The sequence below is a fragment of the Akkermansia sp. N21169 genome, assembly GCF_029854675.1.
Taxonomy (GTDB): Bacteria; Verrucomicrobiota; Verrucomicrobiia; order Verrucomicrobiales; family Akkermansiaceae; genus Akkermansia.
Map to the genome: position 1 here is coordinate 173015 of NZ_JARWNC010000040.1, position 57671 is coordinate 230685.

At 47.0% G+C, this 57671-nt stretch carries 47 protein-coding genes and 2 tRNA genes (2 of these 49 running past the window's edge); 24 read left to right on the plus strand and 25 right to left on the minus strand.

The window, feature by feature from the left end:
* From QET40_RS09905 to QET40_RS09930, 6 genes are all read left to right on the plus strand, one after another.
* Positions 1–102 carry the 3' end of an aminoglycoside phosphotransferase family protein gene (locus QET40_RS09905; RefSeq protein ID WP_280127006.1) on the plus strand. Its footprint begins 1053 nt before the window's first position, so only the last 102 of its 1155 coding nucleotides appear in the window; its start codon lies beyond the left edge, outside the window; the stop codon is at positions 100–102.
* Between the two features lie 30 nt (positions 103–132).
* Positions 133–837, plus strand: coding sequence for an ElyC/SanA/YdcF family protein (locus tag QET40_RS09910; protein WP_280127007.1), 705 nt, complete (start codon positions 133–135; stop codon positions 835–837).
* A 109-nt stretch (positions 838–946) separates the two neighbouring features.
* Complete coding sequence (locus tag QET40_RS09915) at positions 947–1753, plus strand: hypothetical protein (RefSeq protein ID WP_280127008.1); 807 nt, start codon at positions 947–949, stop codon at positions 1751–1753.
* Positions 1754–1847: 94 nt separating this feature from the next.
* The gene (locus tag QET40_RS09920) at positions 1848–2366 is read left to right on the plus strand and encodes a MarR family transcriptional regulator (RefSeq protein ID WP_280127009.1); all 519 of its coding nucleotides are present in this window, start codon (positions 1848–1850) and stop codon (positions 2364–2366) included.
* Between the two features lie 66 nt (positions 2367–2432).
* Positions 2433–3359: an NAD-dependent epimerase/dehydratase family protein gene (locus tag QET40_RS09925; protein ID WP_280127010.1), complete on the plus strand. Its 927-nt coding sequence runs from the start codon at positions 2433–2435 to the stop codon at positions 3357–3359.
* A gap of 372 nt (positions 3360–3731) precedes the next feature.
* Positions 3732–4574: a hypothetical protein gene (locus tag QET40_RS09930; protein WP_280127011.1), complete on the plus strand. Its 843-nt coding sequence runs from the start codon at positions 3732–3734 to the stop codon at positions 4572–4574.
* Positions 4575–4596: 22 nt separating this feature from the next.
* On the opposite strand, the gene QET40_RS09935 is transcribed toward QET40_RS09930, so the two are convergent.
* Positions 4597–5223, minus strand: a complete 627-nt coding sequence (locus QET40_RS09935) for a DUF3313 family protein (RefSeq protein ID WP_280127012.1) — start codon at positions 5221–5223, stop codon at positions 4597–4599.
* Between the two features lie 225 nt (positions 5224–5448).
* A complete protein-coding gene (locus QET40_RS09940; protein ID WP_280127164.1) occupies positions 5449–6693 on the minus strand; it encodes a peptidase U32 family protein in 1245 nt (414 codons plus the stop codon).
* A 428-nt stretch (positions 6694–7121) separates the two neighbouring features.
* Between QET40_RS09940 and QET40_RS09945 the strand changes: the two genes are divergently transcribed.
* Positions 7122–7310: a hypothetical protein gene (locus tag QET40_RS09945; RefSeq protein ID WP_280127013.1), complete on the plus strand. Its 189-nt coding sequence runs from the start codon at positions 7122–7124 to the stop codon at positions 7308–7310.
* A gap of 90 nt (positions 7311–7400) precedes the next feature.
* Here QET40_RS09945 and QET40_RS09950 read toward each other — a convergent pair whose 3' ends face one another.
* From QET40_RS09950 to QET40_RS09970, 5 genes are all read right to left on the minus strand, one after another.
* Positions 7401–8039 carry a lactate utilization protein gene (locus QET40_RS09950; protein ID WP_280127014.1) on the minus strand — a complete coding sequence of 213 codons (639 nt, stop codon included), beginning with the start codon at positions 8037–8039 and terminating at the stop codon, positions 7401–7403.
* A gap of 83 nt (positions 8040–8122) precedes the next feature.
* Complete coding sequence (gene gyrA / locus QET40_RS09955; protein ID WP_280127015.1) at positions 8123–10753, minus strand: DNA gyrase subunit A; 2631 nt, start codon at positions 10751–10753, stop codon at positions 8123–8125.
* A 32-nt stretch (positions 10754–10785) separates the two neighbouring features.
* Positions 10786–13344 (minus strand): DNA topoisomerase (ATP-hydrolyzing) subunit B, encoded by a 2559-nt coding sequence (gyrB, locus tag QET40_RS09960; RefSeq protein WP_280127016.1) that lies wholly within the window; start codon positions 13342–13344, stop codon positions 10786–10788.
* Between the two features lie 149 nt (positions 13345–13493).
* Entirely contained in the window at positions 13494–16667 is a 3174-nt protein-coding gene (locus tag QET40_RS09965; protein ID WP_280127017.1) for an efflux RND transporter permease subunit, read from the minus strand.
* A gap of 10 nt (positions 16668–16677) precedes the next feature.
* Positions 16678–17802, minus strand: a complete 1125-nt coding sequence (locus tag QET40_RS09970) for an efflux RND transporter periplasmic adaptor subunit (protein WP_280127018.1) — start codon at positions 17800–17802, stop codon at positions 16678–16680.
* Positions 17803–18056: 254 nt separating this feature from the next.
* Between QET40_RS09970 and QET40_RS09975 the strand changes: the two genes are divergently transcribed.
* Together QET40_RS09975 and QET40_RS09980 are read left to right on the plus strand one after the other, a co-directional pair.
* Positions 18057–18797 (plus strand): SDR family NAD(P)-dependent oxidoreductase, encoded by a 741-nt coding sequence (locus QET40_RS09975; protein ID WP_280127019.1) that lies wholly within the window; start codon positions 18057–18059, stop codon positions 18795–18797.
* A gap of 101 nt (positions 18798–18898) precedes the next feature.
* A complete protein-coding gene (locus QET40_RS09980) occupies positions 18899–19489 on the plus strand; it encodes a MarC family protein (protein ID WP_280127020.1) in 591 nt (196 codons plus the stop codon).
* 85 nt (positions 19490–19574) lie between these two features.
* Here QET40_RS09980 and QET40_RS09985 read toward each other — a convergent pair whose 3' ends face one another.
* The 6 genes from QET40_RS09985 to QET40_RS10010 all read right to left on the minus strand — a co-directional run bounded on the left by QET40_RS09985 (position 19575) and on the right by QET40_RS10010 (position 23474).
* The gene (locus tag QET40_RS09985; protein WP_280127021.1) at positions 19575–19862 is read right to left on the minus strand and encodes a hypothetical protein; all 288 of its coding nucleotides are present in this window, start codon (positions 19860–19862) and stop codon (positions 19575–19577) included.
* A 123-nt stretch (positions 19863–19985) separates the two neighbouring features.
* The gene (locus QET40_RS09990; protein WP_280127022.1) at positions 19986–20306 is read right to left on the minus strand and encodes a polymer-forming cytoskeletal protein; all 321 of its coding nucleotides are present in this window, start codon (positions 20304–20306) and stop codon (positions 19986–19988) included.
* A gap of 44 nt (positions 20307–20350) precedes the next feature.
* Positions 20351–20917, minus strand: coding sequence for a ribosome recycling factor (gene frr / locus QET40_RS09995; RefSeq protein WP_280127023.1), 567 nt, complete (start codon positions 20915–20917; stop codon positions 20351–20353).
* A gap of 27 nt (positions 20918–20944) precedes the next feature.
* On the minus strand, positions 20945–21673 hold the full coding sequence (gene pyrH / locus QET40_RS10000; RefSeq protein WP_280127024.1) for a UMP kinase: 729 nt from the start codon (positions 21671–21673) through the stop codon (positions 20945–20947).
* A 106-nt stretch (positions 21674–21779) separates the two neighbouring features.
* Positions 21780–22727 carry a mechanosensitive ion channel family protein gene (locus QET40_RS10005; protein ID WP_280127025.1) on the minus strand — a complete coding sequence of 316 codons (948 nt, stop codon included), beginning with the start codon at positions 22725–22727 and terminating at the stop codon, positions 21780–21782.
* A 123-nt stretch (positions 22728–22850) separates the two neighbouring features.
* Positions 22851–23474, minus strand: a complete 624-nt coding sequence (locus QET40_RS10010) for a peroxiredoxin (RefSeq protein WP_280127026.1) — start codon at positions 23472–23474, stop codon at positions 22851–22853.
* A gap of 273 nt (positions 23475–23747) precedes the next feature.
* On the opposite strand from QET40_RS10010, the gene QET40_RS10015 reads away from it, so the two are divergent.
* From QET40_RS10015 to QET40_RS10030, 4 genes are all read left to right on the plus strand, one after another.
* Positions 23748–25472, plus strand: a complete 1725-nt coding sequence (locus QET40_RS10015; protein WP_280127027.1) for a hypothetical protein — start codon at positions 23748–23750, stop codon at positions 25470–25472.
* A 119-nt stretch (positions 25473–25591) separates the two neighbouring features.
* The gene (gene fabG, locus QET40_RS10020) at positions 25592–26338 is read left to right on the plus strand and encodes a 3-oxoacyl-[acyl-carrier-protein] reductase (protein ID WP_280127028.1); all 747 of its coding nucleotides are present in this window, start codon (positions 25592–25594) and stop codon (positions 26336–26338) included.
* Between the two features lie 99 nt (positions 26339–26437).
* A complete protein-coding gene (locus QET40_RS10025; protein WP_280127029.1) occupies positions 26438–27631 on the plus strand; it encodes an SUMF1/EgtB/PvdO family nonheme iron enzyme in 1194 nt (397 codons plus the stop codon).
* Positions 27632–27723: 92 nt separating this feature from the next.
* Positions 27724–27800 (plus strand) — tRNA-Met (locus QET40_RS10030).
* A gap of 469 nt (positions 27801–28269) precedes the next feature.
* Here QET40_RS10030 and QET40_RS10035 read toward each other — a convergent pair.
* From QET40_RS10035 to QET40_RS10045, 3 genes are all read right to left on the minus strand, one after another.
* Entirely contained in the window at positions 28270–29418 is a 1149-nt protein-coding gene (locus tag QET40_RS10035) for an acyltransferase (protein WP_280127030.1), read from the minus strand.
* Between the two features lie 441 nt (positions 29419–29859).
* The gene (locus QET40_RS10040; RefSeq protein ID WP_280127031.1) at positions 29860–30708 is read right to left on the minus strand and encodes an MBL fold metallo-hydrolase; all 849 of its coding nucleotides are present in this window, start codon (positions 30706–30708) and stop codon (positions 29860–29862) included.
* The gene (locus QET40_RS10045) at positions 30705–31001 is read right to left on the minus strand and encodes a DUF1330 domain-containing protein (RefSeq protein ID WP_280127032.1); all 297 of its coding nucleotides are present in this window, start codon (positions 30999–31001) and stop codon (positions 30705–30707) included. The genes QET40_RS10040 and QET40_RS10045 overlap by 4 nt, the downstream gene beginning before the upstream one ends.
* A 568-nt stretch (positions 31002–31569) precedes the next feature.
* Between QET40_RS10045 and QET40_RS10050 the strand changes: the two genes are divergently transcribed.
* From QET40_RS10050 to QET40_RS10065, 4 genes are all read left to right on the plus strand, one after another.
* A complete protein-coding gene (locus tag QET40_RS10050) occupies positions 31570–31962 on the plus strand; it encodes a hypothetical protein (RefSeq protein ID WP_280127033.1) in 393 nt (130 codons plus the stop codon).
* On the plus strand, positions 31907–32602 hold the full coding sequence (locus QET40_RS10055) for an autotransporter outer membrane beta-barrel domain-containing protein (RefSeq protein WP_280127034.1): 696 nt from the start codon (positions 31907–31909) through the stop codon (positions 32600–32602). Before QET40_RS10050 ends, QET40_RS10055 begins: the two co-directional genes overlap by 56 nt.
* Positions 32603–32666: 64 nt before the next feature.
* Complete coding sequence (locus QET40_RS10060; protein ID WP_280127035.1) at positions 32667–33521, plus strand: hypothetical protein; 855 nt, start codon at positions 32667–32669, stop codon at positions 33519–33521.
* A 1324-nt stretch (positions 33522–34845) separates the two neighbouring features.
* Positions 34846–35949, plus strand: a complete 1104-nt coding sequence (locus QET40_RS10065; RefSeq protein WP_280127036.1) for a hypothetical protein — start codon at positions 34846–34848, stop codon at positions 35947–35949.
* Between the two features lie 25 nt (positions 35950–35974).
* On the opposite strand, the gene QET40_RS10070 is transcribed toward QET40_RS10065, so the two are convergent.
* Positions 35975–37909 carry an ATP-binding protein gene (locus QET40_RS10070; RefSeq protein WP_280127037.1) on the minus strand — a complete coding sequence of 645 codons (1935 nt, stop codon included), beginning with the start codon at positions 37907–37909 and terminating at the stop codon, positions 35975–35977.
* Positions 37910–38359: 450 nt separating this feature from the next.
* Between QET40_RS10070 and QET40_RS10075 the strand changes: the two genes are divergently transcribed.
* Complete coding sequence (locus QET40_RS10075; RefSeq protein ID WP_280127038.1) at positions 38360–38959, plus strand: hypothetical protein; 600 nt, start codon at positions 38360–38362, stop codon at positions 38957–38959.
* Positions 38956–39888 (plus strand): nucleotidyl transferase AbiEii/AbiGii toxin family protein, encoded by a 933-nt coding sequence (locus QET40_RS10080; protein ID WP_280127039.1) that lies wholly within the window; start codon positions 38956–38958, stop codon positions 39886–39888. The genes QET40_RS10075 and QET40_RS10080 overlap by 4 nt, the downstream gene beginning before the upstream one ends.
* A 120-nt stretch (positions 39889–40008) precedes the next feature.
* Here QET40_RS10080 and QET40_RS10085 read toward each other — a convergent pair whose 3' ends face one another.
* Positions 40009–40959 (minus strand): hypothetical protein, encoded by a 951-nt coding sequence (locus tag QET40_RS10085; RefSeq protein WP_280127040.1) that lies wholly within the window; start codon positions 40957–40959, stop codon positions 40009–40011.
* A 302-nt stretch (positions 40960–41261) separates the two neighbouring features.
* On the opposite strand from QET40_RS10085, the gene QET40_RS10090 reads away from it, so the two are divergent.
* Complete coding sequence (locus QET40_RS10090; protein WP_280127041.1) at positions 41262–41870, plus strand: helix-turn-helix domain-containing protein; 609 nt, start codon at positions 41262–41264, stop codon at positions 41868–41870.
* 618 nt (positions 41871–42488) lie between these two features.
* Complete coding sequence (locus QET40_RS10095; protein ID WP_280127042.1) at positions 42489–42764, plus strand: DUF3892 domain-containing protein; 276 nt, start codon at positions 42489–42491, stop codon at positions 42762–42764.
* Positions 42765–42870: 106 nt separating this feature from the next.
* Here the strand turns inward: QET40_RS10095 and QET40_RS10100 are convergent, their stop codons facing one another.
* The 4 genes from QET40_RS10100 to QET40_RS10115 form a co-directional block, all read right to left on the minus strand.
* Positions 42871–44016: a site-specific integrase gene (locus QET40_RS10100; RefSeq protein ID WP_280127043.1), complete on the minus strand. Its 1146-nt coding sequence runs from the start codon at positions 44014–44016 to the stop codon at positions 42871–42873.
* Positions 44017–44103: 87 nt separating this feature from the next.
* Positions 44104–46098 carry a serine/threonine-protein kinase gene (locus QET40_RS10105; RefSeq protein WP_280127044.1) on the minus strand — a complete coding sequence of 665 codons (1995 nt, stop codon included), beginning with the start codon at positions 46096–46098 and terminating at the stop codon, positions 44104–44106.
* A 25-nt stretch (positions 46099–46123) separates the two neighbouring features.
* Entirely contained in the window at positions 46124–46549 is a 426-nt protein-coding gene (locus QET40_RS10110; protein WP_280127045.1) for a hypothetical protein, read from the minus strand.
* A 62-nt stretch (positions 46550–46611) separates the two neighbouring features.
* A complete protein-coding gene (locus QET40_RS10115) occupies positions 46612–46965 on the minus strand; it encodes a hypothetical protein (RefSeq protein WP_280127046.1) in 354 nt (117 codons plus the stop codon).
* A 161-nt stretch (positions 46966–47126) separates the two neighbouring features.
* On the opposite strand from QET40_RS10115, the gene QET40_RS10120 reads away from it, so the two are divergent.
* The gene (locus QET40_RS10120) at positions 47127–50117 is read left to right on the plus strand and encodes an autotransporter outer membrane beta-barrel domain-containing protein (RefSeq protein WP_280127047.1); all 2991 of its coding nucleotides are present in this window, start codon (positions 47127–47129) and stop codon (positions 50115–50117) included.
* A gap of 1233 nt (positions 50118–51350) precedes the next feature.
* Here QET40_RS10120 and QET40_RS10125 read toward each other — a convergent pair.
* From QET40_RS10125 to QET40_RS10135, 3 genes are all read right to left on the minus strand, one after another.
* Positions 51351–53054: a UvrD-helicase domain-containing protein gene (locus QET40_RS10125; RefSeq protein WP_280127048.1), complete on the minus strand. Its 1704-nt coding sequence runs from the start codon at positions 53052–53054 to the stop codon at positions 51351–51353.
* Between the two features lie 7 nt (positions 53055–53061).
* Positions 53062–55101 carry an AAA family ATPase gene (locus QET40_RS10130; protein WP_280127049.1) on the minus strand — a complete coding sequence of 680 codons (2040 nt, stop codon included), beginning with the start codon at positions 55099–55101 and terminating at the stop codon, positions 53062–53064.
* Positions 55102–55353: 252 nt separating this feature from the next.
* A tRNA-Ser gene (locus tag QET40_RS10135) sits at positions 55354–55443 on the minus strand.
* Positions 55444–55581: 138 nt separating this feature from the next.
* Here QET40_RS10135 and ruvB point away from each other — a divergent pair.
* Positions 55582–56604 (plus strand): Holliday junction branch migration DNA helicase RuvB, encoded by a 1023-nt coding sequence (gene ruvB / locus QET40_RS10140; RefSeq protein WP_280127050.1) that lies wholly within the window; start codon positions 55582–55584, stop codon positions 56602–56604.
* 242 nt (positions 56605–56846) lie between these two features.
* A protein-coding gene (locus QET40_RS10145) for a beta-ketoacyl-ACP synthase III (protein WP_280127051.1) crosses the window boundary here: on the plus strand, positions 56847–57671 show its 5' portion. It continues 192 nt past the right edge of the window; 825 of the gene's 1017 nt are visible here — the first part of the coding sequence; the start codon lies at positions 56847–56849; its stop codon lies beyond the right edge, outside the window.

Sequence of the window (57671 nt, forward strand, 5' to 3'; positions counted from 1 at the left end):
CTGATCCGCTGCCGCACCCAGTTGAAACTGGTATCCTGCCTGGAAGCCCAGATGGAGGAGATGGAGAAGTTTGTCCAGAAACGGGCGAAGGCAATCAAGTAAAGCCGCCCGGCTTTTTCCCGAACCGGAATCATGCAGGGATGTACGGAACAGACCCAGCCACGGGAGAAGAGTGTTTCCCCTCCCTTCTGGAAACGTGTGCTTTCTGTTCTGTGGCGAAGCCGCTGGCTGAGATGGGGGGGCGGTGTTTCCGTGGCTTTGGTGTTGCTCCTGATGCTTGTGTCCGAGAGCTATGTATTTGTCCAGTCGCATGACCGCATGGTGGATTCTCCATCGGGACTTCCGAGCAATTCCGTGGGCTTGGTGCTCGGTTGCTCGCCGATGGTCGGCAAGCATGTGAACACCTCCTTTGTCAACAGAATCAAAATGGCAGCCGAGCTGTGGAAATCCGGCAAGGTGTCTTCCTTGATTGTTTCCGGAGATAACCGTTTCCGGTACTACAATGAGCCGCGGGAGATGAAGAAGGCGCTCGTTGAACAGGGTGTCCCGGAGGATAAAATTGTGTGCGACTATGCCGGACTGCGCACGCTCGATTCGATCGTGCGTGCTCGCGACGTGTTCCACGCGGAGCGTATCGTGATCGTCTCCCAGCCCTACCACAACGCCCGGGCTCTGGCGATTGCCGCTCACCATGGCATCAATGCCTGGGCTTGCAATGCACCGGACACGAGCACGCGCAAAACGCAATTGCGCATGTGGCTGCGCGAACGCGCCGCCCGGATCCTGATGTTTTTGGATTTGTGGGTGCTGGGAACCTCTCCGCATTTCGGCCAATGATGAAGAGAGGGAGGGCAACAGCATGGAGCGGATGGGGGAGGAGGAGATTTGATTGTTATTGCCTTCCTGTGTATTGTATAGTAATCACACGGTATCCGAGACTATCCTTATGAAATGTTTCTCTTCGATTTTGTCTGTTGTTTTGTCTGTTTTCCTGCTCGTTTCTTGTGGGACTGATTTATATTTGGATCAGCCTGTTCCGGCCAAGATCAACATGGGGCATGGATCCAAGGTATGTGTGACGTCGTCCTTTTCACGGTATTCCCCGGAATTAGTGAGCCAAGTGGAGAAGCGTTTGATCAACAGCGGGTTCTATACGGTTGCCAATTCTCCGGCATGGGCCGACTCCGTGTTGCATCTCGATCTGGATGTGTACCGGGACAGAACTTACGATTCCGATGACCACCGCGACAATAAGAAGGACAAAAAACATCACAGCTCTTCTTCGGATCGTTACAATGTCCACCTGACCTGCCGTGCCGTATGGCGGGATGGCAGTGTCCTGGGGGTGAAAACCTATTCGGACTACTTCTATGGCAAGGAGAATTTCCCGGCATCTTCCCTGGCTCGGGAGATTACGGACGATTTGATCCCCCACATGGGCTCCTATAGCGTCAATATCGATACGTCCAGTGAGAAACCTCTGTTGGAACAGGTCGCCAATGCGTGCAAGGCCGGCAATTGGTCTCAAGGCGAGTCCATCGCTCTCCAGTATGTCAGCCAGACGAATGATCCCGAAGGATATTTTCTGCTCGGTGTGATTGCCCGCAAATCCGGAAATGAGAGCAAGGCTGACAATTACTTCCGCCAAGCTGCTTCCCTGGCTCCCGGGACAAGCAAATATGCCAGGGAACTGGAACGGGGAAACGAATTGCGTAACCGGCGGCAAATGATGGATGCCCAGACCGGCGAATAACTCGATTCCCTGTATTCGGCTCTTCCAAATTGGTTCATCAAGAAAAATCATTTTTTTTGTTGCTTAAATTTCAGAAATTTCAGAAATTATATCCATGGAATTGAGCCAGGTCCAAATCCGTTTTATTGAAAAGTGGGGAGATATGGGATCCCGCTGGGGAATCAACCGTTCTGCGGCGGCTGTACATGCGTTGCTATATCTATCTCCGGAGGAGATGACTGCCGAGGATATTTCGCTGGCTCTGAGTATGGCGCGTTCCAATGTGTCGCAAGCATTAAAGGAGTTGGAAGGATGGGGACTCGTTCTCAAAGAAAGCCGGATCGGGGATCGTAAGGCGTATTATTCCTGTGTATCGGATGTTTGGGAAATGGCCCGTCTGATTGTGGAGGAGCGCAAGAAACGTGAAGCGGACGGCGTTTTGAAATCGGTTGCCGAATGTTTGTCCATGGCTCGTGAGGCTAAGGATTCTTTTGCCGAGAAACGATTGGAAGCAATGGAGGAAATCCTCCGAAAGGGATGTGACCTGGCGGATCTTGCCCTCCGGTGCAAGCCTGCCGTATGGCGTATGGCCATGAAAACCGTTGCCAAATTGTTTCGGTCGGTCGGACATTAAACGGAGCGATGGATTAAACGGGTAATCATGTAGCAACAAAATTCTGAAATTACAGAAATAAGAGAAATGAAGGCGAAAGCATTAGCAATTACAGGTGTTCTGGGGTATAGCGGCCGTTATATGGCCGGAGAAGCCCGGGAACGAGGATATCGCGTGCTGGGGTTGACGAATTCCAGATACCGTTCCAATCCCGGAAACATCCGGTTGGCTCCTTTGTCGTGGGATGACCCGGCGAGGCTGGCTGCGTCGTTACAAGGGTGCGATGTCTTGCTCAATACCTACTGGGTACGTTTCAATCATAGAAAGTTTTCCCATGAGCAAGCCGTGGCGCATACGAAGATCCTCTTTCATGCGGCACGGGAGGCGGATGTGAAAAGAATTGTGCATGTGAGTATTACGAACCCCGACCCTCAGAGTGGTCTGTCCTATTTCCGCGGCAAGGCGCAGCTGGAAGAAGAGTTGGCTTCCCTGGGGGTCCCGTTCAGTATTTTACGTCCGGCTGTCCTGTTTGGAGAGCAGGAGGGAGAGGATATTCTGCTGAATAATATGGCGTGGGTCTTGCGACATTTTCCTCTTGTACTTGTGTTTGGGAAGGGCGACTATGAGGTACGCCCGATCCATGTCCGGGATTTGGCTCAATTGGCTGTCCGCGAAGCCGGGCGAAACGATACGGAGAACTTGGTGATTGATGCTGTCGGTCCGGATTCCTTGACCTTCCGCGGTTTGTTTGAGGAATTGGGACATGCCATAGGAGCTTCCCGCCCGGTTATAGGGACTCCGTACTGGGCGGTTCCCCTGGTACATGCGGCGACAACCCTGCTTGGTTTTTTGCACGGTGACGTGATGCTGACGCGAGATGAAATACGCGGATTGACGGAGAACCGTCTGGCTTCCTCGGCTCCTGCCTCAGGGACAACCAGTCTGCGTGCATGGATAAGGGAACATGGCGCTTCTCTGGGACTTGCCTATTCCAGTGAATTGGCCCGGCGCTAGGTTAGGATTCTTGCCGGAAGTGTAGTCCGCTGACGACTTGTTTTCGGATAGAAATGAACCATAGAGAGCGTAACAATAGTGATGACTACGTTTCCCGCAAAATTATTGTGGTCTCTCGTTCTTGCGATGATGGTCTTTTGGCCTTTGAGTTCCAAAGGCAGTGACTCGTTTCCTCTTTCTTTGGGCAAAGAACAGGAAGTGATCGAGTACAGGGCCTTGGTCTGGGTTGACAAAGGGAGTGTGGAACGATACGGAGGGGAAACAATTTTCCGGAAAAAACTGAATCGAATGTTTGCGCAAACGACGGAATTTTTTAATGAGAGCCCGAACCGGTTCCATTATTATTTTCGTTTTGTACCGGCCGGTCTGCGTATGTATGATACTCAGGGGGATCGGAACAGAATTGATTTTTTCAAGAAACAAGCTTTTGGCAAGCTAGATACGGGAATGTATGATTATGTCGTTTTTTTCGCCTTGGATGCAGTTGCCAGCGGAACATCTTGCGGAGGTGGTGGTGAAAGCGGGCAGTGTGTCGTGATGTGCTACCGGACATTGGAGGAACAGGCAAAAAATGGGGATATTTTCTCGAAGGAACCACCTCAGCAGGGTACATACAGTGATTTGGGACATGAGTATGGACATATGCGCGGAGCGACCGATCTCTATCAATATAAAATACTGGCGGAAGACAACCCTGTCAGCCATAAAGACTTGAATCCGCCTCCCTGCAATATGGGGACTGGTTTCCGGGTATGGAGTGACTATTGTTCCGCCCTGTTCAACTATACTGCCAGGCAAAAACAATTGGACCGGGAACTGCCGAAGAAGATTTTTCCGGAAAAACTCGTGATCAAAGTGATGAAACACGGACAGCTTGTGCCTGGGGCCAGCGTTAGGTTTTACGGCACGCGGGCGGGAGGTGCACACAACAGGAGGGATGTATACCCGGATGCCTTCCGAACATTCCAGACGGCCCCGAATGGAATGGTAGAGATCATGAATTTGTACGAACTCTATCATCCGGCTCCCGGAGCTCCCGGAACTCCTCCTAAACAGCCGGTGGATTTGTTCCCTTATTCCTATTGGTTTAGCTTTCTGGTCGAGGCTGTGTGTGGTGATACAAAAAGTTATGCATGGCTTCCGGAGTTTGTCCTTCAGGAGGACTATCTCCGGACAGGGAAGAAAAAGTATGAGCTGATTTTAAAAGTAGAATAAAAACTTTTTGGTGCGTTACTGACTACAGAGGGTTGAGACTGAACCAAGGACGTCTGATTTTGTGTTCGTGGGGAGTTGTGAAGATTTCACAGAATTGGTCGCACCAGATTCGAATGTGGCGGCGATGGTGGGCATAGTACTGGAAGTCTTTGGTGTCTACGAGGACGTAGGAAATGACGGATGATTCGTCCTTTTCGTAGTCGGCTACTTCAGCAACGAGTTTATTGGCGGGTGAAAAGAATTTAGCTCCCATGGAGATGGAACCGCCCGGGACAACCTGGGATAGGACGGCTCCGCTTCCTTTAAGATAGTGTCCCGCGATGAGCCCGGCTGCATTGGCCGTTACATTGGTAGGAGTAATGGAAAGGAGGGCGATCTGTACCCGGTAAGCATCCCGGGTAGGATGGTCGACGAGGTGGAAGGTGTTGTCCTGACGGTCCAGAATGGCTAGCTTTTCACGGAGTTGATGGTCGAAGTAGAGGCAAAGTTCCTCGACATCTTCCGCTTTTTCCGGATCTGTCGGATAATTGAGGAGAAAATGCGTGGTAACCGGCATCACGTAAATAGGTTGTGATTTTCCGTGTTGCCCCGTGATCCGTTCGTCCCAGTCCTTGTTGTCGCTGATATCCCAGTAGGAGTCGAAACTCATGCGTGCTTTATCGCTTGGCGCGTAGTGGGAGATGAATCCTGTCCTCGGTATTTGATCAAAGTCATGAGATGTGCACGATGAAAGGAAGCATGCCGCAAACAGTACGCCTGGGTGTACCAGCGGGACAATTTTGAGGAAGTGGATCATGACGGCACAACGAATGATATTCACACAAATTCGCAAATAAGCACATGAAATGCAACAAAAAATATGTTCTCTTGCTGCCTAGTCTTCCAGCGTGCGCGGTCGGAGATAATAGACTTTGTCGTTGCGGCGGACTTTGTCCGGGGAGAGGATGTAAATGGTTCTCCCTTTTTCCGCCAGCGGGACTTCTGTAAGACAGCCCGGATTCAGCTCGACTTTGAGAGAAACGGGGGTAAGTTCGATGGCTCCTGTAGTGGGACCTGTAATGAGGATGTCCTGTCCTGTTGAGAGGGGAGCGGCTTCAAGGAATATTTCTGCAATGCCGCTTTTGCGGAAGTAGTTGGTGACTTTGCCGATATGTACTTTGTGAACGGAGGCCCGGTTGACGGATGTGCCGCTCCATTCTCCCCAGGGTTTGCCGAGGTAGTAGCCTCCCTGCCAAAATCCGCGGTTGAAGACGCGGCGGAGGCGTTCCAGCCAAATTTCGACAAGATTGGGAGAGTAGGTTCCGTTCCGGCAGGCTTGGGCGGCTTCCTTGTACACGGATGTGACGGTGCGGACATAGTCCGACGATCTGCCCCGGCCTTCCAGCTTGAAGACGGAGACTCCGGCATCGAGTAACTGATCCAGAACGCCGACAGTGCAAATGTCTTTGGGAGACATGACGTATTTGTTGTCGATGACCATCTCATTCCCGGTTTCTTCATCGATGACCCGGTAGGCGCGGCGGCAGTTTTGGAAGCAGGCTCCGCGCTGGGCAGATGAGTTATAGGTCGCGAGACTCATGTAGCATTTTCCGGAGATGGCGACGCAGAGTGCTCCGTGGGCAAAAATTTCCACACGAAGGAGCTTTCCTTCCGGCCCGCAAATTTGTTCACGGGAGATGCCATCAATGATATGGCGAATTTGGGAGAGTGTGAGTTCCCGGGCAAGGACGACAACTTCCGCATATCGGGAGAAGAAGCGGACGGCAGCCATATTGCAGACGTTGGCCTGGACGGAGATATGGACGGGTAGGCCAATCGAGTGGGCATATTCGATGACGGCCATGTCGGAGGCGATGACTGCGTCGATTCCGGCATCGCGGGCCGCGTTACAGAGTTGTCGCACTTCTTCGAGTTCTTCATCATAGACGATGATATTGAGCGTCAGATAGGCTTTGGCTTCATGTTCCCGGCATTGGGATACGATCGCCGGCAGATCTTCCACCGTGAAGTTGACGGTGGCTCGGGAACGCATGTTCAGGGAACCGATGCCGAAGTAAACCGAGTCGGCTCCGGCATTCAAAGCGGCGGCAAGGGATTCGAACGACCCGGCAGGGGCCATTATTTCCACGTGGGAGGGCATCGTCATCGTGCGGGAAGCATAAGGGTTGGCTCGCGTTTTGGCGAGTGTATAGCGGAAGAATCCGACGGCTGATTCCCGTCATCCAATGATAAATCCTTACTCGTGGATGACGGTGACGAAAAAGAGATCGGTCTCGTTTGGATTTTTCAATCGTCCGCGAGGCAGTTTCTTGTAGATTCAAATAGTAGTTGAAAACTATTTTACAGTTACACCACAATATGGTGCGAGGTTCCATGGTGAAATTGACGGGAACTCGAGAGTACATGTTCAGAGAGACACCAGTGTTGAACGACGAACGAAGGTAACGTGAAAAAATGTTTTTGTTGTAACCTTTTCCGACTCCAAATCGTCATGAAGGTGTTGAACGAATTAACCGATTATTATTCATATCAAACTTATTAAAAGCCATGAACAACGATGATTTAAAGAAGGAACTGAATGAAGAAGAACTTGACGCGATTGCTGCCGGACGGGCGATGGTGCGCATTTCCACTGAAGGATTCGAAATGAACATTACTCAGGAAAAATACGAGAAGGTGATCTCTAAAGAGCCGGGTAAGTTCAAAGACTATAAGATCGAATTTTACGACAAGTGATTGAACGTCATTAACGCAAAACAAGCCTCTCGGAAAATAATTACTCCGGGAGGCTTGTTTATGTTCGGTAAAGTCGCTGCCGAAACGTTATTATAATCCTGCTTCTTCCCGGATAAGAATAACTGATATCCGGTGTTTGGGATAACTGCGAGCCATCGTCAGATAGGCATTGCAGAGGCGGTCGGGGGAATTACAATCGTGGCAGGTGCCCGTGACCATGCATGGAGTCTTGAAACCGGGGTGGCGTTTGGCATTGAGGGGAGCGATTTGCTGGAGGCGTTTCCGGGCTTCTTCCGGCGTCGGTGTTATTTTATTGATTCCTGCGACGAGGATGACGTGCCTGGGTCCGAATGCGATCGGAGCGATCCGGTTGCCGACCATGTCGACCCAGTACAAAGAACCATCGGCGCAGACGGCATTGATTCCCGTCAGGAAAAGATCGGCGGTCATCCCCTGGCGGCGAATTTCCCAGCGTTGCTCGCGCGGCATATCCGGTTGGAAACCGTCATAGAAGAGGATTGATGACTGTTGAGCCAGATATTCGAGAATACCCGTATTTCTCAAGGTCATGGAGTCTCCGTAACTGGCGCTGGCCGGTGCGAATTCCGTTACAAGGCGTTCCAGAATTTGCCGGGCTTCCATGGTATGATCGGCGATAAAGACGCGGAATCCGTGACGTTCGAGTTTGTTTTTGCTCTGTTGGAGCCATTCTTCGGGAAAGTTGTCCATGGGGAAAAGGGGGAAGCTGAACGGACCGGCAAATTGGCTTGCCGGTCCGTTTGTTGCACATAAGTGTTGAAAGAATGTTTCTTTTATTCTTCCGGAGTAGCGGCGTCTCCGGATTCGGGTGTTTCACTGTTTTCCGAGACGTTTTCTTCATCCGTTCCTTCGGATGTTTCATCATCATCGTCGGGAATGACGATGGAAATGTCCTGAATGGTTTCGCCGTCTTTGAGGGTCATGAGTTTGACTCCTTGGGCGACGCGGCCTGTTTCGCGGATGGTTTCTACCTTGATGCGGACGGATTGTCCGGCAGTAGTCATCAGCATGAGTTCGTCTGTTTCTGAAACGACTGTGGCGGAAACAACCTTGCCGGTTTTGTCCGTGCAGTTCATGGTCTTGACTCCGGTACCGCCGCGGCTTTGGAGGCGGTAGGCGTCGAAACCGGTGCGTTTGCCCAAGCCGTTTTCCGAGGCGACGAGGAGGGTTGCCGATTCGTCCACGATGGCGAGGGCAACGACATAATCGCCGGGACGGGGACGGATGCCGCGAACGCCGATGGTATTGCGTCCTTGGTCGCGCAGGTCGCTTTCATTGAAGCGGATGCTCATGCCGTCGTGCGTGACGAGGACAATTTCGTTGTTGCCGGATGTGAGGACGGCATTGACGAGGCTGTTGCCTTCTTCCAGGTTGATGGCGATGATGCCGGCTTTGCGATAGTTGCGGAAGTCATTGAGACTGGTCTTCTTGACAGTACCGTCTTTAGTGGCGAAGACGACGAAGCCGCTTTCTTCGCCGAAAGTGGTATCGTTGCCGTTTTCGTCTACTTGGCGTTCAAGGCGGAGGATGGCAGCGATATTTTCTTCCGGTTGGAGGTCGAGCAGGTTCTTGATGTTACGTCCCTGGGCGCTACGTGCGGCTTCATCGATTTCATACACGCGGTCCACATAAACGCGGCCGGTGTTGGTGAAGAACATGATGTAGTCGTGGTTCTGTGCAGCGAACAGGTGCTCGATGAAGTCGGCTTCCTGATCTTTTTTGGCGGCTTTGGTCGTAGCGGCTTTGATGCCTTTGCCGCCGCGGGCCTGGACGCGGTATTCAGCGGAGTTGGTCCGCTTGATATAGCCGCTGTGGGTGATGGTGACGATCATCGAGTCGTTCGGGATCAAATCCTCGATAGCCATGTCTCCTTCGAAAGGAATGATGCGCGTCACGCGCGGAGTGGCATACTTGGTCTTGATAGCCTGAAGTTCGTCTTTGACGATGCCGAGTACGCGGGATTCGTTGGCCAGGATATCGAGGTAGTCCTTGATGAGGACCATGAGTTCGGAATAGTCGTTGTTGATCTTGTCCGATTCCAGTGCGGTGAGTTGGTAGAGGCGCAAGTCGAGGATGGCGTTGACCTGGCGTTCGGTGAAGACATAGAGGCCGTTTTGAACGGAAGGCTGGGAACGGATCAGGATACCGAGACCTTCTGCCGTTGCAATGGGGAATGTATAGGCCTGCAGGCGCTGGCGGGCTTCATCGCGGTTTTTGGAGTCGCGGATGATATGGATGAAGTCATCCATGTGGCCGAGGGCGAGGAGGAATGCTTCCAGGCGTTCGGCATCTTTTTCTGCCTCGTTGAGGAGGTGGCGCGTACGGCGGACGATGACTTCGCGCCGGTGCTCGATGTAGAAGTTGATGGCATCAAGCATCGTGAGCGTCTTTGGCCGGTTGTCGTGAATAGCCAGCATGTTCACGGAGAAGGATGTCTCCATGGAGGTGAGCTTGTAGAGCTGGTTGACGACGACTTGGGGACGGGCATCGCGTTTTAGTTCGATTTCGATGCAGGTCTGCTCATCGGAAAGGTCGCGGAGTCCGGAGATATCGGTAAGTATTTTCTCCTTGCAGAGTTCGGCGATACGTTCCTGAAGGACAGCTCGGTTGACTCCGTAAGGGACTTCCCGGATAATCAGAAGGTCTTTGCCGGTGTCGGATTGCTCAATATCGATTTTGCCGCGAATACGGACGGAGCCGCGACCCGTGCGGAAGTAGCTGTCGATGCCGGAGAAGCCGAGCAAATCCCCTCCGGTCGGGAAATCAGGCCCTTTGATGTGCTGTCGGAGTTCTTCGACGCTGATGTGGGGATTGTCGATCGTCGCGCAAATGCCGTCGACGACTTCTCCCAGGTTGTGGGGAGCCATATTGGTGGCCATGCCGACGGCGATACCGGTGCCTCCGTTGACGAGAAGGTTCGGGAAGGCGGATGGGAAGACTGTCGGTTCGGTTGTCGTTCCGTCGTAGTTGGGCATGAAGTCGACAGTATCTTTGTCGAGGTCGGCCATCATGGCCATTCCCATGCCGGAGAGTTTGGCTTCCGTGTATCGGGATGCGGCGGCGGGGTCTCCATCGGGTGTTCCGAAGTTGCCCTGTCCGATGACGAGGATGTCTCGCATGGACCAGTTCTGGGCCATGTTGACGAGTGTTCCGTAAATAGCCGCGTCGCCGTGGGGATGGTAACTACCCATGGTGTCACCGACGATTTTGGAGCATTTACGCGTTTTTCCACCGGGTGCAAGGTTGAGTTCCTTCATAGCGTAAAGGATACGCCGCTGGGAAGGTTTCAGCCCGTCACGAACGTCCGGTAGAGCGCGGGAAATGATGACGGACATGGAGTAGTCCAGGAACGAGGTGGAAAGCTCGCTGGCTACATCCACGGGTTTGATGCGATTGGTGTCCATTGATCAAAAAGGGGTAGGTGATGTGGTGGGAATCAGATGTCCAGGTTGCGCACGTTGAGAGCGTGATCCACGATGTAGTTCTTACGGGGTTCGACGACATCTCCCATGAGAATGGTGAACATTTCGTCGGCTTGGACAGCGTTGTCTTCGTTCAGGATGACGCGGAGAAGTTCGCGTTTTTCCGGATCCATCGTCGTTTTGAAAAGGTCTTTGGCGTCCATTTCGCCGAGACCTTTGAATCGTGTGATTTCAACGCCTCTCTTGCCGATGTTGATGACGCTCTGGAGGATATCCATAACGGAGAAGAGCGGCTGGATTTTCTGTTTTTCTCCCTCGCCTTCTATGAGTTCGAAGATCGGGTTGTCTTCGGACATCAGCATGTTGGCAGGGATACCCAGTTCTTCCAGGCGTGCAAGCGTGCGGGTGATGGCTTTGGCTTCGTGGAGTTCGTGTGTCAAGGCCCGGCGGCTGGGACCTTCTCGTTCCGGGAGAGGATTGGCGAGAAGCTCTTCCTCGGTTGGTTCTCCGAAGATGCATAGGTCCCGGTTGGCATCGGAGAAAGCAACGAGCGCTTCCGTGTTGTGGAAGTACTGAATGGATTCGTCGTTTCCACAGCGGATTTTGACGAGGTATTCCGGGAAGTCTCCATTGATTTCCCGGTGTTTGATGAGGTCTTCGAAGGATCCTCCCTGCATTTGGACGGATTCCGCGTAACGCTGCAGGTTGATGAGAGTTTCGAGGATGGAGAAATGCTCATCGGGCGTGAAAGTGCGGGAACCGTCGGCCATCCTGAGGGTGACGTCATTGACGGCCAACTCGATGAGCTTGCGGTTCAGGGCGATTTCGTCCTGGACGTATTCTTCTTTTTTCTTGCGGATAACGCGGTAGAGCGGAGCTTGAGCGATGTAGAGGAGCCCAGCCTTGACGAGTTGCGGCATGTGGCGGCAGAAGAAGGTTAGCAGGAGGGTCCGGATGTGGGCGCCGTCGACGTCGGCATCGGTCATGATGATGATCTTGTGGTAACGCACCTTTTCCAGATTGAAGGAACCTTCGTCGTCACCTTCTCCGATACCAGCGCCGATGGCCGTGATCATGTTCTGGATTTCCTTGTTGGACAGGGCCTTGTCCAGCCGGGCCTTTTCTACGTTGAGCACTTTGCCTCGCAATGGAAGAATTGCTTGTGTACGACGGTCTCGTCCCAGTTTGGCGGAGCCGCCTGCGGAGTCACCTTCGACGATGAAGAGTTCGCATTTCTTCGGGTCTCGGTCGGAGCAGTCGGCCAGTTTGCCGGGGAGTCCACCGACTGTTAAAGCACTCTTGCGGACGGTTTCCCGGGCCTTGCGTGCGGCTTCGCGGGCACGGGCGGCATTGATGCTTTTATCGATGATCTTGCGTGCGATGGCGGGGTTTTCTTCGAAGAACGTTTTGATTTCTTCGTACACGACGTTACTGACGACTCCTTCGATTTCCGTATTGACGAGTTTGTCCTTGGTTTGCGAACTGAAGCGCGGGTTGGGCATCTTGACCGATATGACGGCGACAAGGCCTTCCCGCACGTCATCGCCGCTGAGCGAGGGGTCTTTGTCTTTTAGGAGGCCGTTGGCTTTGGCATAGGTGTTGATGACGCGTGTCAGGGCGCTTCGGAAGCCGGACAGGTGCGTGCCGCCATCTCCATTGTAAATGGAGTTGGCAAAGCAGAGGATTTGATCGACGTAAGTGTTGTTGTACTGGAAAACGACGTCGACGAGTACATCGTCGTTCATTTTCTTGCCATCGTATTCGACTTCCACCTCACGGACGCCGGAGATGGCGATGGGTTGTTCAGTGATGAGTTCTTTGTTTTCGCCGAGTTGACGTACGAATTCGACGATGCCGTCTTTGTAGTAGAATTGTTCCTTGCGTTCCGGCGTCTGGCGTTCGTCCCGGAGTTCGATGATGAGTCCGGGGTTGAGGAAGGCGAGTTCGCGGAGGCGCGTTGTAAGCATTTCGAACTTGAACTCAATGGAGTCCGTGAAGATCGTAGCATCGGGGAAGAATGTAATCGTCGTACCGGTGACGCCGGCAGGCGCCGTGCCGATGACCTTGAGCGGTTCCGTTGTACGACCGCGTTCGAACTTGATCATGTAGCGTTTGCCGTCGCGGCGGACTTCAGCTTTGAACCAGTCGGCCAGAGCGTTGACGCATTTAGCCCCTACACCGTGCAGGCCGCCGGAGTATTTGTAGGCTCCCTGCCCGAATTTACCGCCCGCGTGCAGGTTGGTCAGTACCAGCTCTACCGCCGGGATTCCAAATTTGGGATGGATGTCGACGGGGATGCCACGGCCGTTGTCGGCTACGGACAGAGAACCGTCTACATGGATGATGATTTCGATTTTTGAACAGTAACCGGCAAGGTGTTCGTCGATGGAGTTGTCCAGAACTTCAAAGACACAGTGGTGAAGCCCCCTGAGATCGGGGTCGCCGATGTACATCCCGGGACGTTTTCGAACGGCTTCAAGCCCTTCCAGCTTGTCAATCTGCGCTGCTCCGTATTCCTGTTGTGCTGTTGTGTTTACGGACGTATGAATAGGCTCGTTGGACTCGTCTGACATATCAGAGAAAGGCTAGGGGAAGAGCGGGTTCAATGCAAGCAAGAAGGCAGTCAGTACGAAGGGAAAAGGACAAAAAAACTACAGCCGGCCCCCTCGTCCGCGTTTGTGCGAGGGGACCGGTTACAGGGGGGGGATAAAAGGGTGGATTTTTACTGGACAGACGGGTCGGTCGCAGTTTCGTCCGGAAGTTTTTCCTGATTTTTTTGAGGGTGTATTCTACCGGACCTTTTAACCTTGTTGCGCGTAAATTCCCGCATGCGCTGGAACATGGAATAGAGGCCCGGAATGAGGAGGATGCCGACGCAAGTGGCGCAGATCATGCCATAGAAGGTTGTGATGCCGATGGCCTGGCGGCTTGCGGCACCGGCTCCTGTGGCGATAACCATCGGGAATACACCGATGATAAACGAAATGGCTGTCATTAAGACGGCGCGGAAACGCTGGCTTGCCCCGTTCAGAGCAGCCTGCTGGATCGTGGCTCCTCGTTCATGGTCTTCTTTGGAGAATTCGACCATCAGAATGGCGTTTTTACTTGCCAGCCCCACGAGCATGACCAAGCCCAACTGGGCGTAGATACTCAGTGATGAACCGCAGATGAGCAGGCCGGCCAGCGCTCCCATGATGGCGACGGAAACGGAGACGATCACCGACATGGGCGTTGTCCAACTTTCATACTGCGCCACAAGGAACAGGTAGCCGAAGATGAAGGCAAGCATCATCAGGAAGAGAATCTGTCCGTCATTTTCGCGTTCCTGGTAGCTCATGTCTGTCCAGGCAATGGAGTAATTGGCCGGAAGCTTCAGGCTTTCGATCTGCTTCATGATTTCGCCGCTGCTGGAACCGGCTTTGATGATGCACTGGATATTGGCGCACATGAGCTGGTTGTAACGGGTGATTTGTCGAGGTCCGGTGATGTAGGAAAGTGTGGCTACGGAGCTGAGGGGTACCATTTCGCCTTCATTGTTCTGAATGTAGGTACTCATGATATCCCTGATGCCGACGCGTTCCTTGGTGTCGGACTGGATCTTTACCTTAAAGGCATAGCCGTCCATGTTGAAGTCATTGACGTACAGGGAGGCCAGTTTGCCCTGAAGGGTGGAAAAGATGCGATTGACCGGCACGTGCATGGTTTGGGCTTTCTGGCGGTCCAGGTGCATGAAGAGTTGCGGTGTATTGGCTTCATAGGACGAGAAAGCCGTGACGACGCCGGGAATCTTCCGGATTTGATCCAGCATGTCGTTCATGTGCTGTTCCAGCTGCTTGGGTGTTTCATCGCCGGCTGCCTGCAGCATGAAGGAAATGCCGCCTGTGACACCGAGACCCATGATGGCGGGCGGGCTGAAGACTTTGATGTTTGCCGAGGGAATTGTGGCCAGCATGCCTTGGGCCTTGCCGAGAAGGGCGTCAATTTGAAGATCCGGGGTTGTGCGTTTGTTCCAAGGCTGGAGTTGGACAATGCACATGCCGACGTTTTCACCGCTGCCTCCAGTGAAGCTGAACCCGGTAACGGAAGAGACTTGGCGGACACCCGGCATTGCCATCAGCATGACTTCCGCCTGGGTGCGGGCCTCTTCCGTACGGGACAGAGCGGCCCCCGGAGGAAGCTGGATGTCGACGAAGAGCGTGCCTTTGTCTTCCTGAGGCAGAAAGGACGAGGGAAGGATTTCGAATAACTTCCAGTCGGCAAAAAGGACGGCAGCCAGGGCCAACAGAGTCAACCAGGCGCGACGGACGAATACGCCGGAGATTTTCAGATAGGAACGGCGGGAGAACTCCAGAGTAGCATTGAAGGGGCGGAAGATATTGAATCTTCTTTGCTTTTTCCTCTTCTTCAAGAGCATGACGCAAAGGGCCGGACTGAGTGTCAGTGCATTGACGGCAGACAGGCAGAGCGCCACGCACATAGTCACGGAAAACTGCAGGTAGATATTGCCGACCATGCCGCCGATGAACGCGATCGGGATGTAAATAGCGACAGTAACCAGGGTTGTGGCAATGATTGCTCCCGTGATTTGATGCATACTCTTTTTAGTAGCTTCCAACGGGGAGAGCCCTTCCGTATCCATGAGACGGATCGTGTTTTCTACGACGATGATGCCGTCATCCACGAGAGAACCGATGACGAGGATTAGCCCGAACATGGTCAGTACGTTGATGCTGAAACCCAGCGGCAGGAGGATTACGAAAGTGCCCAGAAGGGAGACCGGAATAGCCAGTGCGGGAATAAGTGTGGCACGCCAGTCTTGCAGGAAGAGGTAGGTGATGCCGACGACGAGAAGCAAAGCGATGACGAGTGTTTCGATGATCTCGTACATGGTCGCTATGATGTATTCCGTCGGGTCGTAACTGACCTCGTAAGAGACGCCGTCGGGAAAGGATACTTTAAGCTCTTCCAGCGTTTTTTTGACGGTTTTCATCGTCTCCAGGGCATTGGAGTCGTCATTGCGGTAAACGGCCATGTTGACGGATGTCTTGCCGTTGGCCCGGGAGCTGCCGGTGTAGCTTTCCGCGCCCAGTTCGATGCGGGCGATGTCCCTGATCTTAACGATATCGCCGTCATCGTTGGTACGTACGATGATGTTGCTGAATTCTTCGACGGTTTTTAGACGTCCTGTGACGTTGACTTTGTATTGGACGAAGGAGTCGTTGGACTGGTCTCCTATGGAACCGGCTGCAGCTTGGATGTTCTGTTCGCGGATGGCGGCGGCAACATCGCCAGGGGTGATATTCAGTGCGGACATGCGGACGGAGTCCAGCCAGATGCGCATGCTGTAATCCTTGGCTCCCATGATGTCTGAACTGGCGATGCCGTCGATGCGGGCAATGACGTCTTTGACGCGCGTTTTGACATAGTTGTTGAGCTGGAGGTTGCTCATTTTTTTCGGATCTGCCCGGAAGGAGAAGAATCCGAGAATGTCAGAGGTACGCTTTTTGATGGTAATACCCTGGTTGACGACTTCTGTCGGCAAGCTGTGTTCGACGCGTTTTAGAGCGTTTTGGACATTGACCATGTTGATGTCCGAGTCCGATCCGCTTTTGAAGGTGATATTGACGGAATAGCCGCCGCTGTTGTCTGAAGTGGACGAAAAGTAGAGCAGGTTTTCCAGCCCGTTGAGTTCCTGTTCCAGCGGGATGCCCACGGTTTCCATAACCGTTTGGGCGCTGGCTCCTTCGTATGTGGTGCGGACGTTGATGGTCGGAGGGGCGATTTCCGGATATTCTGCAATGGGGATGCGCGATACGCAGATGACGCCGGCCAACACCATGAGAATGGCGATGACGATAGCGAATTTAGGCCGGTGGATGAAAAGTTCCGAAATCATGGCTAATAGCTCAGTTGGATTCTACGGGAATGACCGTGGCGCCGGGGCGGGTCTTGTGCTGACCGTCTACGATGACGATGTCGCCTTCCTTGATGCCGGAACGAATGCACTGGCGGTTGTTCATCATATTGCCGAGAAGGACATCTCTCTGTTCGACGATATTGTCGCTGTTGACAATGTACACATAGCATTTGGTATCGTCATACATGATGGCGGAGATATTGACGGAGGGGAGGGATTCCACTTCCTTCTTGGAGAGATCGACAGTGACGATGCCGCCAGGGGTAAGGTTGCCTTCCGGGTTGTTGAATTTGGCCCAGATAGTGATGGTATCCGTCGTGGGTTTGATCTTGTTGTCGATCATGGCGATAGAGCCGGATGTCGGGAAAGGTTTGCCATCGGCAAGTTTCAGGTGGATGACGGCGTTTTTCTTCATTTCGTCCGTATTGCCGAAGAGAGAAAGAAGGTCTCGTTCGCTCATGGGGAAGCGGACGTACACTTGATCCATGTTGGTGACGGTAGCCAGCGTACCGGATTGCGGAGTGATGTAATTACCTCGTGAAAAGGTGGTTCGCCCGATTTTTCCGGAGATGGGCGTGGTTATTTTGGTGTAGTTGAGATTGTCGTAAGCGATAATGAGTTGAGCTTCCTCGGCTTTCTTCTGGGCTTCCAGGGCTGCCATGGAGCTGCGGGCATTTTCGACGGTATCCTTGGAGACGGAGGCGTTTTTAACCAGTTTTTCGTAGCGTTCCAAATTGGCCTTGGCGTAGCTGAGTTTAGCCTGAGTTTGGGCGATTTGCGCTTCGACGTTCATGACGTTGGCCTTATACTGGGTGTCTTCAATTTCGAAGAGAAGCTGGCCCTCCTTGACAATGTCACCTTCCGTGAAGTGCTGGGAAAGGATGTTACCCGATACTCGGGGTTGGATGGCAACCGTATCAATGGCTTCAATCTGGCCGGTGTAGGGCTTATTGATGGCATTTCTCATGAGCGAAGCCTTTTCTGTTAATACGGTACTGGCAGGCGAATGGGTTGGGGCGGGAGTGTCTGCCGCCGGACTTGGCGTTCCCATGAAAAGGAAGATGGCAAGGAGGCTGGTAACGCCGGGGGACAGAAGAAAAGGAAAAAATTTCATGGGGCTGGTTGTTGGTCGTGATGTTAGATAGTTGATTTATTAAACTATTGTCAAATGCAAATAGTTTCATGAGTTGAGCATTTTTTGGGAATACTGACACGAGTTCTGCCTTTGTCTGGTTTTGGATGTCGAGGGCAGGAGGAGGCTGGTTGAGGGGGAATTCAATGTTTTCTTAACGGAGGATACTTTTCAATTAGCGCGGAAGGAGTTGATAATCATTGAATCTGTCCTCTGTCCCCTGAATGATTCAGGCAATGAATGCTTACAAGTTCAATAGAAAAGTTGCCGTCATGATGGGAACCTCTCGCGGTATGCTCCGTCAGGTAGGTATCTTGATGGCATCAAAGGGAATCAGTTTGGCAATTTTTGACAAGGATGGAGCTGCAGGTGAAGAGCTGATTAGTCTCCTCCAGGGTTGCGGACACCTCCTTTTCATGGGAGAAATGAAATCCAGGAACGATCTAGCATCCTTTGCTCACTTTATCCAACTTCAATACGGCCGGGTAGACTATATGGTCAATAGTGCGGCTTCTGGGCGCGAACTGGTAGAGGTGGATGAGGGGGGAGATGATGTTCTGAAGGTACCTCAAGAAGCTGCCCGGAGTTTTTTGGCCCGCATGTTGAAAGAACAGTTTACCAACGGTGCTTCCATTATCAACCTGGGTGAGGTGCGATCGGCTGTTTCTTGTTGGGAGACGCCTCACAAAGGAAACTACCGCGAAAATCCCTATGTGTTTTCCCAGAAATCTGGTATCTCTCTATCTGTGAGGATCAGCCATGTGATCCCAGTCGGTAGGCCGGACTGTGGAGGTGTATTGGATGAAAAGACGGCTCAGACGATAATGGCTCTCTGCCTGTCGCTTCATCGCTCCTCAGAGGTACGCGAGACGATCGTGGTGGATGCTTCCTTGCCGTATGCATTCGAATACTATGGTCGCGGCTTGGTCAATGTGCAATCTGCGGAAGCAGATGTCGATTACTTGGCTGTTCAATAAAGAGAGAGAATCCATGAGAATTGGGTTGAAGACGGGATTTGCATGTTCAATGCAGGCTGATGAGGCTTGCCAGCGATGGATTTGACGCTATGTTGGGCGACATGGATTTGATCAAAACGGCTGTACTCCTCTTTATCGTGCTGGATCCACTGGGATTAGTGCCTGTCGTGCACAGCATGATTGCCGGGTATTCGCCCAAAAGAAGGAAGCGAATCCTGGTTCGTGAATCTCTGTTTGCATTGGCGATTCTTCTTCTATTCTTGTTTGCCGGCAATGCTTTGATGCAATTTTTGGAGTTGGAGCAATCCGCCCTGAACATTACGGGAGGGATCCTCCTTTTCATGGTATCCATTGGCATGGTATTTCCCAATAAGTCCGTAACATCTTCTTCTGGAAATGATGAAGTGATCGAACCGTTCATTGTTCCGATTGCCGTGCCTCTGATGGCCGGTCCGTCTGCAATAGCTATTATCCTGCTGCAATCTTCGGCTGCCCAGGATGCCGTGGAGATGTCTTTGCTGGGAGGGGCTGTGTTCCTGGCGTGGCTGGCGGCGGCTGTTGTTCTGTACTTGTCCCAATATCTCATTAAGTTTTTGGGAGACCGTGGGATGGTTGCTCTGGAACGTCTGATGGGAATGATTTTGACGATGATTTCCATTCAGATGTTCTTGAATGGGTTGCATCAAGTGTAAGGTCCCGGTTTTCGTACCAACGAAACAGCCATTCCGTTATCCGGAATGGCTGTCTTTTTGATTGGCTTTCAAAGATTAGAAAAGTTTATTTCTTTACTTCAAGTCCGATTCTGTTCAAGTGCTTATTGGCAGAGTCAAGACGCTTTTGCTCGCGTTCTTGGCGAGCTTTTTCGGCTTTTTCTTCCTGAGCCTTTTTCTGTTCGGCTCGTTTCTTGGCGGCTTCCTCTTTTTTCTGTTTGAGGCTCTTTTTCAGATCTTCCTTGGATGTAGGAATTTCCTTGCCGTCTTTGTCGACGATTTTAAGGCTTTGAGCCGTTGCAAGACCGGGGGCAAGAAGCATGGCTACAGTGAGCAGGTAGGTAACAATTTTCATGGATGTGGTGATTGTTAAGATGAATCTTATGTTGTGTTTGACTCAGGGATGGGCCTGCATGTTCATAAAAAAGCGGAGGGGAAGTTCCCTCCGCTGAAAAGATCAGGGGATTGGAAAAATGGATTAACCGATTTCCGTGCGACCGGAAAGCTGGGCTCCCTCTTCCATGGAGAGAGTCTTGGTGTGGACATCTCCGCGGAGGCGGGACTGGCGCTTGAGTTCGCAACGCTGGGCATTGACCTTGCCTTCGACATTGCCGTAAATGCGGACGTCTCCGGCGGTGATATCGCCTTTGATTTCGGCGGATTCGCCAATGGTTACCGTTCCGCGCTCGGATGAGATTTCGCCTTCGATTTTGCCATCGATGTGCATGTCGTTGGTGAAGCGGATGGTACCGTTGATTTCAATGCCGGCTGCAAGGAAATTGGTGATGGAATCAGTCATGGGAAAATGATTGGTTGACGGTGAGATTGGATGAGAGAAGAGGATCAAACGGTCATGATGTCCTTTTCCTTGGCGGCAAGGATTTCATCAATGGATTTGACGGTTTTGTCCGTCAGCTTCTGGACTTTGTCCTCCAAGGTGCGCTGGTCATCTTCCGTGATGGTGTTATCGGCTTTGAGTTTCTTAAGGCTGTCCATGCCTTCGCGCCGACTGCCACGGGCGCGAACCCGGGCTTCTTCCGCTACGCTTTTGGCGTATTTGACAAGGTCTTTGCGGCGTTCTTCGGAAAGTGCCGGGATGGGTACGCGCACGGAACGGGCATCGATGACGGGATTGAGGTTCAGGCGGCTTTCGTTGATAGCGCGTTGAATGTCATTGAGCGTGCCCGGGTCGAACGGCTGGATGAGAATGCTGCGGGCATCGGGAGTGCTGATGACTGCCATGCTTTTAAGCTTCATGCTGGAACCGTAGCTGGCGACCATGACGTCCAGGTTTTCTACCAGTGAGGGAGAAGCTTTGCCGGTACGGATGCCTGCGAATTCACCGTGGAGGTATTCGATGGCTTTTTGCATGCCGGCTTCGACATTGGAAAGTACTGTGTTAGCGTCCATGATTAAAGTAAGGTATGGGTTGGTGGGTTAGGAAATGACTGTGCCAATGGGTTCTCCCATGAGAGCCCGGGTAATGTTGCCTTCCGTGTGCATATCGAAGACGATGATCGGTTTCTTGTTGTCCATGCAGAGAGTGAAAGCAGTGGAGTCCATGACTTTCAATTGGCGGGAAATACATTCCTGATAAGCGATTGTATCAAAACGTTTGGCATTATCCACCTTTTTCGGGTCGGCATCATAGACACCGTCGACGGAAGTGGCTTTCATAACGACTTCAGCGTTGATTTCGCTGGCGCGCAGAGCTGCCGTCGTATCCGTAGAGAAAAACGGATTGCCGGTACCGGCGGCAAAGATCACGATTTTACCTTGGGAGAGGTCTTCCTTGGCCTTGAGGCGGATGAACGGTTCGGCCACATTCTTCATTTCGATGGCGGACTGAACAATGCAGGGAACGCCGCAACGCTGGATGGCACTTTGCAAAGCCAAGGCGTTCATGACCGTAGCAAGCATGCCCACATAGTCTGCCGTGGCGCGTTCCATGCCGCGGACGCTGGCTTTGGCCCCTCGCCAGAAATTGCCGCCTCCGACGACGAGCCCGAGTTCAATGCCGGAAGCCTGGTGGGCATCGGCGATTTCCTGGGCGATGCGGGCAACGATTTCCGGGGAAATATTATCCATGCTGCCTGGGCTGCGTAGGGCTTCTCCGCTCAGTTTGAGCAGGATCCTTTTGAAGGGAGGATGGTGGGCGTCTGTCATCAGTGTACTGCTTACGGCTCCAGCTTGAAATTTTGCGGAGCAAATGAAAAGCTAAAAGAACGCTGATGTGGCGATTTCGTTCGATTTTCGGACAGAGGACTCTCTTTTAATCACGGGAAGCCGCTTCGGAGGAGACTAGCGTAACGGGAATGGAGTTGTTGCGGGCGTCGATGCTGATGATCGGGAAGGGGATGGAAATGCCTTCCTTGTCGAACTCTTTTTTGATTTGTTTGGCCAGATCCATGCGGAGCTGAGCGTAGTTGTCCCGCTCGCACCAGGCGCCGACGGTGAAGGCGATGCCGGAATCCTGAAATCCGGAAAACAGGATACTTGGTTGCGGGGTATTCAGGCAGAGGGGTTGATCGGCAAGGATCTTGTTGAGCAGGGCGAGGACTTTATCCAGGTCGCTGCTGTAATCGACGGAGAAGTCGATGTCGCATCGCCGGGTTTCGAAGCGGGTGATGTTGCTGACCGGGTTTTTAATGATCATTTCATTGGGAACCCGTACCATGGTGTTGTCCGGCAGGCGTATTTGGACGGACATGAGGTTAATGGCATCCACTGTACCGCGGATGCCGGTGATTTCTACGATGTCGCCGAGGTTGATTTGTCGCTCGCCGACGAGGAAAAGTCCGCTGATGATGTTGGATAGCGAAGTTTGTGACGCAAAGCCGACGGCTACGCCGATAATGCTTGCGGCACCGAGCAGAGTCACAATATCAAATCCCAGCAGGGCGAACGCTTCGACGATGATGAGGATGAATCCTCCGTGACGGATGATTTTGAGGAGCAAGGCCGAGGCCTGCGGTGACATGTGCCTTCGGAACAGTGGGGCAAGAACCTTGCAGAGGATGATTAATGCTACTGAGGCGACAGTCAGCCAGATAGCTGCATGAGCCAGGTTGCTCACGAGGGAGTCTACTTCCTTGGCTTTCATCCAATCCGGCATGTTCATGAAATTTTCAATGTCCTTGACGGGATCGACGGGTTTAGTGGGAGGTGGCTCCGGCGTTTCGGCGGCTGCGGCGAATGAAAGGGAGGATGGAGTTGGCATTGTTAATTGACTTTATGTAAAAAATAACCTGGATCGATCAATATGAAAAGGCGGAATCCTTGTGGATTCCGCCTCGAAGCATGAACCGTTTCCCATGGCGGGAACCGGATTCCAGTCAGGATGTTATTCGCTGAGATAGGAAGCGACACCTTCGTGGGAGGGTGTCATGGCACGTTGACCTTCATGCCAGCCGAGAGGGCAGACTTCACCGTATTGCTCGAAGTGTTTGAGGGCATCGACCATACGGAGGGTTTCTTCAATGGAACGTCCAAGGGGCATGTCGTTGATCAACTGGTGGCGGACGATGCCTTGCTTGTCGATCAGGAAAAGGCCGCGGTAGGCGACCATTTCACCTTCCACGTCTACGTTGCCTTCTTCGTCGATGAGCTGTTCCCCGGCGAGAACGTCGTAGTTGCCGGCAATCGTTTTGTTGATGTCGGAGACGATCGGGTATGTGACGCCTTGGATACCGCCTTGGCTGGTCGGGGTGTTAACCCAGGCCCAGTGGGAGAATTCGCTGTCCGTCGAACAACCGATGACAGCAACGTCGCGTTTTTCAAATTCAGCCAGTGCATTCTGGAAACCGAGGAGTTCGGTCGGGCAGACGAAGGTGAAATCCTTCGGATAAAAGAACAGGACAACGTATTTCTTACCCTTGTACTGGGACAGGGAGAAGTTTTCGACGATCGTTCCGTTGACGACTGCGTTGGCACTGAAATCAGGGGCTTGTTTTCCTACGAGGAGCATATTTTTTATGGGTTGGTTGAATGTGTATTGGAATAATTCCAATTTTTATCTTTCAGTCAAGATTTTTAATTAGGGCTGCCTAAAACATGACATTGTTGACGGATTGGACTTCTCGACGGATGAGGTTGTTCAAAAAGTCCGGAGGACGTACACTCTTTCGGAAGTTTTCTCTGTTTTTACAGGGTGCGTCGTCATTTCAATACCCGTACCGGATGCTTTGTCTTGTTCCTTTTCTCTTGAACAAGTTAACGGTTCTATCACATTGTATTGCCCATGTCCAAGCGGAAACAGGAGCAATGGTCCAGCAAACTGGGCGTGATTTTTGCCGTTGCCGGAAGTGCTGTCGGGTTGGGAAACTTTCTTCGTTTTCCGGGGCTTGCCGCTCAGTACGGAGGAGGAGCGTTCATGGTCGCGTATGTGATTTCTCTGATTTTGCTTGGGGTGCCGGTGGGATGGGCGGAATGGTCTCTCGGCCGCCGCGGAGGACTGATGGGAAGTAATTGCGGTCCCGGCATTCTGTGGAAGCTGACCCAGGGGTCGAGTCTGTGGAAATTTCTGGGAGTCATTACCATTCTGGGACCTACGGCCGTAGCTTTCTACTATATTCCGATTGAGGCATGGTGCTTTGGCTATATGTGCAAACTGCTTGACGGAACGGAGGCTTTTTCAACGATCGGCGAGACGAGACAGGTATTTGGCGATTTCGTCGGAATTGCTGGCGACGGGGCGGCACTGACGGGAGGAAGCCTGCTTGTCATCGCCTTGCTGGTAAGTGTTGTTTTGAATCTCGGCATTGTGTATCGCGGGATTTCCAAAGGGGTGGAAATGTTCTGCCGATGGTCGGTGCCTATACTGCTCGTTATTTCCCTGATTCTGCTTGCGAGAGTGTTGACGATCGGGACTCCCGATCCAGCCTATCCGGACAGGAATGTCGAAGAAGGCCTGGGATATATGTGGAACCCTAACAAGACTCTGCTGGAGGAACGTGTGGAAACGGACGGTGTCGAGTCCTGGAAGGTTGTTTCCATGGCTCCGGTGACTAATCCGCAGGCCATGAAACAATTGCATGAAAAAGTAAGTGCTTCGGAAGGAAACCTGCGATTGACGGAAATGACCGTGTGGGAGGGCTTGAAGAATGTGGAATTGTGGATTGCCGCAGCCGGGCAGGTGTTCTTGAGTCTGTCGGTAGGCACAGGGTTGATATTGACATATTCCAGCTACTTGAAGAGGAAAGATGATATTGCTCTGAGTTCTCTGACCGCAGTGGCTTCCAATGAGGTCTGCGAGGTTACGATTGCCGGTATGATGACCATTCCGGCGGCAGTCGCATTTTTCGGAGTAGCCGGTGCGGCCGGGCAGGGGACGTTTGCCTTGGGCTTCATGACTCTGCCTCAGGTATTTGCCAAGATGCATATGGGAGGGGTCTTCGGCGTATTGTTCTTCATGCTGTTGTTTATGGCGGCGGTGACGAGTTCCATTTCCATGATGCAGGTGGGGTTGGCTTATTTTGAGGAATTCATGGGATTGAGCCGGAAAATGGCTGTTGTCGTGTTGGGCTTTTTCACCTGTTGCGGAGCAGGTGTCGTGACGTGGTTCAGTCGTGATCTTCTGGCATTGGATACATGCGATTTCTGGATCGGGACGATGTGTTTCTTTCTCAGTGCGATGGTGGTGATGATCCTGTTTGCCTGGAAGATGAATATCAAACGGGGTTTTGCAGACTTGAATAGCTACTCCCAGATACGGATTCCTCGCTTCTATATGTGGATCATGAAGTATGTGACTCCTACTATGCTGGTTACTCTCTTTGTTGGGTGGCTGGTACAAAATATATGGGTGAAGAGGGCTCCTGCTCTGGAGGCATTGCTGCAGGGAGAAAAAGGCGCCGTTGTTCCAGTCGTTTTCCTGCTGTGTTATCTGGCATTTCTGTTGTGCGTGACGGCTGCTTCTTCTCGTCATAAGAAGTGGGTTTCCATGAAGGATCCGGATGAGATGTGACTTTGTGCATGCTGGCTTTCCGTGAAGAGAGGCGGACAGGGGAGGAATTGTGAGGGGATGCGCCATGCTTGTCTCTTTCGGCTTGCCCGTGGCGATGAAAATGGCTTTATTATCAGGCTATGCAGAAACTTGCTGGAAAAATAGCCGTTGTTACGGGTGCTGGCCGGGGAATCGGCAACGCCATTGCCCGCCGCCTCGCCACCGAAGGAGCCAAAGTCGTCCTGATCAGCAGAAGTCCCTCCAGTTGCGGAGGAGCCGCCAACGAAATCAATAAGGAATTTCTCGGCTCCTGCAAGGCCTTCCCTTGTGATGTTTCCGATTACAATGCCGTCCAGGAAACAGCCTCCGCTATCCTCAAGGAGTTCCCACAGATCGACATTCTCGTCAACAATGCGGGAATTACGCGTGATACACTGATGCTCCGTATGAAAGAAGAGGACTGGGACCAGGTGATGGATACCAACTTGAAAAGTGCCTTCAATCTTGTCAAAGCCTTCCAGCGCATTTTGATGAAGTCTTCTGCCGGCCGCATTATCAATATGAGCTCTGTCATTGGTCTCGTCGGTAACGTAGGACAGGCCAACTATGCCGCCTCCAAGGCAGGATTGCTCGGATTTACCAAATCCATCGCTCAGGAATTTGCTCCGCGCAAGGTGACGTGCAACGTCATTGCTCCTGGATTCATTTCCACGGAAATGTCCAATGCCATTCCGGAGAATCTCAAGGAGGAAATTCTCAAGAAAATCCCCCTCAGGGAACAGGGATCGGTCGAAGACATTGCGGCTCTTACAGCCTTTTTGGCTTCTGACGATGCCCGTTACATTACGGGACAGGTCATTGCCTGCGATGGCGGGATGACCATGTAATCCCACTTTCGGGAAACGGATACGGAGCCTTCCTTGTTCCTCATGCAACTCCCGGTCCGATCTTTATATCCTCTGATTCTAGGGCTTGCAGGAATTCATATGTTGTTGTCCTGCAAGCCCGGTTCCGGCGTTTCCGAAATGACGGATGACGCCCGGAGGATTATGGACTCCCAGAACTGGGGAGAGGAGGAAGCGGCTCGCCAGGAGGCGGAAAGTCGAAGGAATGCTCCTGCCGAGATTGCCGTACCTGCCGGACTGCCGTCTCCGGAATTGTTGCCGACAACACGTGCCATCTATGCCCGATTGCAAGAAAATGCCTCAGATCATCTGGAAACGGGAGGCCAGGGTCAGGAGAGCCGGATGCAACCGTATTCGGAAGTGGTGTCTGCGGCGGATGGTTCTTCTCTCTCCATGGTGCCCGTTCCTGCTGGCTCTTTCCTCATGGGGAGCCCCGATGATGAACCTCTCCGCAAAGCGGATGAAGGACCTTTGCGGCGTGTCCATCTTGATGGATTCTGGATGTCCTCCATTGAAATCCCCTGGGAAATTTATACCGCATTCATGGAGAATGGGCGTCCTCGCTCCAAGGCTGGCGTTTTGTTGGAAGAACGTCCGGATGATGAACTTTGGGATGCCGTCACCCAGCCGACTGCTCCCTACACCGCAATGAACCTGGGTATGGGGCATGGGTATGAAAAGGGAATGCCTGCTATTGCCATGTCGCATTATGCTGCTTCCAAGTTTTGCGAATGGCTCAGCGCGCAGACGGGACACTATTATCGTCTGCCGACGGAAGCAGAGTGGGAATATGCCTGCCGTGCCGGTTCCTCGGGAGCCTATTGCTACGGTAATGGCGAGGATAAACTGGATGACTATGCCTGGTATTGGAACAATGCCGATGACCGTTATCAGAAAGTTGCTTCCAAAAAGCCCAATGCCTGGGGTTTGTATGACATGCACGGCAATGTGGCGGAGTGGACGCTGGATACCTACCTTCCCGATCGTCCGCGTGCCCGTGACGGAGAGCCCCTTCGCAATCCCTTGGTGATGGTTCCGGGACAACAAGGGCATGTCGTCAAAGGCGGTTCCTGGGATGATGACCCCGATCAACTTCGGAGCGCGGCCCGCGTTAAAAGCCGTCCTGAGTGGAACATGCAGGATCCGCAAAATCCTAAAAGCCTTTGGTATCTTACTGACGGAGGGATGATCGGATTCAGGATTGTTCGCCCTGTGACTTTGCCTGATGCCATCACCGTTCACCGGTACTGGAACTCTTCCAAAGGGATACCGTAAGAAAAATTCAAATAATATCTATTTCTTCTTGACGCAGGGCAAGATCGGCGTATAAAAGCCCTGCGCTCCTTAATTGGAGATGGCTACTAAATCGCGGGATGGAGCAGCCAGGTAGCTCGTCAGGCTCATAACCTGAAGGTCACAGGTTCAAATCCTGTTCCCGTAACCATTTGAAAAACCCTGCAAGCTTTCGGCTTGCAGGGTTTTTCGTGTCTAAGGCAGCTTGATCCAACGTCAAAATGGGTGGAAACCGTTGTTTTTGAGGATATACCTCGGAGACGATAGTTGACCAAATTCCTGCATCCGTAGGTTTTTTGCTGAATCTTCTTTTCCTTAATTGTTCTTGAGTTACTCTTCTTATTGCATGTCATAGACTAATGGATATAGCGATCCATCACGGAGGCCTGATTCGAACGATATATCCAGGAACGAAGAGGAGGGAAACATCCAGCTCGTGACAACGAGAAACTCCTCTAGTATGTCCGTGAGAATCTATCCCAAGAGCTTCATTGTCCTGCCGTTTTTTTGCACGGAAATTCTAAGACGGATCACATAATCCTGAAGGATAACGGATTGTTGTCAATAACCAATCTTAGGGAGGCTGGATGCAAGTAACGCATCAAAGAAGCAATACTGAGTTAGTTTTTTGCGCTGATTTTTTTCTTCAGGAATCTGTCTGTTAAGTATTTTCGAACAGGCATATCGTACCATCTTAAGCAGACATAGGCTAAAACGATGCTCCCGATTACAACAGCTACCGCACCGGGCAACGATTCTCTGAAGGTAAGATTTCCGTTCTTTACCCATGCATAATACAGGTAGATAAAAGGGTAGTGTACCATATACAGAGGGTAGGATATATTTCCCAGGAAGTTGCATATTTGCCTCGTAAAGTTGTCGGTTGTCTTGCCCGAGGCACCGAGATAGACGAGAATGGGGAAAAAGACGGCGAAGCATGCGGTATCATACACACCGTTCATCCACAGATGTTCTTCTCCGCCTATACGTGGAACGGACAGGAGGGAGACGATAGCCAGGCTGCAGATCCAAAATGCTCCTTTAATGTGAATAGGTTTGAAAAGCCGGATGAGAAGTAATCCCGCAGAGAAGGAAAACATGAGCCGCAGGAATCCTCCGGTAAAATCCGTCCCGTTTAGAGAGAACCCGGCGCATATGTCGCCGTAAGGTCCCAGTATTGCAAACGTTGCCAAACCACATCCGGCAACGAAAACCAGCAAGGATAGATTTCTGGTCGAAAGCTTGCGGATGAACAGGGCATAGAGGATATTGCCTATGTATTCGAAAAACAGAGACCAGCTTGGGCCGTTCAAAGGATACATTTCCCCCAATCCTCGAATTTCCGTCCGCGGAGTTGCAGGGATCAGTAATGTATTCACAAATGTAGCGATGAACAAAGCCGTAATGCTTACTACCGATACGTCCCATACGGAACACCCCTGGAAATAGAACATGATTGCTCCGATGACGGCGCCCATGACAACCATCGGATGCAGGCGTATGACTCTGCGCTTGAGGAATTCCTTGATCCCCATTTTTCCCCAGCGATCATCATAAGCATAGCCGACCACGAATCCTGACAAGATAAAGAAGAAGTCGACAGCCAGATAACCATGGTTGATTCTTTGGTCGACATGGCTGGTGGCAAAAGCTTCGAATATATGGAACCATACGACCGTGATGGCCGCCACCCCGCGTAACCCATCAAGAATATTGTAATGCTTTTTTGTATCCGCAAATGCAGCCGTAGAGATTTGTGCTTCTAGCATGGAATAAAATTCTGATATTCTAAAATGGTATCTTGGAAATGTGTTTCCTTGAATGGATGATACCGATATGTTCCTCGTTAATACGCGCGAGGCTATGTACTTCTTTCACTCTTGGAGAGAAACGAGAATTCTGCGCGCCATTCGCAAAATTGGTTTGTACAAATTTCTCTCTAAGAAAATAACTTTCCTTGTTGTTCCGTGAGGCCTTCTTCTCCCTTTTCAAGATAGCGCTTCACCATTTTCTCAAGGTTAGACGACTTATTCCGCAGCGTAGGCAAGTCAAGCCTGCATTACCCGTTCGTTCGTAGAGATCAATCCATTTTTTCCTCCCATTTGGATCCATTTTCATTATTTCTTTCTACTTCAGAATTGAAACGATGTCTATGAATCACACAACTTAGGAACCCATGTTTCCGGGGAAGGGAATAAGGTGAACGGAATTTACCCCTTGTCTTTTACCTCCTGCAAGTGAACGAAAACGGATTTGCGGAACAATGGATTCTGTTCCAGCTGTTCCAGATTCAGGAGGTGGCAGACTTTCATGAATTGCCTATCGGGAGAATCCTCGGGATGGCTTCGAATTACCTGACGAACCGCTGAATTGATTTTAGACTGCTTGTCCAGAGCTAGGAGGAGAGCTTGCCTGCCGGATTCCTTGTTTCTGACCTCATCCCACGCAGAGAGATACAGACTTATATCATCCAGAGCCAGGATCTTCTTCAAGGTACTTTCGGTCTGTTCCGGGCTGATGTAAATGGGGATGTCTCCGGGAACAGGAATGGCATCACCGGTAAAAAGAGCTCGTTCTTCCCGGAACAGGAAGCACTGAGAACCATGCGAATGACCGGACGTGTCCAGCACTTCCAGAGTAATGCCGTCTTCACAGGAAACGACATCACCCTCACGGATGAATTCGTTTATTTGGACGGACTCATTGAGTAGGGAATGGAAATTGGGAATAGGTCGATCCTTGAACTGCTGTTCGATGTCCTCTATCCAGCCTCGTTCTATAGCGGAGGCATATACCTTGCACCCGGAAAGCCTCTTAATGGCTGCAGCCCCTCCAATATGGTCAGGGTGCGAATGCGTCAGAAAAAGGCCGTCGATTTCTTCAACGCTTCGCCCCAGAGAGGCAAGATATCCGGAGACCTCTTTTTCAGATCCGGTCACACCAGAGTCAACCAGATATATTTTTTCCCCGATGATAAGAAAAATGTGCACGAAGCGGCGAAGATCCGGCGTTACCTGGAAATCAATTCGCAGGCAATAAATATGAGGGCTGATTTTCATAACCCTTCTGTAATAAAAGCATTTGTTTTCACACACTCCGTACGCAAGGCCATAATCCGGCGGTATTCCTCGCTGGCAAAGCATTCATCCAGCTTTTCACGACTCGGGAACCGGATGATAATCATCCGATCCGGCGTCCTTTCACTGGTAAATGCCGTAATGTCCTCCGTACGTACAAGGTATTCTCCTCCAAAACTTTCTACAATCGGCTTTACCTGCTCTATGTAGGAATCATATGGAGTCCTGTCCAACATCTCGTCCATATAAATCGTGACAATGAAATAGGCGCTCATAGTATTTTCATATTGTACCTGATTTGGCTTGAAGAGCCATGTTAAAAGATGGAATGTCATACTTTATATGCGTGGGCTGAATTAACAGACAGCAATTTTAATTCTCCCAATAGATCTACCCATTTTGAAATTGTCAAGTTGGAGAAATACAATTGCGGCGAATTTTAAAGAAATTCTGCAAAACAGCCCCGCCGTAGACTTGGCGTAATTTCTTTCAAGCATCAACTGATCCTTTAGTTGAGAAAAGACAGTTTCGATTCGTTTTCGACTCTTGGAATAGAATTGAGAAAGCACTTCCTGGTGTTTTTGATTTTTACGAGAAGGCCCCTTAAGTTCGATTTGGCAAGATTCAAAAGATCCAACTGAATCGATAAGCTGATGTATCCTAATATGACGATTACTAGAACAGTATCCATTACAGGAAATATAAAGATAGAGTTTTTCAATGATAACTATTTGAGTGACGGTTCCTACTTGAGTCCCGATTCCGGAAGTGTCGTATTTTACTGTAAAAATATTACGGGAGATACCGGACTGTTGAGCGCTATTGAAAGTACATGGGCAAGTAGTGACGACGAAACGATTTTCCGGGTCATTACCGATAAGAAATTCGTATCCATCGCCCAGACAGTATGCCCTGACTCTGGTCGATAACGGTTACGATCCAGGCCAGCCGGAACAACCGGGAACCATCATTACCGACGGCAAAGCTCCCGGTACTCTTTCCAAGGATGTTGTCGTTTCCTTGGTGGACGGCGGCAATGTCGATGCGACGGAAGTTACAAGCGGACTCAGCAATTCCTATGTCCATAGAACGGGAGGAACATTGGTCACCAGTGATTCACAAACATTTACGATGTTGGGATCGGATACGCTCGGTTTCAGCATTGTGGGAACCAATGGAAATGCAGGCGCAGACATCCGGAACATTCAAATCCGACGACAACCAGGCATCTATTAAACAGGACAGCATCATGACCGGTCTGTACGCCAATTACCTTGAAACACTGTGTGACAAGCAGAGTTTGGGATTGAGCGGCTACTTTGCCTATGGATCGGTGGAAAACAGGGCCGATACTCTCATCGGCAATTCCACCTATCTGCCCGGTCATGCAAAATGGAATGACGACGTGTTCACATTTGGCCTTAAAGCCGACTGGAACATCAAAGTCACCGACAAGACCACATTGACGCCGTTCATTGGAATTGATTACGTCCATGGATCGCAAGAAAGCTTCACGGAAACATATTCCAGCGGCAGCCGCCAATACAGGGACGGTAATATGCAGGTCTGGAGTGTTCCGGTAGGCATCACGGTTAAAAAGGAAGTATCGATCGGAGGAGAGCAGCTTCTTCTTCCCGAACTGACAGTCGCCTATGTCGGTGATGTATCCAGAACGAATCCTTCGGTCAAATCCACCATTTACGGCATCGACAACAAGCACGAAGGAAGTAATCCGGGCAGAAGCGCGTTCATGATGAATGCCGGCGCGAACTGGATCATCAACCAGAACTGGAGCGTAGGGGTATTTTACACGCTGGAAGCCAGAAGTAGCCAGGTGAATCAGTCTGCCTCACTTTCGGCAAGATACAGCTTTTAATAATTTCCCATTTAGAACAGCTTCGGAGCTTTATATCTCAGAAGCTGTTCGCTTTTGAAATCTTATGAACATAGGTAAAGAGATTACGATGAACGAATATCAGGAAAAATTCGAAATTCTTGATAAGAACAGTCGTGCTGGAATAGAAAAAATTCAAGCAGCTTACAACAAAGCCTGGGAGTGCCGGAATTTCGAGATTGATAAATTCTGGTCCCGTGCAGCTTTTTTCTGGGCCTTCATCGCTCTGGCTTTTGGAGGGTACGGATATCTCCTTTCACAACATCCAAATGCAGACGCAAAGGATATTCCTTTATTGTATGTGCGCCTAGAATTACTATGCATCTTAGGAGGAGCTTTTCTTTGTTTTATTTGGTGGCAAAGTATTCGTGTAAGTAAAATATGGCAAGAAAACTGGGAAGCGCATATTGAGTTATTGGAAGATCATATATGCGGCCCTCTCTATAAAACTGTTATTGTAGAAAAGGAATATTTTCCATCAGTTTCAAAGCTTGCTGAATGCGTAGCAATCGGAGTTTTGGTCACATGGATATTTATTTTCGTTATTCATACCTACCAATACTGGATTAAGGAAATACATCTAGATTGGATTCAATTGTTAATGGGGATAGTATTTATTTTTTCAATTATTATATTAATAATCAAGATATTGATAAATAAGAAAACAAGTATGAAAAAATATATTATCGAAATCCTTCCGTCAGAATATAGACAACAGAAGTATTGCCCTTACGAAGTTATTATTTCTTTTAATAGAGTTTCTAAACAATTCCTGTACAAGGATGGAATCGGCAACGGTTTCATCCTTTTTTATTTTTACGCCTATACGATATTTCTTACCATACGGGGCACGGCAAACGGCAAGGCATCCCCTCCGAATCAAACGCACTACCCCATTTAACAGTTCATCCCTGTTTGATCTCAACATATACAAGGAGAATTCCTAATGAAGGGAGCACTTTCCCAAACGTTTCAAAATTGTTTTTCGGGAAAATGGAAAAATTTTTCTCTATTAGGAAATGTATAGGGAATAAAAGGAGGAAAACCCACTTAGGCCCCTGCTTGGCAAAAATATTTTTTACGGTAATTTTTCAGATTTTCATGCTACAACACAAATTCCTTGCCTGAAATCTTTACAAGTCATCCTGGTACTATTCAGGATAAATTAACTCATCATATCGAAACCAATCGCATACAACTGGTTGAAATAACGGCATCATTACTTCCATGAAGATTTTATACGAAGCAGTTTTCAAAAAAATATTTTCCCTTGATCCTATGCATCTTGCTCCATCACATAAACCAAGAGATAGGAGGGTTATAGGTAAATTAATTCTAAATTGATTTCTACGGGAATTATTTTAGAAAGCAGGATAATCACAAGGTAAGGGATCAAAAAATCCTCACAAACAATTCTGGAAACATTCAGAATAAGTTGACCGGTTTACACGTTACCATCCATCAATTTCTGATATCCCAATTTGCCTAATCTGGAGTCTCTGATTGTCTTATACAATGGGGATATGGGAGGAGTAAAAGAAGGAATAAAATGAGTTTTCATATTCACTAATATATCATAATGAGTCAGTTGTAAAAAATATGGTCTCATACAATGTATATAAAAGTATATGAGAGAGTTCAAACGTATACCTCAGTATACCATATATTTGCTCCAGGAGAAAAATGCTTTCCTGATTCACAAGTAAATGGAAACAAATAAGTTATGAGAAAAACGGTCTCATTCAATGTATAAGTAAAGGGAAAGAGAGAGCTTTCCTCTCGTATACCTGTAGTTTGATTCCTGGAAAGAATTTCTAAGGTCAATTGGTTTTGTATGAAGGCGTTTTCAAAAAAATGATCTGGAGCAATTAATTTTAAAATGATTTCTATGGAAATAGTTCAGGATGTTAGATCAATGACAATAGAAGATGCAGAGAAATGCTTATAAAGAATTAGAGCAATAAAAAATATGGATAGCGAAGACTTACAGGCGATGGACGATATCCAGGAAGACAATCCTGATTGGAACAGATTTTGAGGTTATAAACCTAGTCCAGAAGATCCTCATGAATTTGGGAAGTGTATGGAGGATTGGTACGACTATGATTGGAGAAAGGAGCAGGAAGAAATGGATCGCAGAACGGGAGAAAATAGTCGAAGAATTTCTGCATTTTTTGATTGCATGAAGCTAGAAAACTAGTTATTAAGCATTGTTCCCATAGATTATGAACAGCTCTATTAAAATTGCTCTTTGCGGCCCTTCAGATGTTACAACAGAAATTCAAAAAGCGAAGGAAGTTATCAATGAATTCAATCAGAGAGAATTCGCGAATTGTAATGTTTTCCTAAAACATTTACACTGGAAAGACAACTCAACTCCAGATATGTCTAAGCGTGTTCAAGAAATCTTAAATTTTCAGATTATAGATGAAGCGGATATAGTTGTAGCTATTTTTAGAAATCGCATAGGGACATCTACAGGACTATATGATTCTGGTACAGAAGAGGAAATTAAGCGTGCTGTGACTCAAAAAAAACGAGTAATGATATATTTTTCATCAATAGAAACAACTGTTGAAATAGATGAAAATCAGAAAAATAAACTCGAAAAATTTAAAAATAAAATTAATTCATTAGGTTTATATGATAGTTTTAGTTCTCTCGATGAGTTTAAAAATAAATTTCATCGACACTTATTGAGTCTTGTTTCTGATTTTAAGAAAAATATACAAGAAGAAAATAGAATAGAAAATAGATATCAGAAAGAAGATAACCCTAAAATACAGCAAAACCAAATAGGAGGGCATTCTAACATACAAGCAGGCGTTATAGAAAATCTTACTGTTAAAGCACCCAAACCCCTAAGAATTTCTATCGAACCTCCGGCAGGGAGTATTACTCAAGAAGAATTGATGCGAATACATGAATTGAAGGAAAAGCTTGCTGAAGGTGAAGTAAAAATGGATAGAAGCAAGGCTTATGGTTTATGGACAAATAGAATCAAAAAGTATTTCAATGTTGCTAAACTAGATTTTATTAAATCAGAACAAATGCCGGATGTTGAAGCGTATTGTAAGCAACAGTTGAACTTACAAAAGGCTGGTTATAAAACTAAAGCTCCAGATCAATGGAGACGCAACCAATATGGGGTAATTAAGGCAGCAATGAAAAAAATGGGGAAGACGGAATCTTCTTATTATTCTGAACTTGCAAATCGATTAAAAATAAAGTCTGGATTCACTTCTTTAAAGGATTTAACTAAAATTAATTTAGAAAAAGTTCGAAATGCGGTTAAAAGAGATCTTGAAAATTGGGAAAATGATCAATAGAAGGCATAGACCGTAGGCCAAAATGTTAAATTGTCGTAGGTATGTTATTAGGAAATTCTTTTATCATATGCGCTTTAGCCGCTTCTTCAGAAACAGAATAATTTAACTGTTCTTTTAAAAAAAGAAGATTCGATTCAGCCTCATAAAACACCTCATCCCATGTTTTTATTAATACCTCCATGTTATTGCCAAAGGTAGTAAGAAGTCCTTGAGGTTTATTAGGTTGGTTTATATCATTTTCCACAATGCTATCGATTTTTGAAGATACAGCGATAAATTTCCATCTACAAGGTATTCTTCTGTATTCATCGTCATCATGTATAGCTTGTGCATATTGTTTGATTTGTAATGCAACTCCATCATCTATCTTCACGGAAGGCCTTTTTAATTCTACAACAAGGAATTCCTTTTCACTTCCATTCATCAATGATTTGTGAAGTAAGATATCAAGCCTACCATTCAGTATATCAGGCTGTTTTTTTTGCTTTTTATCTAGCTTATGAATATGTTTTGTTAGCACTCTTTTTAATCCAATTTCTGAATCAGCCAAAGAAAAACGTTCGTCGAAAATCCAGGATTCTTTTTCAAGAATCTTATGAAGATGTTGTTTCTCTTTAAATGTTTTCGTACAAGAATATATTAGATGTTTTAGACCTTCTAGTACTTTGCAGCGATGTGTTATTAATGAAGCGGTTTGAATAATTGAAGGCAATTTAGTTTCTGTCAGTAAATCTGAAAAAGCTTCACTTTCTGATTTTTTAAGGCCTAAAACCTGGGAAAATATTTCCTGCAATGATTCGGGGTTGTTTTTAAGTGTTTGAGATAATAAACTTAACGTGAAAGCTTTTGATTTTACATCTCTACTGTCAAAGTCAGCTAATTTGCTCAACATTGCATAGGCTAATTCATTGAATAATTCAATTTCAGCCTTCAGCGCTAAATTAGTTGAATCAATCTCTTTATATGGATAAATATTTTGCTGTTGCCACTTTATAATAATGGCTTTTTGCTTTTTTTTATGTAGTTCATCAAAATAATCTTGAATTATTCTATATCCTTCTTTCTTTAAAGCTAGGCAAATTTCATCCAATTCTTCTAGGTCAAGTCTATTTTCTGCATTTAAAAAGTCAATATAATCTGAAGTGATATAAGAGGAAAAGTGGTATCCATAAGATTTAATCCCTGTAGATTTATTTTCTTTATAAGAAATTCCTCCTGTATTACATAGATGTATAGATGATTCCCATTGCTTACTCCAGAGAATTATTTTTACCTCTAAATCTATTTTTTTATCTGTGTCTATTTCGATAAATGTTTTTTTGGAAAAAGTATCAATCTGAAGTTCATTTGGATTTATGACTAGACCATCAAAAATGATGCTGAGTTGAGGGAAACTAGTTAAAAAACAAGCAAATGTTGCAGTTAATTGGTCACGGTATTGTTCTTTTCTTAGCTGATATGCAGAGTTATTTAAATTAGTTATTTCGACGATTGTACCCGTTTTATTTGTTGTTTTTTCAGGAGAACTAACCTGAAAGCTCATTATAGAATTACTGGAACCTTCAATTTTATATCTAAATTTTTCTCCTTTTGTAGAATAGGTGGTTTCCCAAGAAACACAAGATCCTAATTTGAAGGCTTTAAATCTTCCTCTTGCATGTTTCCCATGTATGGGAGGGCGTCCTTTTATTAAGCCGTTTGCAAGTTTTTTTGATTCTCCCAAATTCCCGAATGCTTCATTTACATCTTCATGTGGTATGCCTATTCCATCGTCACTAACAATAATATTTTCAATGTGTCCTAACACATTATTCTTTAATTCGATTTCAACGGTATTTGCCTGTGCATCAAACCCATTCCAGATTAACTCACAAAGAGCACTTAATGCTGTAGCGTTTTTCGAAATGCCCACTACATGCCCTTTCTTTGCTACTACATTAACTAGGGAAGTATTGCTCATATCCAGCATAGTAATTGTTGTTTGGAGTTATGCAATTCAATTCATTTTGAATGAACATAATGGATCCGATTTTCCCCAATATTTTCCCCATACCACTACAAACAAAAACAGCAACATATTAATATACAATATATTGAGGCGAAAAATTAATGGCGGACAGGGAGGGATTCGAAGCCTCGCATTATTGATTATAAGTGATTAACAATGAATTTACTGGACTGAAAATGGATGTTCAAGAGAATGTGTTGCGTAAGCTATTCATTATAAATACTTCTCACTTCCATGGGAAAACCATTTTCTTTCTCGTCTTCCCCCGTATATCTTCCGCTACCTCTGGTCAATAACTCCTTCCTGCATGGTTCCAGGTGAGATCATGCTTTCGACTTGTCATGTTCTCACAAATGTTCTAAAAGTACACATATCCCACATGTAAGTGTGTACTTTTGATCCATGACTATTCCTACTCCAGTCAAAGAATTTTTCCAAAGCAAAGGCGGTGTTGTCCGGCGGGGGGAACTTCTTCCTGCGCTGATGACCGCGAGAATGCTGCAGAAATATATGGAACTGGGGATTATTCAGAGATGGGCGCGCGGCATGTATCGTCTCAGCGATGAAAATCTGCATGATGTTCCGGAAATGCTCATGGTTGCCAGGAAATATCCTGCTGCGGTTATCTGCCTTGTGTCGGCGCTTTCATTCCATGATATGACAACGCAGATTCCTCATGCGGTTGATATTGCCATACCTTACCAGGGGAATGCTCCCAGGTCTTCCTATCCACTCGTACACACATTCCGGTTTCGTGATGCCATTTATGAAGCGGGCATTGAAACACATGACATGCAGGGAGTGCCTCTGAAAGTCTACAATAAGGAAAAGACTCTGGTGGACGTGTTCCGTTTCAGGAACAGGGTCGGAATGGATGTGTTTCTGGAGGCCCTCAAAATGTATGCGGGCAATCATTCCGTCAATCTTCCCCTTATTCATGAATATGCCGCTCTTCGCGGAGTTACCCGAACGATCATGCCTTATCTGGAAACACTCGTATGAACAAGGAACATCCCATTAACAAGGCTGCTTCCGTAAGAGACAAACTTTACAACCTGTCACGGAAAAGCGGACGGAATTTTCAGGAAATTGTTCAATACTATGCGATGGAGAGATTTCTGTACCGCCTGGGACAATCTGAATTTCGGGATAGTTTTATTCTGAAGGGAGCGCTCATGCTGCGCGTGTGGAAGGTTCCGCAGGCAAGGGCGACGATGGACATAGATCTGTTGGGCAAATTGGATAACAGCGCTTCATCTATTGAAGGGTGTATTAAAAAGATTCTGGACACTCCGGTATCGGATGACGGGCTTGTATTTGACTCCGAGTCGGTGACATCCATTGAAATTACCCAGGACGCAGACTATAGGGGTCGCCGTATTCTGTTCCTCGGTTATCTGGAACGAATGAGAATCCGGATGAAAATAGACATAGGTTTCTCCGATGTCGTTCTGCCTGCTTCCGTTTCCATTCATTTTCCGACGGCGTTGGATATGGAGCCTCCCATCTTACAGGGGTATACAAGGGAAAGTGCCGTTGCTGAAAAATTCCACGCCATGGTTTTCCTGAGTCTTCAAAATTCCAGAATGAAAGATTTTTACGATATTTATGTTCTATCCAGACACTATTCATTTGAAGGCCGGCTATTGCGCCAGGCTCTTCAGGGTACTTTTGAAAGGCGTCATACGGATATTCCAGCTTCTTTGATCATCACGTCTTCCTCGTTTCTTAAAATGAAGGAGGTGCAATGGACTGCCTTTCTAAAGAAATTTCCTTCCTCACAACTTTCCGAGATTCCCATCCATTTGGAGGATGTTGTCCAGAGAATCTCCTCGTTTCTGCTTCCTCCTTGTGCCGCCTTACAATCAAAAAACTCTTTTGAACAAACATGGACGCCTTTCACCGATAGTTGGAATGAAACAAAGTCGTGATACAAGAGGACACATGAAAGTTAGACGCATAACACGTGTTGTCATTCCTTTCCTAGTTTATAAACAACCGATTTCCCCCAGAAATTGGAGGAAACCGGCTGATGCTTGTTGAATAGTAAACTACAGAGTATTAACCTTGTAGAAGTAATTTTGACTATCCAGCAGGGAGGTTAATTGTCCGATCAAATCTGTCCTGTCTGCCGGAATGTACACGGCGTCATAGATGTTGATGCAGACGGCATTCTGTTTGCAGAACTCCCGGAGGATATCCTCATAATGGAAGAGGGTATGGGTGGACTCCAAGTTTTCGACCGCCTGGATGAAAGGGACAACTTCATCCAGAAACCTTTCGGAAAGGAATTCCTTGAGTTGGTTTTTCCGTTTTACCTTGAGCTCCTTTAACGCTTCATTGGGAGAAATGATGGTGAAGATCCATTTGAGGAGATTTTCCTTTGCTTCATCCCTCTGAACATTGTCATGGGGAAGAAGTGTATTGGTCCTGATTGCCTCCAGAATCCTTGTGCACTTGCCGCGGGAAGCAAGGCATTGGACAATGGAATTGGTCAGGTCAATTTCCACCATGTTGACTCCATAGATATTTTTGAATACATGTTTCCTGGTGACCGAGGACATTTTGGTAAACATGTTGTATACACGCGGATGCTCTTCATTTTTGCTGTGTGTATTGCAGAAGAAGAGGTCTCCGATGGCCGACAGGAAGGAGACTTCTCCATGTGGTTTTTTTGTCCTCTCTTTTTCTATCAGCAGCTTAAATGCAGGTGAGTTGATTTCAACCTTGAAGATGGAATTGATTTTGTTTTCCTTCAAGACAGAGGGAGGAACGGGGATGGATTCAATTCCCAGGCTGGTTAATGCGTCTTCAAATATGGGAGTGATTTTAGCGCGCATCTTTTGACTAAGAGGACCACTGTTGATATTGGGATTGAACAACCGCTTGTAGAGGCTGTGCTTGACCTTGGTTACGGGAATAGTGAAATAGACATATTCCCAATAGGGAGGAGGATCCATCTGCTTGCCGTCCACTTCTGGGGTGAACATGTAGGCGAACATGTTTCTTATTTTTACCCGTTCCATGTCTTGCTTCAACAGACCGATTTTCCTGGCTGTTTGCTTAGCGTTGATGAGGTTGGAGTTATTAATAATGGTTTTTGCAACATGATTGGTTGCACAGGTTTTGTTTGTATTATATGTATGTATTTTTTTCATACCCCCCCCAGCATCAGGAGGCTCTTTTTATTGCTAAGTGCGATTTATTATCGAAATACAATATCCGATAATGCATTCATAACAAATATATTATAGAATAGTTGTTGATTTTTTGTCTGCTTTTTGTAAGGATATTCCAAGGCAAAATGAAGAAAAGAAGGCGGCAATTCGTTCCTGCAGTCGAGCAGGACGTCAGGAAGATTACAGCAGATGAACGGGAAAAACTCCGCAGGAAGGCTGTTCTTCTCTATAAAAGGAAAAACCCAGTCCCTATCATATCAAGGAAACTAGGGTTGCGTCCTGCAACTGTTTACCAATGGATCAAAAACTACCTGAACGAAGGACCTATCAAATACAGGGAGAATAAGAGGGGAAGGCGTCCCATTGAGAACAAATATACTCAAAAACCATGGAATGAATTTGTCAAGGAACTCAGGGAATATTGGGCAACCCAGGAGAAGAAGAAGCCGGGAGTTCCCGAACACTTGTTGCTTTACAGGGGGAAAGAGTTCTTTGAATGGTGCTCGGAATTGTCGGAAGGAACCAGATACGTTTATTACTGCCAGATCAGGAAGAAAATGAATGAGCTGGAAATCCGCGAGAACGATTCAATCACACTGCAGGACAGGGATTTTCTCCGGAGGCAATACTATGATCCTGGGTACGGTCAAACCGGATGGATGAAGTACTGCATGTTCCTGCTGGGAAGACCGTTCAAATCCAACAGCAGGAACATCTGGTTCAAGGGAATTTAATTCTCAATGGATTTGAAGGCATGCAGACAATTTCCGGGTATCCGTCCGGTATTATAACAAGGAGAGCATTCTGCTAATTCTTACAAATGATTCTGGGGAATTATTCAGAATAAGCCGTTTGCTGTCTTCGGGGTATTTCCTTGTGCACAATAACGAACTATTTTCATAATGAGCTGATAACAATGATCTTGCGTAAAAAATGGTCTCATACAATGTATATATAAATAAATAGAGAGGAAGACTTGACCGTATGCCTTATGTATATCCAAGGTAATTTGTCCATAACGGAGCCTGGTCTATCCCATACGGATTTGGGAACATGTACTCCAAGACAGCTGTCCAGGGCATGTTTTTTACACAAAATGGATATGGAGAGAATATGGAATGCTTATTGTCAATGGAATAGAAAGAAAATGTTCAAGTTATTCAAGGCATGGGAATTGTTCCATGAGGAAGCTTGGATTGTCCTATATGGATTTGATGGGAATAATCCAAGTGTGCCCACTGCCAATAATAATGCCCGATGCCGATTGGAGACATGGTTCCGTTACGGGCATGTATTGCGCGATACGTTTTCATGGAGACTGCCGGGCATCATCCATGTAAAATTGTCCCATTATGATTTTGGCGACAAAGCTTCATTTCCAGTATGGCTGTCCAGTCCATCCCAGTGAACAGGACATTCAATCCATTTATCTGTCAGGAGAAGGATTGGAAGGTTTTTATCTCAAGGAACAAGTGTACGACATGATTCTCCAAGGAGAAATTATCAGGGTCAACATTTACCCTTATCCCATATTGGAGGAAATGACGAGTTCCAAGGGAGAGAAGTATGTAAGATCCATGCCTAACGAAAGCAGGCACGACAATCTGCTTAATTTGCCCCGTGTGTGATTTTGTCTATGTCAATTTGCGTTTCGATATAGACAAGAGGTTTTGTGTGTATTGTGTAATAGTCAAATAGGGTGATTTCTATTGTAACCACCCATGGGGAATCCGGTTAATCCAGATTGAGTGAATCAACATATTCGGGACTCAGTTTCCAGTAGAGTTCCGCATCCTTTTTCCTGGTCGGCTTGTAGTAGTGCTTCCGGATTATCTGGATGCTGTTGCCCATTTCATCGGCTACGCTTGCCATGTTTCCGAAACAAGTGACCTTGTAGGTGCAGTAACTGTGCCGGTATCCGTTCTGCTTGGCTTCGATGTATTCGGGAATTGTTCTTCTGAAGGAATCGTAAATACGGTCGACATGTTTTTTGCATCGTCCAAAGTCAAAGACAAGTCCGTTGGAGCGTTCGCATGTAAGAAGCCATTTCTTGGCTACGCTGGGAAGATGGACAATACGGCGTCCTGTTTTTCCTCCTGACAAGTAGAAGTCCCCGTCTTCATCGGGATTACTCAAATCCAGTTCCTCCCATGTGATGTATTCAAATTCGGACAGTCTTACTCCGCAGAACATGGCGATGACCAGGGGTGCGAGCATTCTGTTCTGATGGGTTTTGGTGTAATGGAGGATTTGAACGGCTTCATCGACGGAATAAATACCGGGTTCTGGTCGTACAGCCTTGGGGCATTTGATGTTGGTCATGTCGATTTCACACCATTTGAAGAACGAGATGACGGCCGCCCGGTAATGCTGGCGTGTCTTTTCGGCTATATCCAATCCATAGAGCCATTTTTCCACTTCATCCTTTTGAATTGTGCTGACGATTTTCTTTCCGAATACTTCCTTGAAGACGTTGACTCTGGATAATGTAAGTCGGATGTTTTCCCTGTTGGATGCTGTCAGGAGCTTGTGCTTTTTCCATTCCTTGAAGAGATCTTTGACCACCCTGCTTTGCTTGGGATGGGCAACGAAGCTCATGTATCTTCTGATGAATTCAGCCAGGGAGATGGAAGGATTGGTTCTGTAGAAGCGGTCGATCATGATTCTGTCTTCGGGATCAATGATTGTTTCTTCTACTAATCCGGTTTGTGAAAGCTCCTCTTCAAGGATCCGGCATTTTTCCAGTCCTTCCTTCCTGTCCTTGACCCTGCATTTGTTGTTCCTGGTGGAACCGTCGGGGTTGATGGTATTCCAGTAGACGCGGTACCTTCCGTCGTTCTCCTGAACCAGTCTGCATAATTTGAACTTTTTCGCCGCCATGTATGAATACATTATATCGCGGGAAAAGGAGTTCGTACGCGGAAAAACTCAATAACGGTCAATTATTTTTGTCTTAGAATGATCTATTTATTTTTCTGGAAGATTGATGTTTTCAAAGAAAGTTTGGGGCATGATTCCCTTGTCTGAACCAGTCTCTTTAGAATCCAAAAGCTTGAAGGCTATATTTCCCATTACTTTGTTCCCGCCATCATATTGAAAGGCAATGCCGGCTCCGGGATGTGTGAAATGAAGCAGGAAATAGCATTCTCCTGTTTGACCTCCAATATCAGTAAACTCTACCAATGCCTTGTTCCGATCAATTTTTTTGTAGATGTAGCTACCAGGTTGATTTTGATATTCCACCAGGACAGGAGAAACAAAAAGTACGGGGTATTTGACGAACAGTTCTCCTCCTTTTTGCCAATGGGTCAGTTTAAGAGATTTCAGCAATTTCCGTTCGATAAAAAGCTGTTCTTCGTTGATAGTCAATCCTTCTTTGCCTTCTGTTGAATGAAACTGAATGTTGTCTGCATCCAAAACTAATGTCTTTCCTGTTATGGATTGCGGTGATTCGGAAGTGAACCTGGAAGAATCTTCCACGTCAGGATAGAGGAGAGCATTCACTTCCGTTATGAGATCTTGTTGTAATCCCCGAGTATTTTTCTCCAACATGAACATGACATTGCCGATCAGCTGTTCTTCTCCATTTGTATGAACAGCAATACCGGAATCAGGACTGGTGAAATGAAGCAATATATGATAATCGGGGGATTCGGGGCCACCATATCCGGAGAGAATAATGAGTCCCTTATCCTTACTCAGTTTTTTGTAGGCGTAATTACCTGATTGACCTACACCTATTTTCCAGTTGGATGGGGAAGTAAAGCTCATTCCCTTAATGAAAGCATTGCCACCGTCCTGCCATCCAGAAAGCTTTTGGTAATGCATCAACTGCTGTCCAATGGAATAATTGTCTTCCCCTCTTAACGAGGCATGACAGAACATGGGAAATTCGGAAGACATAGTTAAGTTTGTTCCCATAAGTGAAAGAGGAGCTTCCGGGATAGGGTGCGGATTACCAGCTTGGTATGGTATTGGTGGAGTATGTTCTGCTGCCGGGATAGTTATTGCTACTGGTGGAATATTTTGTGTGGTTGTTTCTGGTGCAACTTCTTCCTTGGTAATAGGATAGTTGTGCCAGAAGACTATGCCAATTACTGTACATATGGCGATAGCAGTGAGCCAAGTCCATTGACGAGAGTATTTCTTGTTATTGGTTTGCAGATACAATTTCCATTCTTCTGCTGATTGGAACCTGTCTTCTATATCCATTCTGACTGCTTTGCGCAACCCATCGGCAAATCTCCTGGGATATGAATCCAGCTTTTCCCCTAAGCAACTGATAAATGATCTTCCCAGGGCAAATAAATCAGACCAAGGTCCCATATTCCCATGTCCCGAGTACTGTTCGGGGGGAGAAAAGGCGGGAGAAGCCATCACGGTCATGGTCTCCGTTGGCAATCCTTCCAAAGCTGCACCAAAATCCAGAAGAACAGGAGAAGCATTCTCCTTGACCATGATATTGGAAGGTTTGATGTCCCGGTGGAATACTTCCTGTGAATGCAGATAATTGAGAATATCCAACAACTGAAGCAGAAGATCCTGTACGACTTTACTGTCATCGGCATGTTGTTCCAGCCATTGATCCAGAGTACAGCCTTCTACCAGGGACATCACCGCATAAGCTGTTCCCAACGCTTGGAAAATATCATGGATGCGGACAATACCGGGATGATCCAACGCTGCTACAATACGGGCTTCCTTGCAAAATGAATCCAGAGAACGGTTATAGGCATTTCCCCAAGAATCAATGGCGGGAAACACTTCCGCGTTTTCCTGATTCCTTTTGCATAAACCGGATGGAAAATGTTCTTTCAGGACGACTTCACGGCCAAGTTGCCGGTCTATCGCCCAGTAAGTGATGCCGAAGCCGCCTTGACCCAGAACTCCTTTGATCTGGTAATTCCCCAGTTCGGTATCTATAGGAAGATAATTATCGGGAGAGAAGAGAGACGGTTCCATGGAAGGAAAGGCATGGTGTTATCCGTCAGGATTGAGGAGGCAAAACAACCTTTTGACTTTTCAAAGCCAAGGAAGGAGTTTCTTCGGTCACTAAACCGGAAATAGCCTTCGCCACCATTTCTCCCAATGTTTGACCTTGTTTGGTCGCCTTGGATTCCAGCTTATGATAGAGAGTAGGGGATAACTTGACCGTCAAAGTCAACGAGGCGTCTACTTCTACGCCTGGCGTATCAATGGGATTCAATGAAGGAATGGAAACCGGCAATTGAGCCATTACCCTTCCTATCAGCTGCTGCTTCAAAGGAGGAATTGTCTTCTGGGACATCCAATTCCTCACTGTGATTTCAGAGACACCGCATTGCTCGGCCATCCATTTATAATCAAGACCCTGGCTTTTCAGCCATTGCTTGACTTCGTTCTTGAATACGGATTGATCCCCTGCGTGACTCATGCGTATGAATGTACCACCGTCATCCGAAAAGACAAGACCGCCTTGTCTCCATTTGATACATGTCAGGATGACTTGCCCAGCGAGTCAATTTCATGTGCAATCAGTTCAGTGACAGAGCATCCCGATTCCATGGCCTTCCTGCACAGTTTTGAATAGTCGGTCAGAGAGATATCAAATTTGAGCCCTTCATCGCAATTCCCTCCGATATACTTGATGGATGCCTCATTTGATCCCGTCATCAATTCCTGAAGGCAGTTTGCCAATTTCATAGGAATCTCTTTTTGAGATATCCAATTGCGGACAGTTGATTCCGGAATGCCGCATTTCGTGGAGATGATGGAAATGGCCAACCCATTGGATATCATCCATTTTTTAATGCAGGACATTGATGGCTGGCTGTTTTTGAGTCCTTTCATGGATTGATGATGCCATGAATCGGCCTATTCGTAAATTATCTTTTTGAGATAATAAGTGTTTACAAAAATCTCATAAGGAGATAATGTGGTATCACGACCTGAGAATTCCCCGCCATTGGCAGGGGGGCTTTTGGAGAATCTACAAACCATATCAATCAATTATGAAGTTACATTTGCCTACAGTACTGCTGGCGGCCGTGCTTGCCTGCATCCCGCAACTGGCCATCGCTACGGAAACCGTCAATCTCAATACATACGATTGGGATCATGTAGAAACACAATGGCCTAAATTTGATAATGTCAATTTGAGCCTTAACGGGAATTGGTCTGTTAATCTTGATAAATTCTATGATCTGAACTGGGGCGCAACGGATAATGGCTCTTATACGTTGACGGGACAAGGGACCATGGATTTCAAGGATGAAGTATTTGAGATATACGGAGGAACTTCCAAGGGACCAGGCATAGGTAATGCCAAATATACGATTGCTTCCGGCATTGTTCTCAAAAATGCAACACTGGAGGCGTATGGCGGCGCGCAAGTTACATTTAACGGTGCCATTTCTCCAGCGACCAACAAAGAAACTCCTTGTTCGTTTTCTGTCTATTCCGAGGATGAGCATTTGTCGCTTATCGACCTGAGAGGAGCTACAATCAAGGATAGTGATTTCGTTAAACTGGAATTTGACCAGGGAACCATTATTAGAGACCAGTATACCGTTTCTGCCACACATGGATTAGAAATTTGGTATCCTTCGGAGGAAGCATGTGCAGGTCAATCTATTTTACAAGGGAACCTGACATTGGCAAACAATGGAAGGGTAGTTGTTTGGGGCAGCGATGCAGCGAATACGAATGTACCATATCACAATATGTCGATTACAGGTACTTTGTCAATTATCGGAAGTACAAAGATTGAATTCTTTAATGATTCTATTTCTGCTTCTTACTTAAGTCCGGAATCCGGAACTGTGGTATTCTACTGCAAAGATATTACAGGAGATACTGGGCTGTTGAGCGCCATTGAAAGTTCATGGGCGTACAGTAGTGGCGACGAAACGATTTCCCGGGACATTGCCGACAAGAAATTCGTATCCATCGCCCAGACAGACGGCCGCTATGCCCTGACTCTGGTCGATAACGGTTACGATCCAGGCCAGCCGGAACAACCGGGAACCATCATTACCGACGGAAAAGCTCCCGATACTCTTTCCAAGGACGTTGTCGTTTCCTTGGTGGACGGCGGCAATGTCGATGCGACGGAAGTTACAAGCGGACTCAGTAATTCCTATGTCCATGGAACGGGAGGAACCTTGGTTACCAGTGATTCACAGACATTCACCATGTCCGGATCGGATACGCTCGGTTTCAGTATTGTGGGAACCAATGGAAATGCAGGTGCGGACATCCGGGTCGGTCAAACGGGCGGAAGCATTACCGATGCCGCCATTGTTTTGACTGGTGACAAATACGAATCCAAGCTGATCAATGTTCAGAGCGGTCTCCTAGAAATCGGCCCCAACACCATTTTGGGTACGACTGATTCCATGCTGACCATTGGATATCCTGGCGCCTCAGGTGATACGGTTACCGCTTCCGTCAACAACAGGGGAACAATCAACAATGGCGTAACCATCAATTCCGGAGCGTCTATGGACAATAGGAATACCATTAATGGAGATGTTCTGGTTAATGGTTCATCCATCTTGAGCAACAATGGAACGGTGAAGGGGGAAGTAACGGTATCGGAAAACGGTTCGGTTAATGGCAGCGGTACCTTTGGTTCAACCATTCTCCATTCCAACGCGCTGCTCTATGTCGGCAATAGCCCGGGATTCCAGCAGCATGGAAGTCTAACGCTGAATGACAACTCAAGACTGGGCTTCTATCTGGACGGAATTACGGCCGCGACATTGGACAATCACGGTTCAGGCACCTATTCCAATCTTTCCGTGACCAACATGCTGAATTTGAATGGAACAGTGAATACGAAAGTCGAAGTCGGTCTTGGTATACTGGCCGCAGGAACGGAATCGTTTACTCTGGATCTGATCAAAACGGAAGGAACGGTTTCCGGCAATGGTGATTATGTTCTTTCCTTGGATGATGAAAACCATCTTCTGAAGGAAGGCAGGCTTCTCTGGGATTCTATTACAGGCACACTTAGTTTCACTGGACAAGTGGACGAAGCCGTAGCGGCTGCTCTGGTCGGCAAGGACGGCTCCAATATCGCCAATTCCCTGTGGTCAAGTACAAGCATCGTCAAGAACTTCGGTCAGACGGCAGCATCCCAGCTTAAAGTTGTCCAACCGGGAGATTCCAATGTATGGGTAAGCGGTTTGGGTGATTTTGTCACAATGAACTCCACCTCTCATGCGGACGGCTTCCAGTACAACGGAGGTGGGTATGCAACAGGGATTGACTACGCCTGGGCGAAGAAATTCCGCGCCGGTATCACTTTTGGGCAGACATTCGGAACGTTCAAATCCGACGACAACCAGGCATCCGTCAAGCAGGACAGCATCATGACCGGTCTCTATGCCAATTACCTGCAACCCTTAAATGATAATCAAAACCTGGGATTGAGCGGATACTTTGCTTATGGATCGGTTGAAAACAGGGCCGATACTTTCATCGGCAATTCCTCATACCTTCCCGGTCATGCCAAATGGAACGACGACGTGTTTACTTTCGGATTAAAAGCCGATTGGAACATCAAAGTCACCGACAAGACAACGTTGACTCCGTTCATTGGGATCGATTACGTCCATGGAGCACAGGAAAGCTTCACGGAAACATATTCCAACGGCAGCCGCCAATACAGGGACGGCAGCATGCAGGTGTGGAGCGTTCCGATAGGCATCACGGTTAAAAAGGAAGTATCGGTCGGAGGAGGACAGCTTCTTCTTCCTGAATTGACAGTCGCCTATGTCGGTGATGTATCCAGAACAAATCCTTCGGTCAAATCCACGATCTACGGAATCGACAACAAGCACGAAGGAAGCAATCCGGGCAGAAGCGCTTTCATGATGAATGCCGGCGCGAACTGGATCATCAACCAGAACTGGAGCGTAGGAGCATTCTACACTCTGGAAGCCAGAAGCAGCCAGGTGAATCAATCCGCCTCACTTTCGGCGAGGTACAGCTTCTAGTTGCACCCAATGACAGTCATCAGGGATGGAATCAGCAATGGTTCCATCCTTTTTCATTTTTACACCTCTACTCTATTCCTGCCATATAGGGTACGGCAAATGGCATGGTACCTCCGTCAAACCAAACACACTCCCCCAATTGGCAACCTATCCTCATTGAATTTCAGCATATACAGAGAGACTTCCGCATAAAGGGGGCACTTTCCCAAACGCTCCAAAATTGTTTTCATTTTTTCGGAAAAACTTTTTTCTCCATTAGGAAATGTATCAACGGGAAAAGCCCCAATTCCAATTCAGACCCTTGAAAGGTAAAAATATTTTTTGCAGTAATTTCTCCAGATTCCGGTTCAACCGGCTTTGTACGAAGCTGTTTTCAAAAAAGTATGTCTCCCCCCTAGATTCATTACCTGAAATCAAGCCCATGTAAGGAAAACAAAGTCAATTAATTCTAAAATGATTTCTACGGAAATTATTCTGGAAACAAGGTAATTGGCAAGGGAATCAGTCTGCAAATCCTCACAAATGATTCTGGAGATATTCAGAATAAAATAACCGGATTACCGTCGTCACCCAATGGCATTTGCAGGAATACTGATGTCATCAATGGTTCTGTACATTGGACGGATAAAGGCTTTGGAAATACTGAAAAAGCAGGAAGAAAAATTCAAAAATATATTAAAATGAGCGAGTTATGAATATTTTGGTCTTACTCTATGGATATAAAATATATGGAGGATGCTGAAATGTATACCGCAGTATACCTGGAATTTTATTGTCGCAGAAATGGATTTGAAAACTATAAATTTATGTAAATGAGTATGTTACAAGAAAAACGGTCTTACTCAATGGAAGAAAAGGGATATGGAGAGGTTTCACCAGTATACCTTCGTTTGATATTTTGAAAGCATTTCCAAGCTCAATTGGTTTTGTACGAAGCCATTTTCAAAAATGATTTGGGGCAATTAATCCTGAAATGATTCCTATGGAGATTTTCTAGGATATTAAGGGAAAATACTGATGGAGATTACTGAGAGGTTTCCAGAGGGATTGGGTACAAGAACAGCCAGCTATGGACAATGATTCAAAAGAAGAGAATCTCTATGTTAACAGGTTTGGTGGCTATAATTCCTAATCCAGATGAGTCACATCGGTTCGGAGGAGTGTATGGAAGATTGGTATGATTATGAATGGAGAAAGGAACAGAAGGAAATGGACCATAGAAGGAAAGACGAATCATATTAAAAATTCATAATAGGATACAATACGATCGCTTCCTACAAGATTACTCAGGTAGGATTTAAAACTACCATTTAGAGGCACAGTTACGAAAATGATAAGTTTTTTCTTAGGGCGAGAACAGCAAACATAGAAGAGATTTCTATTTCTTACATATGTTGGATCTTCACTCGGCTGCTGAGACATTATTTTATCAAATTGATAATGTGTCCATCCTCTCCCTACAACAAAAATTACATAGTCATATTCTTCTCCTTTAACACCATGTTCTGTTGAAAAAAAAGCATCAGGTCTCAAAAAAGAAATTGCCGCTAGAAACTCATGATATGGAATAGTTGCTATGGCATGAGCTTTTTGTGTTTCTTCGTTTGTATCTCGGGGCAACTTCAGCAAGTCTATGAATTCTTGAACTTTGGCAGGTATAGGCAATGTATTCATTGTCTCAATAATACTGATCATATCAAAAGTTGATCCTGCCCGTGCTTTATTTAGTTTTTCCTTCCACTCATGCCAAATTTTCTTGTCTGCCTTTGTACGAATAACACCATTTTTCAATACGTTATCCAAAATAGACAATTTTTTCTTTTCCAATGCTTCAAACACAGGTTCTACTACATCCTGAAAAAAGCATAAAAGAGGGTCATCACCCTGTTTGAGCCTATCGCCCATCAGGGTTAAAAGTTTTTCGTATCCTTGTTGAGCTGCCAATAATGTATGGGTAAGCAATAAAACCTTCGTTTTTTCATCTTTTTGACACCAATGTGAAATAATATATTGTCTTAGATTTTCAACTCGTCGTGATAATTCCTCTAGAGGCAATTCATCTTTCCATACTCCTTTGGACTGTCTTTGACCATTATAATCATTTGAATGGACAACCCACACTTCTCCTTCGCTATCTTTAAGGGCTGGTTTTTGAATTAATTCTGGACGAATTTTATTTAATAAATCAATGATTTTTTGAGTCGAACGAAAATTAATATGTTTTTCTATGATTTTCAAATGCTCATTCTCTATTTTTCCGCACGCACCATTGTTGCTATAGATTGTCTGCCATGAATCACCAAAAAATCCAAATTGTGGACCTGTTTCGTATTGGATGTAATATTCAATAAATTTATTAATTAAAACAGAAAAAGAATCCTGATATTCATCTATCAAAATAAGAGGGTAATTACTCGAAAAAATACGTCGAAATTTCGCTTTTTCTAGCATATGTGAAAACAGAGTTATCACATCATTATGATGTAAATGTAGAATACCATTATCATCAATTTGTTTTACTCCAAAATCATAATTTATACCTAAAATGTCCTCTATCTTACATTCTTCGGGAAGTTTTATATTTTCTCCATTTTTAATGAAATTCAGCAAAGTGGATTGAAATTGCTTAATTACTCTCCACGCAAATGAGTGGATGGTCATCGGCTCAATAAATGAACAATCTTTTAGGCGAGACAGAATAATATTTACAGCAGCATTTGTATAAGTTATGCAGACTACTTTTTGTTTTCGGAGATGAAATTTTTTCCACCAATGGTCTTGTATCCAGTCGATTACATAATTTAATGACGTCGTTTTTCCAGCGCCAGCCCCGGCTTCTACTACAAAGCTTTTACCTGTTTTTAGAGTTTGAATGATTTTTTCATTCTCTTCAGCGGCTTCATTTAATGCCTCTTCTGTATATATCTCTGCGCTCATAACTTATCTAATTGCAGATAGTAGCAAAATTTAGCCAACAAAGACCTTTTACCATGTAGGAAGGCATAATATAGTTTTTTTGCAATAATTCTAAGGTGAAATCCGTTTTTTTACTCACAAGATTCTCAATATCATCTTCCGTCGGAAAAGTTGTTAATCCATATATTGAGCGATTAGTATTTATTAATGCATCTTCAAGAGTGCGCGCACAATATCCTTGTTCTTCTGTTTGATACTCTAAATGTATATTTTCTATTGTTTTCTCTTCATCGCTTAGGGTCAAAAATAACTCAAGATTATCTTTCTCCATATTAGCTGTATCATAGGTTTTTAGTTGAGCAAGCCAAAATTTCAAAGTTGCATTTGTCGTACAAGTGCCTTTGTTAACAGGAACTTTTTTTAGTTTGACTCCATTTTTTTGATCAATACGCTCGGCCGAATCCAAATCTGTTAAAATCAATGTAGGTATACCAAGAAACTTCATTAAGGGTATAAACAAATGGGCGAAAGCACCTCCAACTTCTATCATTGTGCAATATTGAGAAGCTAAATTGATACATCGTTTTGATTCTGCTCTCTTTCGAGAAGAATCGAATTCGTCAAATTTTCCTTCTTCGCAACATCTCCTGATCATGTCCCTGAGTAAAAGCCTTTCGGCAGCACCTTCAACCAATATGGCTTTGTCTGCGAAAAATAGATCACATCTACTGATAGTTAAATATTTATGTATAAAATCAGCATTAGTAGGATGTTCCTTGCTAAAATCACTTAGATCTTGATAGTTGACCTCATGTTTTTTCCGTTGAACATATCGTATTTGGTCAAACTTAACAGCATTGACGATATGAGAAGAATGAGTTGTCATTAATACCTGCAAATTATTCAACTTCGCATCATCCAAAAAGCTTTTTAAATGCTGTACAAATATTTGCTGTAATTGAGGATGCATGTGAGATTCTGGTTCTTCCAAACATAACAGAGGGATTGCGCCTATTTTTACATTTTTTAATTTTACTGCAAATTCGGTCAAAACAAACATCATTTTGAGCAAATTTTTAAACCCCAAACCATTATGAGACCCAGGTAATTCTTCACCATTTTCGGATTCTCTATATGTTAATTCCGTCCTATGTAGAACTTGTTCTTCCAATGATATATCTGTTCGTGCATATAACAATAAATCAAGCTCTGGTCTAGGATACCCAAATGCAGCCGCTTTTTTCATGATCTGTTCCAAAATTTCATTGGCACGACTTTCTACGTGTTGTCCATTAGTTTCCAGCAAGTCTCTCAGTTGTTTTTTCCCCTCAGAAATATCATCATCATCGTCATCATTCGTTTCAAGAAGACGATTTAAAATATCTGTTAATGGCTTGCGTTTTTTTCCATCTGACTCATCTATGTCACGTTCTGCAGCAATAACCAACCGAGGAAATAAATCTTCTAATTCCTTATGTGATCGTATTGAAACATCTTCAGGATCGTTAGGATTAACTGCTCTGACTTTCCATTCAAATATATCTCGAAATCTCTTTTTAATCAGTTTTCTAATAGATTCTTTATTTTCCTGAGAGAGATCATCCGAATCAGACATTGCAGAAAGGGTAATACCTTCTTCATGAACCCATGTTCTGAGTCTTTCTTCAGTTGTCGATAAACTATAGATCACTTCTATCTTTGCATCGCTTATATTATCGTCCGAATCAATAATAAATGGCGTTAGGGTCCCAAGCTGATCTTCATCTGATTCTTCAGAATAATCTACAACGAAACAAATCGAAACTAGATCAATATTTTGTTTCCAGTCTTCATATGAAATTTTCTTTAGGAGCAGATCCCATATTCCTTGATAAAACTTTTCCCTACGACAAAATGGATAGTCATCAAAAGAGAGCTTTTCTTTAGTAATTGCTTTCTCCATAAGGTCTATCAGAGAAGTTTTCCCCACATTGTTGCTTCCCACAATCAGTGTTGCTGATTTATCAACATTTAGCCGCACGTTTTTCAGCAAACGATAATTTTGTGCTTCTATTGATTTTAAATACATAACGATTTCAATGTCACCGCGATCAAGCTTGCAAAAGCAATAGTTTTTTTCATATTGGTTTTTAGAAATTGAGATAGACTATCATTTGATGATTTACATAATTTTATGGTTCCAATATATTCATAGAATCAGTATCTGAATAATTAGGCGAAAGTCAATTTGTTGCTTCAACTTTTCCCATTATTTTCCCCATACTCCTGTAAACAAAAACCGCAATATACTCATTACAAATATATTGCGGCGGAAAATTAATGGCGGACAGGGAGGGATTCGAACCCTCGGTACTGTTGCCAGTACACACACTTTCCAGGCGTGCTCATTCGACCACTCTGACACCTGCCCGTTTGTAGGAAGTGGACAGAGTCTAGGTGGGATGGGGGCGGATGACAAGACAAATTTGTAGTTACTGCATTTTTTTTTCACTAGGAGGCAGTCTGTCCTTGACGGAGGAGGGGTGTTTGGGGTTGGGTTGTAACGGTTATGGGCGAATCTCTTTATACCCGGATGGCCGAGGCTCCGACGACTTCGTTTGATCTGTCGCTGAGACCTCCTGCGTTCAGTGAGTTCTGCGGCCAGGAGAAGATCAAGGATCGCTTGATGTTGATGGTGGAGGCGGCGCGGCAACGCGGCGATGTGTTGGATCATGTTTTGTTGAGCGGACCGCCGGGGTTGGGGAAGACGACGCTTGCGAATATTATTGCGAATGCTGTGGGGCACCGGATTCATACGACGTCCGGCCCTCAGATTGAAAAGGCGGGTGATCTGGCCGGAATTCTGACGAATTTGGAGAAGGGAGATCTTCTGTTTATTGATGAGATTCACCGTTTGCATCCGGCGATTGAGGAGTATTTATACCCGGCGATGGAGGATTTCCGGTTGGATATTATTATTGACCAGGGCCCGAGTGCTCGATCGATCCAATTGAATTTGCCGAAGTTTACGTTGGTCGGGGCGACGACTCGTGCAGGGATGTTGACGAGTCCCCTCCGTTCCCGGTTCGGGTTGGTGAACCGCCTGGATTATTATACGGCGGAGGAGTTGTGTACGATTATTACTCGTTCGGCGGGGTTGTTGGATGTGCCGGTGGAGTATGAGGGGGTTCGTCAGATAGCGTTGAGGTCGCGCGGAACTCCCCGCGTGGCTAATTCTTTGTTGCGCTGGGTTCGCGATTTTGCGCAGGTGAGGGGGAATGGGGTGATTACTTCGGAGGTGGCCGTGGCGGCATTGGGTATGATTGAGATTGATGCCGATGGTCTGGATGAGATGGATAAGCGCCTTTTGGAGGCGATGATCTATAAGTTTAATGGAGGACCGGTCGGTTTGTCGTCGCTTGCGGTTGCTGTGGGTGAGGATGCATCGACGCTGGAGGATGTCCATGAACCGTTTTTGATTATGCAGGGGTATATTTCCCGGACGCCGCGCGGTCGTGTGGCGATGCCTTCGGCCTATGAGAAGGTGGGGGCGGCTCTTCCTCGCGACGGCCAGCAAGCGTGGCTGCTTTAGGTTGTCGACAGAGAGGAACTGGGGGTGGTTGCACGTATTCGTTTTATTCTTCTGCTGTGTTGTCCGGTTGTGGTTTTTCGGGTCAGATATCCGGTTGGACTTGGAAAATTTGGTTGAAATGAGAACGTTCAAGTGTGTCTGCCCGGGCGATGGTGTCTTTTCTGCTCGCCTTGACGGGGCGGATGGCATAGAATCCGCTCACGTTGCATATCTGTAACGTGTTCTCAGCAAGGTTTACTGCTATGGAAGCCACATCAGACACCCCATTCAAAAGATTGCCTGTGACCATTATCGGTACGGGTTCCTATGTTCCCGAACGCCGTTTGACGAATGCCGACTTGGAGAAGATGGTTGAGACGTCAAATGAATGGATTATTGAACGGACCGGGATTCAGGAACGCCGCATTGCCGCCCCGGGTGAGTTTACGTCCCATATGGGGACGAAAGCGGCCGAACGTGCCCTGGAGAATGCGGGGATTACGGCCGAAGATCTGGATTTGATCATTGTGGCGACGGTGACGCCCGATACGTTTACTCCTGCAACGGCGTGCTACATCCAGAATAATCTGGGAGCGAAGAATGCGATTGCTTTTGATATTTCCGCAGCCTGTTCCGGGTTTATGTATGCGATGAAAACGGCTGTGCAGTTTATCGGTACGGGGCAGGCGAAGACGGCGTTGATTATTGCCGCGGAAAAGCTTTCTACTGTGGTTAATTGGGAGGATCGTTCGACGTGCGTGCTTTTTGGCGATGGTTCCGGGGCGGCGATTCTGCGCCTTGGCGACCAGCCGGATGACGGCGCTATTCTGGCGACGGATATCGGCACGGACGGTTCCTTGCACGATTTGCTTCGTATTCCTGGTGGCGGTTCCGCTTGTCCGATTACGCCGGAAAACGCTCATGAACGCCTGGCGACGCTGGCGATGCGTGGTAATGAGACGTTTCGTCATGCTGTATTGCATATGAAGGCTGCGGCGGAAACGGTGATTAAGCGAGCCGGGTTGACTCCGGACGATATTGCTTTGATTATTCCCCATCAGGCCAATTTGCGTATTATTGATGCCGTT

Coding starts and splice junctions, on each gene's coding strand:
- QET40_RS09910 (WP_280127007.1), top strand. CDS start 133: ATGCAGGGATGTACGGAACAGACCCAGCCACGGGAGAAGAGTGTTTCC.
- QET40_RS09915 (WP_280127008.1), top strand. CDS start 947: ATGAAATGTTTCTCTTCGATTTTGTCTGTTGTTTTGTCTGTTTTCCTG.
- QET40_RS09920 (WP_280127009.1), top strand. CDS start 1,848: ATGGAATTGAGCCAGGTCCAAATCCGTTTTATTGAAAAGTGGGGAGAT.
- QET40_RS09925 (WP_280127010.1), top strand. CDS start 2,433: ATGAAGGCGAAAGCATTAGCAATTACAGGTGTTCTGGGGTATAGCGGC.
- QET40_RS09930 (WP_280127011.1), top strand. CDS start 3,732: ATGTATGATACTCAGGGGGATCGGAACAGAATTGATTTTTTCAAGAAA.
- QET40_RS09935 (WP_280127012.1), bottom strand. CDS start 5,223: ATGAGTTTCGACTCCTACTGGGATATCAGCGACAACAAGGACTGGGAC.
- QET40_RS09940 (WP_280127164.1), bottom strand. CDS start 6,693: ATGGCCCCTGCCGGGTCGTTCGAATCCCTTGCCGCCGCTTTGAATGCC.
- QET40_RS09945 (WP_280127013.1), top strand. CDS start 7,122: ATGAACAACGATGATTTAAAGAAGGAACTGAATGAAGAAGAACTTGAC.
- QET40_RS09950 (WP_280127014.1), bottom strand. CDS start 8,039: ATGGACAACTTTCCCGAAGAATGGCTCCAACAGAGCAAAAACAAACTC.
- gyrA (WP_280127015.1), bottom strand. CDS start 10,753: ATGGACACCAATCGCATCAAACCCGTGGATGTAGCCAGCGAGCTTTCC.
- gyrB (WP_280127016.1), bottom strand. CDS start 13,344: ATGTCAGACGAGTCCAACGAGCCTATTCATACGTCCGTAAACACAACA.
- QET40_RS09965 (WP_280127017.1), bottom strand. CDS start 16,667: ATGATTTCGGAACTTTTCATCCACCGGCCTAAATTCGCTATCGTCATC.
- QET40_RS09970 (WP_280127018.1), bottom strand. CDS start 17,802: ATGAAATTTTTTCCTTTTCTTCTGTCCCCCGGCGTTACCAGCCTCCTT.
- QET40_RS09975 (WP_280127019.1), top strand. CDS start 18,057: ATGAATGCTTACAAGTTCAATAGAAAAGTTGCCGTCATGATGGGAACC.
- QET40_RS09980 (WP_280127020.1), top strand. CDS start 18,899: ATGGATTTGATCAAAACGGCTGTACTCCTCTTTATCGTGCTGGATCCA.
- QET40_RS09985 (WP_280127021.1), bottom strand. CDS start 19,862: ATGAAAATTGTTACCTACCTGCTCACTGTAGCCATGCTTCTTGCCCCC.
- QET40_RS09990 (WP_280127022.1), bottom strand. CDS start 20,306: ATGACTGATTCCATCACCAATTTCCTTGCAGCCGGCATTGAAATCAAC.
- frr (WP_280127023.1), bottom strand. CDS start 20,917: ATGGACGCTAACACAGTACTTTCCAATGTCGAAGCCGGCATGCAAAAA.
- pyrH (WP_280127024.1), bottom strand. CDS start 21,673: ATGACAGACGCCCACCATCCTCCCTTCAAAAGGATCCTGCTCAAACTG.
- QET40_RS10005 (WP_280127025.1), bottom strand. CDS start 22,727: ATGCCAACTCCATCCTCCCTTTCATTCGCCGCAGCCGCCGAAACGCCG.
- QET40_RS10010 (WP_280127026.1), bottom strand. CDS start 23,474: ATGCTCCTCGTAGGAAAACAAGCCCCTGATTTCAGTGCCAACGCAGTC.
- QET40_RS10015 (WP_280127027.1), top strand. CDS start 23,748: ATGTCCAAGCGGAAACAGGAGCAATGGTCCAGCAAACTGGGCGTGATT.
- fabG (WP_280127028.1), top strand. CDS start 25,592: ATGCAGAAACTTGCTGGAAAAATAGCCGTTGTTACGGGTGCTGGCCGG.
- QET40_RS10025 (WP_280127029.1), top strand. CDS start 26,438: ATGTTGTTGTCCTGCAAGCCCGGTTCCGGCGTTTCCGAAATGACGGAT.
- QET40_RS10035 (WP_280127030.1), bottom strand. CDS start 29,418: ATGCTAGAAGCACAAATCTCTACGGCTGCATTTGCGGATACAAAAAAG.
- QET40_RS10040 (WP_280127031.1), bottom strand. CDS start 30,708: ATGAAAATCAGCCCTCATATTTATTGCCTGCGAATTGATTTCCAGGTA.
- QET40_RS10045 (WP_280127032.1), bottom strand. CDS start 31,001: ATGAGCGCCTATTTCATTGTCACGATTTATATGGACGAGATGTTGGAC.
- QET40_RS10055 (WP_280127034.1), top strand. CDS start 31,907: ATGCAGGCGCAGACATCCGGAACATTCAAATCCGACGACAACCAGGCA.
- QET40_RS10060 (WP_280127035.1), top strand. CDS start 32,667: ATGAACATAGGTAAAGAGATTACGATGAACGAATATCAGGAAAAATTC.
- QET40_RS10065 (WP_280127036.1), top strand. CDS start 34,846: ATGAACAGCTCTATTAAAATTGCTCTTTGCGGCCCTTCAGATGTTACA.
- QET40_RS10070 (WP_280127037.1), bottom strand. CDS start 37,909: ATGAGCAATACTTCCCTAGTTAATGTAGTAGCAAAGAAAGGGCATGTA.
- QET40_RS10075 (WP_280127038.1), top strand. CDS start 38,360: ATGACTATTCCTACTCCAGTCAAAGAATTTTTCCAAAGCAAAGGCGGT.
- QET40_RS10080 (WP_280127039.1), top strand. CDS start 38,956: ATGAACAAGGAACATCCCATTAACAAGGCTGCTTCCGTAAGAGACAAA.
- QET40_RS10085 (WP_280127040.1), bottom strand. CDS start 40,959: ATGTTCGCCTACATGTTCACCCCAGAAGTGGACGGCAAGCAGATGGAT.
- QET40_RS10090 (WP_280127041.1), top strand. CDS start 41,262: ATGAAGAAAAGAAGGCGGCAATTCGTTCCTGCAGTCGAGCAGGACGTC.
- QET40_RS10095 (WP_280127042.1), top strand. CDS start 42,489: ATGATTTTGGCGACAAAGCTTCATTTCCAGTATGGCTGTCCAGTCCAT.
- QET40_RS10100 (WP_280127043.1), bottom strand. CDS start 44,016: ATGGCGGCGAAAAAGTTCAAATTATGCAGACTGGTTCAGGAGAACGAC.
- QET40_RS10105 (WP_280127044.1), bottom strand. CDS start 46,098: ATGGAACCGTCTCTCTTCTCTCCCGATAATTATCTTCCTATAGATACC.
- QET40_RS10110 (WP_280127045.1), bottom strand. CDS start 46,549: ATGAGTCACGCAGGGGATCAATCCGTATTCAAGAACGAAGTCAAGCAA.
- QET40_RS10115 (WP_280127046.1), bottom strand. CDS start 46,965: ATGAAAGGACTCAAAAACAGCCAGCCATCAATGTCCTGCATTAAAAAA.
- QET40_RS10120 (WP_280127047.1), top strand. CDS start 47,127: ATGAAGTTACATTTGCCTACAGTACTGCTGGCGGCCGTGCTTGCCTGC.
- QET40_RS10125 (WP_280127048.1), bottom strand. CDS start 53,054: ATGAGCGCAGAGATATATACAGAAGAGGCATTAAATGAAGCCGCTGAA.
- QET40_RS10130 (WP_280127049.1), bottom strand. CDS start 55,101: ATGTATTTAAAATCAATAGAAGCACAAAATTATCGTTTGCTGAAAAAC.
- ruvB (WP_280127050.1), top strand. CDS start 55,582: ATGGGCGAATCTCTTTATACCCGGATGGCCGAGGCTCCGACGACTTCG.